This is a genomic window from Thalassobacillus sp. CUG 92003, assembly GCF_013618635.1.
Classification (GTDB): domain Bacteria; phylum Bacillota; class Bacilli; order Bacillales; family Halobacillaceae; genus CUG-92003.
In genome coordinates this window covers 1-57,671 of record NZ_JABLSJ010000013.1, presented here as the reverse complement: position 1 = coordinate 57,671, position 57,671 = coordinate 1, and the positions used below count along the sequence as shown (strand labels likewise).

Sequence of the window (57,671 nt, the reverse complement as noted above, 5' to 3'; positions counted from 1 at the left end):
TCCCGATGCTGAATAATGGCTTCAGCTTTAGCGGTCCCAATACCGTTTAATTGCGTCAGTTCCTCGACAGACGCGTCATTGATGCGAATTTTCCCTCCTTTATTCCACGCCTTTTCACCTCCTTCTATTGTCGCCATGACCAGCACGACCATCTCATCTTCGAGCTTTTGAGCACGGTTGACACTCACTGGATCTGCCGAATCAGTCAGGCCCCCGGCCAGCTCTATTGCATCATTGACACGCATGCCCGGCTTCACCTCGTATATCCCCGGGGCGCGAACCTCCCCTTTTACATCCACCGTTAATACTTCAGGTTGCGCTATGGTGTCAGCAGCATCAGTTTGATGTTCAGGTGAGAGCGAGATGTTTTCATTTATTTCCTGCCCCGGCTCTTTATCAAGTAGAAATGCGACGTATAAAAAGACGCACAAAACAGGAGCAACCCATAGATATTTTTTTATTTTCTCCAAGCTTCAGGCACTTCCTTTCATATTTTCAGGCCATTTGCATACATTGGTAAAGCTATGACTTCAGGGAGGGATCATCATGAAGTGGGGAATTATAGGGATCGGAAACATGGGGGGCATTCTGGCAAAAACGTTGATTTCCAGCGGTGCCATCGAAGCGGATAAATTATCGATCACAAATCGTACACGCAGTAAAGCAGAAGCCTTTCAGCAGGAATATCCAGACGTAAACATTGAGGAAACAGCTGCAGATGTCGCCAAGAAATCTGACATAATCGTAATTAGTGTAAAACCAGCTGATTATAAACATGTCATCCGTGTAATTAAACCCGTTGTCACTCAAGACAGTTGTATCGTATCCATTACGAGTCCAGTATCGGTGTCGCAGTTGGAAACCGCCTTGTCATGCCAAGTGGCCAGGATCGTCCCTTCCATTACCAACCAAGCCTTTGCAGGTGTCAGTCTCGTTACAGCCGGTAGACATTTAAGCAGAGCGTATGAAGAAATTCTGCTCCAGACTTTCAAACATTTTTCGAAACCAGTTCATATTCAAGAAGAACATATTCGTGTGTCCTCCGATATTGTTTCATGCGGCCCAGCTTTCATCAGTTCTCTAATGGAGCATTGGATAAAAGCTGCGAGCGACGTCGCGGGTATTCCAAAGGCGACAGCCACTACGCTGACCGGAGAAATGTTGATTGGATACGGAAAACTTTTGTCAACAGGTGTATACGATCTCTCTGAATTAACAGCAAAAGTTAGGGTAAAAGGCGGCGTAACAGGGGAAGGACTCGATGCATTGGAAAAACATAGAGGGGAATTATTTCAGCACATGTTTGAAGCCACTCAAGCAAAGCATAGAAGGGATAAAGCTGAAATTACATTGGATTAATGTAATAATACGACATCGATTTCGCTTTTCCTGCAAAAAAAATCAAATGGAAACAAGATTCGTTTCCATTTGATTTCAACTTTGTTTATGACACACAAAGAATAATCGCTCGCATGCGTCAGATTCCTGTTCGATAGGATGATGAGAGAAATCACAGGAAACACGGACGTTCACAAACCCAGAATCCTCAAGCCAACGCTTAAGGTCTGCCATCGTGTAAGCACGTTGCACATGCGTTTCATCAAAGCGGCGATAGGTATCGTCTTCTAACAGAAAAAACGTCAAATCATGAACAATCTCACCTGGTTGATCACCAGGGTCACAGAACCAGATATATGAGAGCTCATCATAGACTTCAGCGAAAGTCGCCCCTGCCAACGACCTTGATACATAAGAAAGCGCATGAACGTCAAATAGAAACAAGCCGGAATCTTCGAGAGCGTGATAGACATTCCTGAACACCATCTTCAGCTCTTCTGATGTTGTTATGTAATTCAATACATCACAGAAGCTGATGACCGCATTAAATTTCCAATCGCTCTCCAGTTGAAGCATGTCCATGTGCAGCCAGGAAATCTGTTGATCTGGTCGCGCTTTTTGCCGCGCCAGCGCAAGCATATCTTCAGATAAATCCACACCCGTCATGCGGTAATGCAACTCATTCATACGAAGTGTAATCTCACCGGTTCCACACCCCAAATCCAATACGTCCATGGGGGAGGAAGCAGCGTATGAAGAGAGGGCGGAGTGTGCCCACTCCACCCATTTATCGTAAGGCACATCCGCCATTAATTGATCATACACATAGGCCATTTCTCCATAGGACATCGTTAGCTGCCCAGACTTTCCACGGCAACCGTTGGAGCATCGCCCCAAAGACGTTCCAAATTGTAATAATGCCTTTCATCTTTATGGAAAATATGGCAAACAACGTCATTCAAATCAAGCAAGATCCAACGAGCTTGGTCAAAGCCTTCCATCCGCTTCACTTCAATCCCGTTTTCTTCCGCCTCATCTTTAACGCCTCTGGCAATTGCTTGAACTTGCCGTTCATTTGAGCCCTCGCAAATTAGAAAATAATCGCTGATCAACGATACATCTGACATATTCAATACGATAATATCTTCCGCCCGTTTATCATCACAGGCATTTGCGATTTTTTTTACAAGCTCTTTACTATCCATTTATTCCCCTCCAAGGTTATGAATTCAAAATGATATTTTGTAAATTATTATATGCATGAAACGTGTCAGGGTAAACAGGCTGATGTTTATTCATTAAAAAAGTAATGGTATTAGAAGCAGCAGCCAAACACGCTTTATTTAGATCAGATTCAGCTGTTTTCCTCACTTCCTCCACACCTGGAAACGTTCTGCCCGGTTCAATATAATCCGCCAGAAAAATAATTTTATCGAGATGACTCATATTTTTCTTTCCAGTGGTGTGACAAGCGATAGCTTGCGAAACTTCTCGGTCCTCTAAACCGTACTCGAACTCCAGCATCACCGCGCCTACAGGCCCATGCCAGAGACCATGGTGATGACTCAACAAATCCTTAGGCAAACGATGATCTTGGAGAATCCATCTACGCATTTCTTCACGATCACGATATTTGGCATAATCATGAAGAATACCAGCTAACTCCGCTTGTTCCACATCACCGCCAAACCGCTCTGTCAACTGAATAGCTGTATCCGTCACACGGATAGTATGCTCAAAACGTTCCGTATTCAAATGTGGTTTGACAAAATGTAAGGCTTGCTCACGATTTACCCGCATAAACGCCATGCTCCTTTATATAGTGTGCAACGGAATCCGGGACAAAATAACGGAAGGTCTGACCGGAAATTGCTCGTTTTCGTATATCTGTAGATGAAATGTCTACGAAAGGAATATTCACCTTCTTAACAGGCAGCTCGGAGCTCAATTCATGCCCAAGACGTTTAACCCCTACAAACTGGACAAGTTCAAGCAATTCATGGATCCCATACCAATTCGGTAAATCTTCCACCATGTCGCCTCCAATAATGAAGTAGAACATAGCGTCCGTCTCGTTTTGCTTAAGCGCTTTAATCGTGTCGAATGTATAAGAGGTCCCTTCCCGTCTAAGTTCAATATCGCTTACACGAAAATGTGGGTTGCCCTCTACTGCTCGTTTTGTCATTTCAAGGCGATCGGCTCCAGAAACAGTAGAAGCTTGTTTATGTGGGGGAGTATGAGAAGGGATAAACCAAATCTCATCCAGGTCTATCGCACAGCGAACTTCTTCCGCAATGATTAAATGCCCCATATGTGGTGGATCAAACGTACCGCCTAGAATTCCGATTCGTTTCATACAAGCGACTCCCTTTAAGGTAATTCAATCTCTTGGTTCGTCATCGATTCTTTATATAATATAATAGTATTACCGATGATCTGAACCACATGTGCTCCTGTTCCATCCTCTAAGGCTTCAGCTACTTGAAACTTGTCCTCCATGCAATTTTGCAGGATACTTACTTTGATCAATTCCCTTTTTTCCAAGGCTTCAGATATTTGAGTGGTCATGTTTTCATTGACCCCCGTTTTCCCCACTTGAAAAATCGGTTTTAATTGATGCGCTTCTGAACGCAAAAATCGCTTTTGTCTTCCTGTCAACATGATGTTTCTCCTTTCAGGTATTGCTCCAATTCTTGGCTTAATGTGCGGCCGTCCAGTTTATGCCCAGTCCATGTATAAAATGAATAAATGGCTTGATGTAACAACATCTCGTGACCGTAATGGATGCGTGCTCCTTTTTGTTTTGCTTCCTGCAAAAATCTAGTTTCAAGCGGACGGTACACAATATCACTGACGACTGTATTGCTAGCCAAACGTGTCGGGGCAAAAATTTGATTTTCATGATGAGGATTCATGCCTACCACGGTAGTGTGAACCACTAGCTGATACGAGTTGATATGCTCCTCCGCTTCTGTCAGAGACAATATACGAGACCTGACGTGACTGGGCCCGATATCAACTATCCCCTCTGCCTTATCACGTGAACGGTTGGCGATATCGATTTCAGTGATGCCACCGTTGGCTAGTGCGAAATAGATGCCTTTTGCCGCTCCTCCTGCCCCGATCAATAACACGCTGCAATCGCTTTGAAAGATATCGGGGTAGGCGATTTGCAGCGACTGCACAAACCCTGTTCCATCTGTATTGGACCCGATCCATTGCCCGTTCTCATTTCTTACGGTATTGACGGCTCCGATTGCAGCTGCTTCCGAATCCATTCCATCTAAAAAAGGGATGATTTTTTCCTTATATGGGACGGTAACATTAAATCCCGTTAATCCCTCTTGTTTCAACTCTGCTAATTGATCGGAGAATGTATCCGGATGAATTTCATATAGGTTGTACGAGCCATTTATGTCAGCATGTGCCATTAAACGTCGATGGATCCAAGGCGACAGCGAATGCCCGATGGGATAACCAATTAAACCTAATTTCATTTATTCGTTCCTCCTATATCAAAGATTCGCGCAGGGCCACTTTGACCCCTGATGGTGCATGGATCGTTACCGTCACCCCGGCATGAGGTATTGTAATCCATCCAAGCCCGGAGATAACGATATCCGTTTTATCATGTTCTATTGAAAATGTGTGCGGTTTTAACCTGGGCAGCATGTCAATCGACTTCTCATCTGGCGGTGAGAGTAGTTCTCCAAGGTGCTGCGTATATAAATGCTCGGCATTCTCTGTTTTAGTTCGATGAATCACCAGCTCATTTGCGAAATAACAGACAAAAGAAGATGGATCCCCTTTTTCAAAATCCATCCGTGCCAGTCCTCCAAAGTAGAGGGTTTGTCCGGCCTGCAATTGATAATTCCGCGGTTTTATTTCTTTATGAGGCGTGATGATTTTTAAATCGCGTTCTGAGACATAATGAGCCATTTGATGGCGTTGAATGATGCCCGGGGTATCAAACAAGGCGCTTTCATCATCAAGGGAGATATCTATAAACCCGAGTGTGGTCCCGGGGAAATACGATGTTGTAATCGCATCCTTCATGCCTGAGGAATACTCGATCAAACGGTTAATAAAAGTAGACTTGCCCACATTCGTTGTACCGACTACGTAAACATCACGATGGTCGCGAAGTCGATCGATTACCCCCATCAACTGCTCCATACCGTGGCCTTTTTCAGCCGAGACAAGTTCCACATCTTTTACGAGCAAACCTTGCTCTTTAGCTTCCTGCCTCAGCCATTGTTTTACCCGGTTGTGATTAACAGCTTTAGGTAGAATGTCCATTTTATTACCCACCAGCAAGACAGGGTTATGACCGGTCAATCGGCTCAACCCCGGGAGAAAACTCCCATTAAAATCAAAGATATCAACGATGTTCACCACAAGGGCATCCCGATCGCCAATTTGATGCAGCATCGTTAAGAAGGCATCATCCTGATAAGGGATATCCTGCACTTCATTATAATGCTTCAATCTGAAGCAACGTTTGCAAATGACATCTTCCCTTTGAAGTGCTGAAGGAGGCGCATAGCCTGGTTGTGCAGGATCTTCCGATTGAATTTCTGCTCCGCACCCTTGGCATATCGTGACACTCATTGGCGATCATTCCTTTCCCACGTTATTTTACCTTGTTTTCTCATCCAACTTAATATTCGCCGCTCAATTTTCCGGTTGAATTTCGTGACCAACCCGTCCGATTCAACAACCGGAACCACTAAAATCGTATGAAATCCAGCCATATTTCCTCCGATTACATCAGTCATGATTTGATCACCTATGACCACAATTTCTTCTTTATCGACATTCATCTGCTTTTGAGCTTTTTTAAAAGCTTTTGACAATGGTTTCCGCGCACTATAAATAAAGCTCGTATCAAGTGGCTCTGAAAACACTTTGACTCGCTTTTGTTTATTATTTGAAGCAATGGTCACTTTAATGCCATGCTCGTCCATCGATTGAAACCACTTAACGATCGCCGGGGTGGCATCGACAACATTCCAAGCGACCAACGTATTATCCAAGTCTGTAATGATCCCCTTGACCCCCTTATCTTTCAATTGCTTGGGGTCAATATCAAATACGCTGCTTACATGTTCATTAGGCAAAAGAAACTTTAGCAAACCGTTTCACCTCATTCAGTTGTATTACCGTTAATTTCTCCTTACTCATCATAAACAAATTCCCTGCTGTGTTCAAAGCAAACTGATCTCTTTTTACAAAAAGAACAAAAATCGTTCGACAATATCCTACAATACTTTGCTTGTGGATAAGTTTATACACAAAATTAACATGCTTTTCGTATTACATTGACAAGGTTTAGCAATTGTTACTCACAACTTATCTACAACTGCCTGTAGATAAGTGAATAGTTGTTCAGTCTATAGATTCATGATAAGGTTATTTTGCACATTTAGAAAAACGTTTATATGAATCATGAAACAGGGAGGTGTGGGTCACAAAGGTGACATGAACATGGATCATATTCCCGACCCTTTACTTATAGAGTCTTATCAAAAAGCTCGTGAATTGAACTTAAGTCCAGAGTTTATCGAATTGATGGAACAGGAAATTATTCGCCGCTCACTGCTGCACCTCAAGCATTCTACTGCAAAAGAAGCAGGTTAAACCAAATCCCTATAACTTTAGCTGTGACGTACATGGTGAACCCATGTACGTTTTTTATACCCCATAAGCTTCCATTCCTGTCATATATTCTGTACTTTCCCTGATTATTTGTCATAAAATCGTAAAATCCTAGAATGGGTTGGGGGAATTCAGTTGATTAAACCCCTGTTTATTGATTACAATTGAGAGAATCGACTAATTAATGACCGTTTGATCAAGGGAGGACCACCCAGATGCTTACATCTGTTTTATTACCTTTTATTGCAGCACTTTTTATTCCATTGATTAGTAAATGGAAAGAAAAGGTCCACACAGGTATTTTCGTTACGCTCATCCCGCTTGCCGTGTTTATTTATTTCATACAGTTCATTGGCGCGGGATTTGAACCCGTTACACGGGAATACAGCTGGATTCCCTCAATGAATATGAATATCTTGTTTCACCTCGATGGGCTAAGTTTACTGTTTTTATTATTAATCAGCGGAATTGGAACGTTGGTTGCGTTCTACTCTATCTATTATTTACATACCTCGGAACAGCTCGGACAATTTTACGTCTTTTTCCTATTGTTTATGGGATCTATGCTTGGCGTTGTGCTTTCTGATAACGTTTATGTTTTATATACGTTCTGGGAGTTCACGTCTCTCTCATCCTTTCTGTTGATCGGATTCTGGAATCATCGGGAACGCTCAAGATATGGCGCATTGAAATCCATGCTCATTACCGTCTTTGGGGGGCTGAGCTTGCTGGGTGGATTGATCTTCATGCAAGTGATTACGGGCACAGCCAGCATTCAAGGCATGATCGAGCAACAGGAATTGATTTTAAACCATGAGTATTTTCCAATGATACTCACCTTTTTATTGTTAGGGGCCTTTACAAAATCGGCTCAATTCCCTTTTCACATCTGGCTGCCTGATGCTATGGAAGCGCCAACTCCCGTCAGTGCCTACTTGCACTCAGCAACAATGGTTAAAGCCGGTTTATTTCTAATTGCCCGCTTTTCTCCAATGCTGACAGGTTCAGAATGGTTTTTTCTCTTCGTTAGCGGGTTTGGAATCATAACACTGTGCTGGGGGTCATATATGGCCGTAAGGCAGACCGATTTGAAAGCCATCCTTGCCTTCTCCACGATCAGCCAATTAGGCATGATTATGGCTATGTTAGGGTTTGGTACGGATATGGCCATATTTGCTGCCGTATTTCACATCTTGAATCACGCAACATTCAAAGGAAGTTTATTTATGGTGGCCGGTATAGTGGATCACGAAACAGGTACGCGGGATATACGTAATCTCGGCGGATTGATGACGTTCCTGCCTATCACAGCCACACTGGCTGTAATCGCATCATTTTCGATGGCAGGTGTACCCCTTCCCTTCTTGAATGGGTTCTACAGTAAAGAATTGTTTTTCGATGCTTCCATTCACTTTAATGAAGGGGCGCAAGGTGCTGTGGCCATCATGCAATCCATTTTGCCTTACTTGGCAGTTATCGGAAGTATTTTCACTTTTGTCTATTCCATGTATTTTTTCTTTGGGACTTTCAGAGGGGAATCCAATATGGACAAACTCCCGAAAAAACCGCACGAAGCTCCGATAGGCATGCTCGTAGCACCTGCAGTCCTCGTACTAGGTGTCATTGTCATCGGCTTATTTCCTGAACTTATCAACCAACCGTTTATCTCTCATGCAGCGGATAGTATTAAAGCAGGAGATATAGATAAATCGATCAGTTTTTGGCACGGCATCAAACTCCCATTGATTATGTCTTTGGCTGTCCTGGCGTTTGGAACCATTCTGGCGCTGTCACGTCCTAAATGGCAGGGCGTTTACCGCATATTGCCGGGCAAATTAAGTCTCAATTCCTTCTATGATGGGACAGTAAAACGTACTGAAACTTATTCAACTGCGATTACAAACGGCTATATGAATGGTTCATTAGCACGCTACGTCCGATTAATCATCGGAGCTATCATTATTGTCACCTTTTCAATTATGGCGATAACCGGCTCATTCACGATATCAAACGAGGACTTATCAGCCTTGACGGCTCCTGAAATCTTCATCGCTCTTACGATGGTGATTGCAGCAGTTGGAACGATCATCACCAATAACCGGATCGCTGCTATTTTGATTCTTGGTGTCGTTGGGTATGGCCTCGCTATTTTATTTGTGCTCTACCGGGCTCCAGACCTGGCCTTGACACAGTTGATCATTGAAACCGTTACGGTCGCTTTATTCTTGTTGGCGTTTTATCACATGCCTCAGCTTGAAAAGAAAACGGAAACGAAACGGAAGAAATCCTTGAATCTGACGATAGCCATCGGGTTCGGTGCTCTGATGAGTATGATCGGGATTTCTGCACATAGCAGTAAAGCGTTCGATTCCATCTCTGACTACTTTTTGAAAACGTCACACTCATTAGGCGGCGGAGATAATGTGGTCAACGTCATTTTAGTTGACATGCGTGGACTTGATACCGTGCTGGAAATTACAGTCTTAGGCATAGCAGCTTTCGCCATTTATGGATTAGTTCGTTTAAGACGTCATAAGGATGAGGAGGGATAGTCATGGAAATTATCATGTCTGTGTTAGCAGGTATTCTATTTGCAACTGGCATCTATAATATACTTCAAAAGCAGATGCTCCGCATTATCATCGGTACCGCATTAGTCTCCCATGGCGCCCATCTCTTCATCTTAACGATGGCTGGTTTAAAACGTGGCGCTCCTCCGATTTTAACGGAAGGGATTGAAGACTATGCTGATCCACTGCCTCAAGCATTAATATTGACATCCATCGTCATTAGCTTCGGGGTTACCAGCTTGCTGCTCGTCTTGGCTTACCGTGCATCCCGTATCACAGGGACAGATAATATGGAAGAATTAAGGGGTAACGAACATGAGTAACTTAGCGATTTTGCCAATTCTAATACCGTTTATCGCAGGCATTTTGCTCGCATTTTTAAACAAACACATTCCGCTTGTCCGTTCGCTCGCAAAGATTATTACAGTAGCTCAATTGCTGTTCGTTTCATGGTTGTGTTACCTGGTGTACCAATCTGGCTCAATCATTCTTGAAACTGGAGCCTGGAAAGCGCCCTACGGTATTATCATAGTAGCTGATTCACTTGCTATGACGCTGGTCCTTACGACCAATATCGTGGCAGTTGCCTGTGTCTTTTTTGCTCCAGTTTCTTTAACAGAAAAACAGGAACGTTTTTATTTCTATCCCTTCTTTTTCTTACTGATCACCGGTGTCAGCGGGGCATTTCTAACGGGGGATTTATTCAACTTATTCGTATTTTTTGAAGTCTTACTGATGGCTTCTTACGGTTTAATTGTCTTAGGCAATGGAAAAGTCCAATTAAGAGAATCTTTGAAATATGTACTGATCAACGTCTTTTCTTCGATGTTATTCGTAACAACGATCGCTTTCTTATACGCGATTGTGGGGACAGTGAATATGGCTCAAATCGCCCAGCGTGTTCAGGAAGTGGACCAGGCCGGTATCCTAACAGTAATTGGCATTCTGTTCTTCTTTGTATTTGCCACAAAAGCGGCGATCTTTCCGCTTTATTACTGGCTCCCCAATCCCTATATCGTGCCAAACCCGGTCGTCTCCGCTTTATTCGGTGCATTATTGACGAAGGTGGGCATTTATGCGATTCTTCGGACATTCACGTTAATATTTGTGCATGATCCAAACCTAACCCATACATTGTTCATTTATCTGGCTGCTCTCACGATGATATTCGGTGTCATCGGCGCCCTCTCCACCCACAATATTAAATTGATTGTGGCTTACAACATTATACCGGCGGTTGGATTTATGCTGATGGGGATCGGCTTATTTACGGAAACTTCAATTAGCGGAACCCTCTATTACCTTGTTCATGATATGATTATTAAAGGAAGTTTGTTTCTCATTGTCGGGGCAATCGCCTATGTAGCAGGCACCTCAGACTTGCGTAAAATGGGCGGACTGATTCATCACTATCCCGTACTAGGCTGGATGTTATTTATTGCCTCCCTCGTACTCGCAGGTATTCCACCTTTCAGCGGATTTATAGGCAAATTGCTGCTTCTCCAAGGCGGTGTCGCTCAAGAAGAACTGCTTATTGTCATTACAGGGTTGATTACAAGTTTATTGATCCTATTCTCCATGATTCGTATCTTCGTCAAAGGATTCTGGGGAGAAAAATCCGATGTTCTGCCTACCAAACCTGTGAAAACTGCACCATTCACTTGGCCGATTGCATTTTTGCTTACATTTTCAGTCCTGTTAGGCTTGGGAGCTGAATGGGTTTACCCTAGTGTCCAATCCATGGCTGAATACTTGATGAACCCTGACCTCTATATAGAGTCGATTTTAAAGGAGTAAACCATTATGCCATTCCAAATTGTCTTAAATATCATCATAGCTATCATGTGGATGTTCTTGAGTGAAACCTATGATTTCTCAACGTTTTTCGTTGGGTACTTACTTGGTGTGGGCTTGCTCTTTATGTTTCGCCGCTTTATCCCGGACGCCTTTTATATGAGACGTGCCATCAACGTACTCAAGCTTATTCTGTTGTTCATTCGCGAGCTTATTTTATCCAACTTTGAAATTCTTAAATTCGCCTACAAACCAAAACTCGATATGGAGCCTGGCATATTCGCCCTGCCGATTGAATTGAAGAGTAATTGGGAAATTACACTGCTTGCCAACCTGATATCATTGACTCCAGGCACGCTTTCCCTAGCAGTCAGTGACGACCATAGCACAATTTATGTCCATGCGATGGATCTTCCGGATGTTGAGGAATCGATCAATGATATTAAAGAGAAATTCGAAAATGCAATCATGGAGGTGACGAGATAATGGCTGATATTTTAGACGTTACCCAATCGCTCATACAAATCGTAACAACCATTTGTATTGTCGTTATTTCCATCTCGATTGTCATGTTGCTATATCGTACAATCAAAGGCCCGACTAACCCAGATCGTGCCGTATCACTCGACAGTATTGGTGTTAATTTGATGGGCATTGCCGGTCTGCTTGCCATTCTGTTAGTGACCACCAAATTCAATGATGTCATTCTACTGATCGGCATTTTATTATTCATTGGTACTGTTGCGTTAGCTAAATTCTTAGAAAAGGGTGTTATCATTGAGCGGGACATGGATTAACTTACTCATCGATCTCTTAATATGCTTTTTCCTACTGAGTGGCACCTTTTTTATTTTCTCAGCATCCCTCGGCATTATCCGTTTTCCCGATGTGTATAACAGGCTTCATGCGGCTACTAAAAGTGCAACACTCGGTGTAGCCGGTATTATGATCGGAGCCTTCTTATATTTGTTTATCGAATACGACCTGGTAAGCGGAAAGCTGTTATTAAGTATCGTATTTGTCCTTCTTACCGCGCCCGTTTCCGGCCATGTCATCGGTAGAGCTGCCTACCATAATGGCGTGCAGTTATGGGAGCATAGTGTCAAAGATGACTTAAAGAAAACGAAGCGATCCACTGAACATTCCAATGAATAAACCCTCCCCCCTTTATCAGATAAATTATGATAAAGGGTTTTTTTATAATACAGGCACACAAACCTCAATCAGCTCATAAGTATGTAAAAAGGCGTAGGCAGACGCCCAAAAGCTGATAAAGGAGGTTTGTATGGATGACCGGTTTATTCGCCTCACTACTTTATCTATTTAAAGAATCGCTGTTCTTTGTATCCTACGTCAAAAATCAGGCATTTCCCAATCCACTCCCTCCCGAGGAAGAAGCAAAACAATTAAAAAAAATGCAGGAGGGAGACCCTGAAGCAAGGAATTTGTTAATTGAACATAACCTCCGCCTCGTCGCACATATCGTTAAAAAATTCGAAAATACGAAAGAAGATGCCGAGGATTTGATTTCAATCGGCACTATTGGTTTGATTAAAGGCATCGAAAGCTATTCCCTTGGAAAAGGTACGAAACTTGCCACATACGCCGCGCGTTGTATTGAAAATGAAATTTTAATGCATTTAAGAGCGATGAAAAAGACGAATAAAGATGTGTCTCTCCAAGACCCGATCGGCCAGGATAAAGAGGGGAATGAGATCAGTTTAATCGATATTCTGAAAGCGGATTTGGATGATATCGTAGATACGATCCAACTTCATATGGAGCTAGAGAAAATTAAAGATTTTATTAAAATTCTTGATGAAAGAGAAAAGGAAGTTATTATCTTCCGCTATGGACTAGGTGAATCCGAAGAAAAGACGCAAAGAGAAATTGCTCGGCATTTAGGGATTTCCAGGAGCTATGTGTCTAGAATAGAAAAACGGGCGTTAATGAAGATCTTCCATGAATTTTACCGGCAAAATCAAAGAAAAATGTCTGGCAATGGATAATGCCAAACGTGCAGACGCGGCTATCGGTGGAAAACGGCTCCAATCTCATACGTTGCAAAACCTCACAGGTCATGAACGACTAGCGAGTCAGCTTGTTTGAACATGATGCACAACATCTACATGGCTACTTTCACATTTAAAAAGCCCTCAATATAACCACTCTTATCATGGTTATATTGAGGGCTTTATGATGCCCATATTATTCGGTGTCTCTCATTCTTTTAAGGTTTACGATTCTGCCTATCAACAGGAAGGCGAGAGCCAGTAGACCACATGTAATCAACAATAGAATTTCATACGTGCTTGTGTGATAAATATAAAGGCTGATCAAACTTCCTGTATATAAATAACAACATAGGATGATTAAGGTACCGACAAATCGCAGATAATCCTTTAATGTCGCTTCAATAGTAGCATTATCCATCTCTCCACCTCCCGCAGCCTTCATTCTAACATAGAAGACTCCGTTCTCTAGGTGGTAATTAAAGGAATTATCGTTTCGACAACATCGTCATAATGATTTCAGTTGCATGGGCAGCTGCTTTACCCAAGAACTGGTCAAAAGATATAGAAGAGGTCTTTCCTGCAATATCCGATAATGCTCGAATTACGACAAAAGGCGTACCATATTTGTAACACACTTGAGTGATTGCTGCTGCTTCCATTTCCGCAGCAATCATCTCAGGAAACTTTTCCCGGACAAAGTCCACGCGTGCTTGATCCTGCATAAATGCATCGCCCGTCGCGATAATCCCCTTGGCAGCATTGGCATGTGTCGCTTCCCCAACTGCCTCCATAGCCTCATCCACTAGATTTTGATCGGCCGTGTACATCGTTGGCATACCGGGAATTTGTCCGTACTCATAATTAAAAGCTGTTACATCGACATCATGATAGGCCACCTTGGTGGAGACGACGATATCGCCTACTTCCAATTGCGACGCGAATCCGCCAGCTGAACCGGTATTGATGACATATTCAGGCTGGTATCTTTCATGAAGTATGGTCGCCGCCATAGCTGCATTTACTTTTCCTATGCCAGATTTAAGCAAAATGACCGACTGGTTTTGCAGAGTGCCTTTAATAAACAATGTGCCGGCTATTGTTTCTTCATCTTCAACCATCATATTACGTTTTAACTGTTCAATTTCCTCTTCCATAGCTCCGATAATTCCAACCGTCACTCCGACACCCCCGAATTCTTAATCCGATTAATAATCATCCTTATATGGGTTTTTATTCAGCAGTTCCATTTTTGTAGGTTGGTATCCCTGATTTTCGACCCATCGCACATGCACGCGGTAGGTTTCCGTTTGGTCTTGATTCGTTACGGTACCAACCGCTTTTTGTTGGCCTGCTCCGTTGACGCGCCATGTAATCATGTTACCTTCGCTCAGCCCGCTCGCTTTTCGAATCGCAGCAAGCAACTCTTGCCAATCTTGTGAGTTGGCATCATCATAGTTGATACGATGGGTGCCTGATGTGTCTTGCTCGGTAGCAACAGGCTTCCAATCTTTTGTGATGACTTTTTCCACATTTTCTTTATCACTCTCTTCTACTTGCGTGTTATTTTCTTCCTTATTTTCATTTTCGTCTTTGTTTTCGTCACTTTCTTGATTATCGCTCTGCTCATTGGAGTCTGACTCATCAGAACTGTCAGATGCGCTATCTTTTTTCTCTTCCGCGTTATTTTCATTGTCGTTGTTTTCATTACTATTGTTATCAGACGCATCTTCTTCCTCATTAGAACTGTTCTCTTCTGAGTCAGAAGAGTCCTCCCCTGTAGAGTCAGTTGCTTCTTCACTTTTTTCAATCGTATCAGAGTCTTCAACTGAATCCTCTGAACCTGCATTGTCATTGCCGCCAAAAATTGACGCTAAGATTAAGAACAGGATGACTACCCCTCCTGCTGCAACCAATGCGGTCAACCATTTCGTTCCTCGGCGTCTTTTCTCAAAACGATTTTTTCTGGAAAATTTATTAGCATCTGCCACGTATGCTACCTCCTTTGCTCCCCCTATTATACATGGGCGCTTACACTATACCAATATTCTAAATGTCGTAGTCAGAAGGGTTGACGAAAGAAAAGACAGCGCTTACCGCTGCCTCCCATCAATCCTATCCTATTCGACGTTTACGATTTTCACTTCAATCTCTCCGCCAGGTGTTGCCACTACTAGACGTTCCCCTACTTCATGGCCTAACAGACTTTGAGCCATGGGAGAATCATTAGATATTTTCCCTTCAAATGGGTCTGCTTCAGCACTCCCAACAATGACATAAGATTCCTCATCGCCGTCAGGCAATTCTTGAAACGTGACCGTTTTTCCGAGAGATACCATATCTGGGTTCTCGTTATCATTTTCGATAATGACAGCGTTGCGAATCATATTTTCGACGTGTTGAATGCGCGACTCAACAAACGCCTGTTCATCTTTAGCTGCATCATATTCAGAGTTCTCTGAGAGGTCGCCGAATCCACGCGCAACTTTAATGCGTTCAACGACTTCTTTACGACGTTCTGTTTTCAAATGGTGAAGCTCTTCTTCTAATTTTTTCTGACCTTCTTCAGTCATATAATAGCTTTTTTCTTCTGCCATAAACCTTACACTCCTTTAATAACACCCAATATCGAGATCCCTTCCTATAGAAAATGAGTCGCACCTCGTGCGCTCACTCATTTATCTTACTCTATTTTATCTGGGATCATGGCTTTCTAGAACTACTAAAACTATGCCAGATTTGGTTGGACATTTCAACCATTTTTTCTCACAGCATCTGGTGCTTTTTCAGATAGTACTGTTTGAATCTTACTGGCCATTAAATCAATGGCGACGTGGTTTTGGCCACCTTCAGGAATAATAATATCTGCATAACGCTTCGTGGGCTCAACAAATTGAAGATGCATCGGTCTTACAACATTAATGTATTGTTCGATAACGGATTCCAAGGTGCGCCCCCGCTCATTAATATCCCGCATCATCCGGCGGATAATACGAACGTCAGCATCTGTATCAACAAATACTTTAATGTCCATAAGATCGCGGAGTAATTCATCCTCCAGGACGAGTATGCCTTCAACAATGATCACTTCTTTAGGCTCAACATGAATCGTATCATCCGAACGTGTATGCATTTTATAGTCATAAACCGGTTTTTCGATAGGTGATTGACTAATCAACTGTTTCAAATGCTCAATCAAAAGGTCATTGTCAAACGCTAAGGGATGATCATAATTGGTTTTTAACCGTTCCTCCATTGGGAGGTCGTCTTGATTTTTATAGTAATAATCCTGTTCAAGCATTAAAATCGTTTTATCTGCAAATCTCTGAGTAATCGAGCGGGTCACACTCGTTTTACCGGAACCTGTCCCTCCAGCGACTCCGATAACAACCGGCTTGTTATGCATCGTCAAGTAAACTCCTTCCCCTTGCCTTGCTTTCTATCTAATTTCGTGCTGATGGTCACGCCGTCTCCCACGGGAACAATGTAAGAATGAAAATCAGGATGATTCATCAGCCAATCATTAAAACGTCTGATTTCGCGAGCAGTTTTTGCCATTCGTTCATTTGCCTGAGTCGGATCGGCAACCCAACCTTTGAAAAGTACATTATCCGTCACGATGATACCATCAGCTTTAACCGCTGGAGCATATTGTTCAAAAAACGTACGGTATTTTCCTTTAGCCGCATCTATAAATAAGAGATCATACGGCCCTTTTGCGTATATTTCATCCCTAAGCTTTAAGGCGTCTCCGAATAATAGCTCAATTCGTCCAGAAAGATCGAACTGATCCAAATAGTATGCAGCCTCCTGATAACGCCGCTCATCCCGCTCCACAGTAATGATCTTAGTTTCTGGATAAGCCTCAGCCATTCGAATAGCAGAATATCCAATCGCTGCTCCGATTTCAAGAATGCGGCTAGGCCGTTTCATTCGGATCAACTGCATAAGAAACTGTATACCCGCTTCTTCCATTATTGGAACGCCGTTGTCTCTCGCGTATTTCTCCATGTCACGAACCCCCGCCTGCGGTGAGGGAAAAAATGAAGACACGTACTTATCATGTGTGTCCATGAACTGCTCCTTTCTAAATGAACAATCAGACATATGATTCTAGCATAAACACCGTATAGATGTCGCAATTTTAACATGAAAAAATGAGGGGAAGCGAGTCTCCCCTCAGCTACTCATCATTAGGTTTGGCTTCTTCAGGCTGTTTATCTTCACTGTTTTGTGATATATGTTCAGCTTTTTTCTTATTGTGTTCCTCAAGCGTTTTGGAGTAATATATGTTCCCTTCCTGGTCAGCAAGGAAGTACAGATTTTCTGAATCAATGGGCTGCACAGCAGCATCTAAAGCATTTTCATTAAAATTGGAAATAGGCCCAATTGGTAATCCATTGATATGGTACGTATTAAAAGGCGATTCTACTTCAGTATCTTCATATAATACACGATCTTTATGTTCACCGATCGCATAAAGAACAGTCGGATCCGTCTGCAACGGCATGTCCTGAGCTAGTCTATTATAAAATACGCCTGCAATCCGCTTTCGACTTTCCGCTTTAGGTGCTTCTTTTTCTAATAGGGAAGCCATTGTAATCACTTCATGAACACTCGAGAGTCTGTTTCCTTCCAGTGAATCCATATAGGGAAGCACCACTTCTTTCGTTTGTGCCAACATTTTTTGGACGATTTGATCAATCGGAGGATTCTCTTCAAAGAAAGGATAGGTGGTTGCAAACAAATAGCCTTCTAGCGGATGTTTGATCTCAGGGTCTAATATAACCTCATCTAACAAGGCTGGATGTTCTTCGATCAATTTATTGACATAAGCCTCATCATCTATTTTCTTCAAAAATTCCTCTTTTGTAAAATTGAAATGTTCAGCATATCTAGCAGCTATTTGCTCTACCGTACTCCCTTCCGGTATGGTCACCCTCAATAACGGGTCGAGCATGACTTTTCCAGTCTTTAAAGACTGGAGAATTTCGTCAATCGTCATCGCTTTCGTAAAGTCATATTCTCCTGCTTGAAACCCAGTGACGTTCTTGAATTTCGTGTAAAACCGAAAGATGAGTTCATTATTGATGATGCCATTCTCTTTAAGGATACTGGCGATCTCAGAAGTAGAAGAACCTAACGGAATTTCTACCGTGGTTTCTGACTCGTCTGATGGGTCGACTGGTTCGAGTGCAGATTTTACATAAAAATAACCTGACACTCCGCCAACTATCAGAAGAATAATCAGCGACGTCAGAACTAAGGCAACAATCTTCCGCACTTTGCCTGCTTCTTCCGTTCGCTTATGGAGTCGTTCTTTATATTCACTGTCAAACTTGGAATCCGACAACTCGTCTCCCCCCTTCCATCCGGTACATTATACTACAAAATAAGTCGTGTTATCCATCGTTTTGACAAATTTCCATGGTATCTCTGTAGAACTTAGGAAGCTCCTTGGAGACTCGACTTGATCATATCTCCCATTATTTCCAGTGAAACAAAGAATAATCCGTCTTTCCATATAGAAAGGGCTATTCTTCAAAATAACGTGTGATTGGGAAATAACGAGACGCTCTATTGAAAAGGTCCACAGGCGTGCCAAAAGCACCTAAGAAGCTTACATCAACTCAAGTAGGGTCGGCTCAGTTAACATCGAAAAGAAAATATCTGTCAAGAATAAAGCAGATGTGTCACTCATCTTCCTGCCACCCGGCCCTGCGCACAAAAAAAGCTTGTAAGAGAAACCGGAGTTCTCTACAAGCTGAAAGCTCAGAATTTAATCTGAGCTTCTTGGTTTGCTATATTAACGAGACTATTTCATTTTTCCATTGCTGGCTATAATTCTTCATCCTGCAGGGTATTAAGCATCTCTTCAACCATTTGCCATTCTTCTTCTGATTCAATTTGGAAAAGAGAAAGATCGTCCTCTTCGTTTTCTTTTTCTTCATAACGAAAAGCGAACACTTCCACTTCATCCTTTTCTTTTTGATCGGCCGGAATTACGGCTATATAAGAATGGCCAGTTTTATCTACATCAAATGTAAACAAAACTTCGAATAAATGCTCTTCGCCATTTTCGTCAGGTATTACAATCCGCTCTTCTTCTTCAAGTGCCATACTTGTCCACTCCTCCTTATTGCTTCGCATCTAAATAGCTTTGCAAAATCATGACTGCTGCCATTTTGTCGATCACTTTTTTTCTTTTTTTACGACTGACATCAGCACTCAACAGAACGCGTTCAGCTGCCATGGTCGTCAACCTCTCATCCCATAAGATGACAGGCAGGTTAAACTCTTGCTCAATCCAATTGGCGAAATGTTGACTGGCTTCCCCTCTTGGGCCAATCGTGGCGTTCATATTTTTAGGGAGTCCCACAACGACTTCGGAGATTTCGTGCTCATGAATAACCTCTTCCAATGCCTCCCTCGAAGTCTCAAAACGACCCTCATCCCATTGCAATGTGGTCAAACCCTGTGCGGTCCATCCTAAAGCATCTGAAACGGCCACACCAATCGTCTTTTCGCCAACATCCAAACCTAGTTTCTTCATCATTCATCCTCTTTATGCTTTTCTAAATAGAACTTTACAAGTTCTTCAATCAATTCGTCCCGTTCCATTTTCCTAATAACATTCCGTGCATCTTTGTGGCGAGGAATATAAGCTGGATCCCCCGATAATAAGTAACCTACAATTTGATTGATCGGGTTATATCCTTTCTCCTCCAAAGCCCCATGCACAGATAATAACACTGACCGTACATCTTGCTCATAGGGTTCTTCAGAAAAATTGAATCGCATCGTCTTATCCATCGAACTCATCATGAACACCTCGCACTTTCTCGTGGTTTACTCCATTATATACCTAATTTTCGCGAAAGAAAAACTAAGCGTTTTGTTTGACGTATTCGTAGGCATATTGTAAAGCCTCACCGATTTTAGTCGTATCCTTTCCACCTGCCTGGGCCATATCAGGGCGTCCACCGCCCCCTCCGCCGCATATCGAAGCAGCTTCCTTAATCAAATTTCCTGCATGGTAACCTTTTTCAACGAGATCCTTCGAAATTCCTGCTATCAGTTGAACTTTTTCCCCATTAGGGGCTGCCAATAAAATGATGCCAGAATCCAGTTTTTGTTTAAGTTCGTCGACCATGCTGCGAAGGCTGTTCATATCTTTAACGTCAACTTGCTTAGCTAACACATTCACGCCGGCCACCTGCTCGATCTCATCAAGAATGCTGGTAGCTTCTGCATTCGATAGTTTGGCGTGCAGCGATTCAATTTCGCGTTGGGCGTCCTTCAATTCCTGGTTGATGGTTTCGACTTTCTCAGGTAACTGTTCAGGTTTTGCTTTAGCTAAACTAGCTGCTTGTTTCAACAAAGCGTGCTTGTCGTTCATATATTCATAAGCTTCTTTTGCTGTAACTGCCTCTATTCGTCGCGTGCCGGCTCCTATGCCTGACTCAGAGACAATTTTGAACAGACCAACTTCGGCTGTGTTATGGACGTGACACCCGCCGCACAACTCAAGACTGTAGTCACCGACTTCAACCAAACGGACAGTTTCGCCGTATTTTTCACCGAATAAAGCCATCGCACCTTTTGCCTTGGCAGCTTCAAGCGATTGATATGCCACGGTCACGGGCAGAGATGCCCACACTTTTTCGTTGACAATAGTCTCGATACGATCCATTTCCTCATCGGTTACAGAGCCGAAATGGGAAAAATCAAACCTGAGACGGTTCGGTGCTACTAACGAACCTGCCTGATTAACGTGGTCGCCGAGGACATCCTTGAGTGCCTGATGAAGCAAATGCGTGGCCGTATGGTTTTTTATGACGAAAGAACGCGAACCATGGTCTACCTCTGCTTTCACGTTCTCCCCTTTACTAATGAGTCCTTGCTTTACGACTGCCTCATGCATATGTTGACCGTTAGGAGCAGTCTGCACATCGGTAACTTCTAGTACGGCTTGCTCACTTGTAATAAACCCTTTATCGGCTACTTGTCCACCGCTTTCCGCATAGAATGGTGTGCGATCAAGGAAGAAATAAACCGTCGCCTGCTCTGGAGCTGATTCAACAAACTCTTTTCCCTGAATCAATTCCACCACCGTAGCATCAGCACTTAATTGGTCGTAACCAACAAATTCACTCTCAACTGTTACCTCTCCGAGAACACCTTCTTGTATCTGCATCGAACCTGACTTTTGCTGAGCTTTACGAGCACGTTCGCGTTGTTTTTCCATTTCCGTTTGAAAACCTTGCTCGTCAATCGTGAACCCTGCTTCAGCTACATATTCTTCCGTAAGTTCTTTTGGAAATCCATACGTGTCATACAAACGGAACACTTCTTGGCCAGGAAACACTTTACTGCCTTTTTCAGTTTCCTGCTCCATGATTGTTGTCAAAATAGCCAAACCGTCATTCAATGTTTCATGGAACCGTTCTTCTTCTGTTTGAATGACACTTTGAATGAACGCTTGCTTTTGCTGCACTTCAGGATAATAGTCTTTCATGATGTGACCCACTTCAGGGACGAGTCGGTACATAAACGGCTTGTCGATGCCTAACTGTTTCGCAAATCGAATTGCCCGGCGCAATAACCTTCTGAGTACGTATCCTCTGCCTTCATTTGAAGGTAAAGCTCCGTCCCCTACTGCAAAAGTGACCGTACGGATATGATCCGCGATGACTTTAAACGCGACATCTTGTTCTGTTTGAGTGCCGTAAGCAACACCGGCAATATCCTCGGTTAATTTAATCATAGGCATAAACAGATCGGTTTCAAAGTTGGTTGGCTTATCCTGGATGACCGATACAATACGTTCAAGTCCCATGCCGGTATCAATGTTCTTCTTAGGGAGCGGTGTATAAGTATCATCCGGGTTATGATTAAACTGGGAAAAGACGAGGTTCCAAATCTCAAGATAACGGTCATTCTCTCCTCCAGGGTACATTTCCGGATCGCTCTCATCATCGCCGTAAGCTGGACCGCGATCATAGAAAATCTCTGTGTTCGGGCCGCTCGGTCCTTGGCCAATATCCCAAAAGTTCTCCTCAAGCCGAATGATGCGTTCGACGGGCACTCCGACGACATCCTTCCATATATTAAACGCTTCATCATCTTCAGGGTGTACCGTCACGGATAATCGCTCAGGGTCAAATCCAATCCACTCTTCACTCGTTAAAAATTCCCATCCCCATTCAATAGCTTCCAGCTTAAAATAATCTCCAATTGAAAAGTTTCCCAGCATTTCAAAGAATGTGTGGTGCCTTGCTGTAAACCCAACGTTTTCAATGTCGTTTGTCCGTATTGATTTTTGTGCGTTGACAATCCGGGGGTTGTCGGGGATGACCCGGCCATCAAAATATTTTTTTAGCGTTGCAACCCCACTGTTAATCCATAACAATGTCGGATCTTCATGAGGAACGAGTGAAGCACTCGGCTCCACTTGGTGCCCTTTTGCTTTAAAAAAGTCTATAAACATTTGCCTGACTTGTGAAGAATGCAAATCTTTCATTCATAAGTACCTCCCTATTTTCGTTTTTATCGTGTCAAAAAAACTCCCGTCCCTGCCTTGTCGGCAGGGACGGGAGTTATAATCCGCGGTACCACCCTGATTAATGGCTGATAAACAACCACTCACCTTGCTGCTGATAACGGGGCGACCGACGGAGATTAACCGTACTCTGGAGTAGCTTTCTGCAACTCGGGACATCAATTCCTTTCAGCCTCGGGGAATTGTCTCTGACGATGTGAGGATTGCATACTCAGTTCCTTCATTGTTTTGACGCATATAACGTGATATGCGTTATTATAGAAAACTAAAGCCGGTCTGTCAATGCTCAGTTCGGTGCTGCCAGATCTCCTCCGCAATCACTTTCAGGCATGTGAGGACTGGAACAGCCAGAATCATCCCGGCAATACCCCCAAGTTCTCCCCCAGCCAATAACGCAAAGATAATGAAAAGGGGGTGGATATGGATGCTTTTCCCCATAATATATGGGGACAATAAATTCCCTTCAATGACTTGGATAACTACAACTATAATCAAAACATATATCAATTTTGTCGTAGAAATTGTCAATGCAAACACGATGGCAGGGACCGCTCCGAGAATCGGGCCAAAATAAGGGATAATATTGGTGATACCGGCGATGAGTCCGAGTAATAACGAATAATCCAAATCGATCAGCCAAAACCCAAGAAAGGCCAGCACCCCGACAAATAAGCTGATGAGCAGTTGTCCGCGAATATATCCTCCTAGTGAATGGTTCAACTTTTTAGTGAGCTTTAGCGCTTCGTGATGAAAACGTTTTGGCAGTAGGCGTAATGCCACTCCTCCCAAATGTTTATAATCCTTAAGTAAATAAAAGGTGACGACTGGGACGACCGCAGCCAAAATCACTAATTCCATAATATTGGACATACTTGAAACCACAGCCATAATCATGTCACTCAGCCACGTTTCAAAACTCTGGAACATGCCATCTAATTGTTCCTTAAACCCATCTGGAAACCGTTCCGTCTGATGATATAATTCGCGCGTCCAATGCTGATAAGCTTCAACTAATTGAGGAAGGTGTTCATTCAGTTCTTTCAACTGCTCTACGATTCGAGGATATCCTCGATAGATGCCCATCCCTACAAGAAAGAAAAACAAAACAAATACCAGGACAATCGCAAGCGGTCTTGGAATATTTAAGTCTTCAAATCCTTTTATTAGAGGGTGAAGCAAAAATGATAGAAAGCCAGCTACCACGAAGGGAATCAACACAGTGCCTATTATTACGATGAAAGGCTCAACATAAGGGTACAATAAAGCTAATAAAAATAAGGCAAGCAGGAAGAGGATAACGAACGCCAGCTGGCGTAGACGTTTTTTTGTCTGACTATCCATCTTAACCTTCTTGATAGAATAAGTCGTTTAGTGAACTTAGACTGCCATCTTCTTCTATTTGGTTGATATTGATTTTATCCTCTTCTACTGAGAGTTCCAGGCAGCAGTTCCAACAGTAATACTGCTTGCTTCCGATTCGACCAAGTTGTGAACTTTGACAGTTCGGGCACTTCATAGAAAGTCATCCTTTTTTTACCATCTATCATGCCCACTCGTCACACAATTATACGTTTGCAGCTATGGCTGCGATCATAGGATCACTTATCTAGCTTCCCTATTCTCCTTTTATGACGTCTTTCACCCACCTTACGCCTTCCTTCACAAAACCATCCGAAGGGTTTGTATGAGGCGTATGTTCAAAAATGAAGTACACGTCCTCCAGCTTGCCTAAATAGGCGATAATATTCTTTAAAGGCTGCATGCCTTCCCCCTCGCCTGAAGGATGGAGGGGGACCCAGTAGTAATTGCCGTTATGCCATTCAACATGATGTAGATGGACAACTTTAATAAACCCGCGCCATTTTTGGATATAAGCCAGCATGTTATCTTGAGCAGCAAGCTGATAATCACCGAGATCAATACAGAGGTATAGCCCATATTTCTCCCATATATGTCGAGGGAACTGATGGAGATAATCAATGCCAGCCGGGGAGCGGTTCGCCCCCAATTTCGGTTCACAAACAATTGGGATTTGATAGGTATGCTGCAGCTCACATAATCGTTTCAATCCATTCTCTATCTCCGCCAACGGGACCTGCTCGCGTTTTGCTTTAAAATATGGAAAGTGGACAAGAATATAGTCCGCATTAAGAGAGGCCATGCGTTCGACTTCCTTTTCGAATTGCTGCCATGCACTTTCTGGTTCGTGCTGTACGTTTTCAAGCAAATCATACTTGCTGTCATGGCGATATAGAGGTGAGTGCAAACCAAATGTTCGAGGTGACTGTTTCAACAGCTTTAAGAACTGATAAAACGCCTGTTCATCAGGAAACTCACCCATTTCAATATGACTCGTTTCATCAGTGAAAAGCTGGTCAAACAAATCAGGGTTAGATAAAATCGTACTTCCTGACATACCAAAACGATGTACCATACGTTTCAGTCCTCCGTTTCCTTACATGAAGTCATAAGGGGATAAGGCTGTATCTTCTTCATTCTGTGCTTGCTCAGGGGTATGTTCAATCAATTTTTCAGTCAAGAACGTGTAACGCAGGTTCGTATCTTCGGTTTCAATCCCGTCTAAAAATGCGGTTTGATCACCACAGATAATAAGGGATTGTTTGCTGCGGGTAATCGCCGTATAGAGGAGGTTTTTCCTGAGCATCCGTTTGTAGCTTCTCACGACTGGCAAAATGACAATTGAAAACTCACTGCCCTGGGATTTATGAATCGAGGTGCAGTAGGCATGCATAATAATATGCAAATCCTTACGTGGATAGGTTACTTCCTTACCATCAAAGGAAATCACCACTTGTTCTACTTGATCGACATTTTCTTCTTCTCGAAATATCGCCACAATTTCCCCAATATCCCCATTGTAGACACCCTCTTCCGGTTGATTGACCAGTTGGATGACTTTATCCCCCGTTCGGTACGTCACCTCTTTAAATTGCAGATCCCGTTTCTGATTGCTTTTTGGGTTCACCAGGCTTTGAATCTCAGTATTCAACACATGAATGCCGACCTTCGTTTTATACATGGGAGCAAGCACTTGTATATCCCGGAATTCCAATCCTTTGCTCACAGCACGCTCATAGATTCGCGTAATGATGTCTATCAGATTGCCTTCATGCGCTGGGATAAAATTAAAATCAGAATCCTTTTGTAATGATTGGGCGGTACATTGGTTTTGCTTGATTTCATGGGCTAACTGAATGATGCGCGATCCCTCTTTTTGGCGGTAGATCTCAGTCAGTTGCACGGAAGGAATTTGGCCAGAGGCTAAAATATCCGCCAGCACTTGGCCAGGGCCGACTGAAGGCAACTGGTCTTCGTCGCCAACTAAGAGGATTTGCATGTCGGAGGGAACAGCTCGTAAAAGCTGATTGGCAAGCCAGATATCCACCATTGAAAATTCATCAATCACCAGGAGTTTCCCTTCTAACTGATTGTTTTGGTTCTTTTGAAACGAATCTTTTCCATCCCAGCCTAACAATCTGTGAATCGTACTAGCAGGCAGCCCGGTCGATTCATTCATGCGTTTTGCTGCTCTGCCAGTAGGGGCTGCAAGTATAAAAGGGTAAGGTTCATCCTGATCATAGTCTCCAATGTTCATAGACAGATCATTAAGTTCAGAATACGCGCGGATAAACCCTTTGATTACGGTCGTTTTTCCGGTCCCTGGCCCACCGGTTAATACCATCGCCTTAGAATGAAGCGATTTTTCTATAGCGGCATATTGATGTTCACCGTAGCTTAATGCCTCTTCCTCTTCTGCCCCGCCAATGATTTTCATGAGTTCAGCCTGAGTGAACTCTGAGTCTAATGGAGTCGCCATAATCCGCTCCAATTGATGGCTCACACCGTTTTCAGCGTAAAATAACGTCGGGAGGTAAACGCGATCATCCTCGATTATGAGAATGTTCTCTTCACCTAAATGAATCAGTTGTTCAGATAAACGATCATAATCGATCTTTATTGCACTATCATGATTGAGTAAGCGAAAAACAGATTCTAAACATTCCTGAGTTGGCAGATAAACATGACCGGCATTTAAGCTTTGCTGCATGACATATAAACAAGCCGCCCTTAACCGAGTGGGATGATCATCAGACAGGTTGACAGCCCTTGCCATTTCATCAGCCCGATGGAAGCCAAACCCCTCAACTTGAAAGACAAGTTGATAAGGATCTTCTTCAATGATAGCAAGTGTTTCGTCATGAAAGACGTCGTATATTTTCTGGGCCATTTTCAGACCGAACCCGTATGTGGAAAGGGTGATCATGACATGTTCAAACCCTTGATGTTCCTGAAGCGCTTGAAACAAACGGTCAGCTTTCTCCTTCTTTAAGTAGGGCACATCGTACAGAACGGTTTTATCACGCAAAATCAAGTTGATCGCATCTTCTCCCAAGTAACCAACAATCCGTTCTGCTGTTTTCTTCCCTATGCCATGAAAAAGATCACTCGAAAGATAATGGACAATGCCATCCTTCGTTTCTGGAAGAAGTCGCTTGTAAAATTGAACGTCATATTGACGGCCGAATTTTTTATGGTCGACCCATTCTCCTTCAAAAAGGTACGTTTCCCCTTCTTCCAGCGGTGAAAAATGTCCCTTAATAACCACTTGATTATCTTCAATTGACTCATTTGTTTCAGTGATCGTGATTAAGGCAATCGAAAAATGTTCTTCCGCTTTATGGAAGATCATTCGTACCAACTCACCTTTAAGGTAACCCGTTTCCTTCGCCTGCCCATTGGTTTGAACACCTGCATCATCCGCCATCTATGTCGTGCTCCTTTATTACGAATTTCCTCCCAGCGCTTGTTCAACTTGTTCTTTAGCATGCGCAGCCAGCATATGATCCGGTTGTATATCAAGTGCTTTCTCGAGATGGCTTAATGCTTTCTCAGGATCCTCTTTGTGCAAAGCAGCCACAGCTAAATTATAGTGAGCATCACTATGGTCTGAATCTAATTGTAGCACAATGCGCATAACATCTTCAGCCGCGTCTATCTGGTCATTCTGCGCTAAGCACAGGCCATACTGGAATTGGATATCCACATCTTCAGGTGCAAGCTCAGAAGCCCTTAATAAATAAGGCATAGCCAGTTTCACATGCTCCTGGTGAACCATACTCATCCCTAACAGAAAGTAGACATCAGCCTCCTCAAGACCGGCTTCCAATGCCGCTTGAAAAGACTGCTGAGCTTTAAGGTAGGCTTCCTGATCATAGTACACATTACCGAGTCCATAGTGGGCTGTAGCCGCTTGCCCATCCAATTCAAGGGCCCGGTGGAAAAATTGTTCAGCACGCTCATAATCATTCATATGCAATAACAAATTCCCGAAATTGATATACCCGACGGGGTCCTGGGGGCTTTCCTCGATCGCTTCCGTAAAAGACTTAGCAGCCTCTTCAAAATCCTGTTGTTTCATTTGTTCAATGCCTTGACTCAGTTTATCCATCCTTCAACCTCCTCATAAAAAATGGGCCATGCCAGATATCAGTCACGGCATGGCTTGATGTTAAGTGTTCATTTAACCAACATACGATACGACTTTCTCTTCTTTGATGATGGCGTCAATTGTGGCACCGCCGAGACAAACATCCCCATCATAAAATACGACAGCTTGCCCGGGGGTCACCGCACGTTCAGCTTCATGAAAGTCGACTTTTAATTTATCGTCTCCCACCGGATGCACGGTTACAGGGCTATCTGCCTGACGATAGCGGAACTTCGCCGTACACGCCATACTCTCCGTAAGCTTGTCACCTGACATCCAATTGATCTCGGTGGCATACAAGCCATCGGAATAAAGGGCATCATGGTCGTATCCCTGACCAACATACAGCACATTATCCTTAATATTCTTTCCCACGACGAACCATGGTTCACCGGGACCGCCGATACCAAGACCTTGTCGCTGCCCAAGCGTGTAATACATGAGGCCGTCATGTTCACCTTTACGTTCACCATCAAGGGTTTGCATGTACCCGGGCTGGGCGGGCAAATATTCACTTAGAAAATCTTTGAAATTCCGTTCGCCGATGAAGCAAATTCCTGTGGAGTCCTTTTTCTTCGCTGTTGCCAGATCATGCTTCTCTGCAATTTGCCGGACTTCCCCTTTCTCTAAATGCCCAAGCGGGAACATGACACGTGATAACACGCTTTGAGAAAGCTGGTTTAAGAAGTACGTTTGATCCTTGTTTTCATCCTTGCCTCTCAGCATCTCATAGACACCGTCGTTCTCCCTGACTTGCGCGTAATGGCCAGTAGCAAGATAATCAGCTCCTAATGATAGGGCATGATCCATAAAGGCTTTGAATTTAATTTCTTTATTGCACATAACATCAGGGTTCGGCGTCCGACCGGATTTATATTCATCTAAGAAATACGTAAACACCTTATCCCAATACTGTTTTTCAAAGTTAACTGCATAGTAAGGAATATCGATTTGATTGCATACGCGTATGACATCCTCGAAATCTTCTGTGGCCGTGCAAACCCCGTTCTCATCGGTATCGTCCCAATTTTTCATAAAGATCCCGACAACGTCATAGCCTTGTTCTTTTAAAAGTAAGGCAGCGACAGAGGAATCCACCCCTCCGCTCATTCCAATGACAACGCGGGTATCTTTTCGCTCTTTCATTTTGATTCACCTTCCTTATTGCGTTCTTAGTCGAGCAACGACTTGGCTGATCCGATGGGCCGCTTCAACAACATCATCCTCAGTGTTAGCCTGTCCGAAACTGAAACGAATGGAGTTGACCGGCCGTTCGTCTTCACTCGCGTACATAGCTGACAATACGTGTGAGGGTTCGACTGAACCGGCCGTACATGCGCTCCCGCTCGACGCAGCTACGCCTGATAGATCCAAATTGGTCAGCAGCGTTTCCACGTTAATGTTGGGAAAGCTGATGTTCACAATGGTGTCTACGGTTTTATCAGGATCCCCATTAATGGAAAACGCGATCCCATTCTCTTGCAACACTGCTAAAAAAGAACGTTTATATTGAGCATAGTTGAAAGGATACTCTGCTTCGTCTTGCATGAGAGCGATGGCCGTGGCGAACCCTTTGATGCCTGGGATGTTTTCAGTCCCCGGCCGCCGCTTCCGTTCCTGTTCTCCTCCGTGTTGTCTTGCATCTATTTTTGTACCTTCTCGGACAAATAATAGGCCGACACCCTTTGGGCCGTTGATTTTATGGCTGGAAATGGTAAGCATATCCACCGGCAAGGTTTGCAAATCAATGGAAAGGGTGCCAAAAGCTTGAACAGCATCGGTATGAAAATAAGCTTGATGGCTGGAGACAAGATCTGCAATCTCTTGAATAGGCTGCATCACTCCGGTTTCATTGTTGACCATCATAATCGACACTACAATGGTATCGTCCCTCAGGTGCTCCTGAACATCTTCGACTGCTATAACCCCTTGATCGTTAACGGGGAGGTACGTGACTTCAAACCCCCGTCGCTCAAGGTGCTCGGCTGCATGTAATGTAGCATGATGTTCAATCCTGCTGGTAATGATATGCTTGCCTTTGTGGCGATTAGCCTCTGCGGTCCCAATCAAAGCTAAATTGTCCGCTTCTGTGCCCCCGCTGGTAAATATCAATTCTTTCTCCTGAACATTAAGGCTCCTGGCAGCTATCCGCCTGGCTTCGTCTAAAACCCTGCGAGCCTGTCTCCCAAATTGATGGACGCTCGAAGGATTTCCAAACACATCTTGATAGACGGGCAGCATCGCTTCGACAACCTTCGGGTGGACCGGCGTCGTCGCCGCATGATCCAAATAGATTGCTTTCATCTTGTCACCTCCTACCGTTTAAATATAGAACATATAAGCATCCTGTGTCTGATCATCAACATGGTCTTTCAGATCTTCTAACGTCGTCGTGTCCAGTACGTCTTTTACCGCGTCCCGAACGCGTTTCCAGAGCGCTTGTTTAGCTGGTTCTTCATCTTCTATGCCTTCGACAGGGGTTATCGGTCCCTCAAGCACACGAATCACATCACCCGCAGTAATGTCATGTGGCGGTTTCGTTAACATATATCCGCCGTAGGCTCCTCTTACGCTTTTAACCATGCTTGCATTACGCAACGGCGCAATCAATTGCTCTAAATAATGTTCGGATAGATCGTTTTCCCGGGCGATTTGTTTTAACGAAATGGGGCCCTCCCCGAACCTTCTAGCTAATTCGATCATGATGGTCAGGCCGTAGCGTCCCTTGGTAGATATCTTCATATGTGTCACCTTTCCTTATAATAAAATGCAGCAATTGTTTAGTATATGGTAATGCATACCCTAAAAACGAGCCAAAAAAGAATGCGATAAAGATCGTGCCGAAACCTATCGGACCACCTAAAAGCCAACCGATCAGGGCTACGCTGATCTCTATGCCGTTTCGGACAGCGGAGACCTTCCATCCCGTTTTTTCAGTGATCACTAACATGAGACCATCCCTTGGCCCAGCTCCGATTCCTGGTGCGACATAGATGCCGATCCCAAGCGCAATAACCGCCACACCGCCAACAAACACAATCACCTCTAGCCATAACATGTTAGGCTCGGGGAGTAGCCAGTTGAACAAATCAATGAAGATGCCAATCAGAACCATGTTTAAAACCGTGCCGATTTGAGGCCTTTTCTTCAATATAAGAGCAGTCGCTGTAACGACAATTATCCCTGCGATGATCGACCACGTTCCAACACTCAGGCCGAATTGTAAAAACAACCCGTAATGAAGGACATCCCAAGGCCCAATGCCGAGATCTTTAGCTTGCATTGTCAACGATATTCCGAAACCTAATATCATAAGGCCGACAAAAAAGAAGGTCCATCTAATAATAAGCGTGTATCTTGTTTGATTTATTCGGTTCATGGGCGACCTTCCTTTCATTATACCAAACGCTATTATAGCATGAATGGCAAGTCTCTTGCATTTTATGGGAAACCGTCATACGCTTTAAATGACACTAGGTATATAAAGGAGCTTTCGGCCATGACTCAAAAACCTCTCGCATTCAGAATGCGACCGAAACGAATAGAAGACATTATCGGACAACAGCACCTGGTGACGGAGGGCAAAACCATCCACCGCATGGTGACAGCCAATCGACTGGCTTCCATGATTTTGTTTGGCCCCCCTGGGACAGGGAAAACCTCCGTTGCAATTGCGTTAGTCAAACATTTAGGTCTCCCGTTCAAAATGTTAAATGCCGTAACAGACCGGAAAAAAGACATGGAAGCTGCGGTCGAAGAAGCTAAAATGCACGGCCAGCTCGTTTTAATCCTTGATGAAGTGCACAGACTCGATAAGAGCAAACAAGACTTCCTGCTTCCCCATTTGGAAAGCAATTTACTAACGATGATCGGGTGCACCACGAGCAATCCCTACCACTCCATCAACCCAGCGATACGCAGCCGCTGTCATTTGTTTGAACTCTATCGCCTTTCCGAATCCGACATCGAAGAAGCTGTCTTGCGGGCAGTCAATGATACAGATGAAGGACTCGGTGACATGAACATCAGCATTACACCCGAGGCCCTTGAACATTTTGCCCTGGCGTCAAATGGGGATTTGCGTGCTGCCTTAAACGGATTGGAACTTGCTGCCTTTTCGACACCTGAAGCGCGTGATGGAACCATATCGATTGATTTGGCCACAGCCGAAGAATGCATGCAGAAAAAAAGTTTTTCCCATGATAAAGATGGCGACGCTCATTACGATGTCTTGTCAGCTTTCCAAAAATCGATACGAGGCAGTGACGTGGACGCTGCGTTGCACTATCTCGCCCGTCTAATTGAGGCAGGAGATCTTGACAGTATCGGTAGAAGATTGGTTGTTATCGCCTATGAGGATATTGGGCTGGCAAACCCTCAAGCCGGTCCTAGAGCTCTGGCAGCTATTGAAGCAGCAGAACGTCTGGGATTTCCTGAAGGCCGTATCCCCCTTGCAACTGCCGTCACCGAGCTTGCCCTTTCACCTAAATCAAACAGTGCTTACAAAGCACTTGATGAAGCTTTATCAGACGTGCGTAAAGGCATGAGCGGTGATGTTCCGATCCATTTGAAAGACTCCCATTATGAAGGCGCCAAAAAGATGGGACGCGGCGTCGCTTATAAGTATCCCCATAATTACGACAACGCATGGGTCAGGCAACAGTATCTCCCCGATAAAATCAAACATCGGCGTTATTACCAGCCAAAAGCAACCGGAAAGTTTGAACAATCCTTAAAGCACGTTTACGATAAAATACAAAATCAATCCTAATCCTCGTATAATTTCTGTGTCTGGTGGCTACAATACTGACAAAACTGTCAAACTATCATTCACAAATGGTAGACCTAAACCAGAAACAGGAGTGAAAATGATGACGAAAGTAAGACAAGATGCTTGGTCTCATGAGGATGATTTATTACTAGCCGAAACAATTCTTAGACACATTCGTGAAGGTAGCACGCAATTGAATGCTTTTGAGGAAGTGGGAGATCTCCTTAACCGCACGTCTGCCGCATGTGGATTCAGATGGAATGCAGAAGTCAGACAAAAATATGAACAAGCTGTGCAGATTGCCAAAAAGCAACGAAAAGAAAAAAAGCGGGCAGAAGCAAAACGTATTCCAGAAGTCACACAAACGGCCTTACCTGCAGTGGAACCCGACCAATCTGACAGACAGATGCCAGCATACACAAAGCAAGCTGCGACCCCTGTTGTTCAATCAGAAGCGTCTCTTTCTTTAAAACAGGTTATCGCCTTTTTACAGGATTTATCAAAAGAACAGCGGTCTTATGCAAATGTTCAACTTTTAGAACAGGAAAACAATCAATTAAAACAGGAAATTGAGCAATTGAAGCAAGAAAAACATGTACAAGGCCAACAAATCCAGACCATTCAAGAAGACTATCAAGTGTTGATCCAAATTATGGACCGTGCAAGAAAAATGGTTATCTTTGATGATCAAGATTCGCATGAAAAACCACAGTTTCGCATGGAGAAGAATGGTAACTTAGAACATGTTGCCCGATAACGTATCCAATAAAAAAACCTTAAGGGAAGCCCTTAAGGTTTTTTTTTATGTATGGAAACAATCCCAATCGTGCCGTTGTTTCATGAGTTTTGAACCCGCTCTCGGCAGGTGGGTGCCTTGTTCCACGCTTTGTGCTTCCTCTCATTGTAGGTAAATGAGGCTTGCACGCCACGCGAAAACGGCAGGCTCCCTATTCATAACTGTTCGGTCAAAACGTACATTCGAACAACGTACACATCAGGATTGCTTCCTCTTAATTTGTAACTAAATCATAGCATATGGGGATGTGCATTTCAAGCTTTCTCAAGGCTATAATGGTTACAAATGGCAATTTCGATCTTTGTTCCTAGTCCTGTTTGCCTTTACTCCTCCGCTGAAGTTGGAGATTCAATTCGTGCAATTGGGCAGGGTTCACCGTTGATGGAGCTTCCGTCATCAAATCCGATGCTGAAGCTGTTTTAGGGAACAAAATCGTGTCACGCAAGTTGTTCCTTTCAGCTAAAATCATAATGAGCCGATCAAACCCAAGCGCAATTCCTCCGTGAGGCGGAGCCCCATACTCCAGAGATTCCAATAGAAAACCAAATTGCTCTTCCGCTTCCTCTTGATCAAATCCGAGAACCTCAAACATGCGATCCTGAAGCTCTTTGCGGTGGATACGTAGCGATCCGCCTCCCAGTTCATACCCGTTTAAGACGAGATCATATGCCTCAGCGTGAACATTCTCCGGTTCTGTGTCAAGTTTTTCCACATCTTCCGCAACTGGCATTGTAAATGGGTGATGAGCGGCAAAATACCGGCCTTCATCTTCGTCATATTCTAGCAGCGGCCAATCCGTTACCCAAAGGAAGTTGAACTTGGATGTGTTGATAAGGTCGAGTTCTTTTCCAAGTTTTGTACGCAGCGCTCCAAGACTCTCTTGCACAACAGAGGTTTGGTCAGCCACAAAAAGCAGGAGATCGTTTTCTTCCGCTGAAAGCTGATTCATGAGCGTATCTTTCTCTTCTTGCGAGAAGAATTTTGCTATGGGACCGCTCATTCCACTTTCCTCAACCTTCATCCAGGCTAACCCTTTGGCGCCATAGACTTTAACAAAGTCGGTCAACTGATCGATTTGTTTACGTGAAAACGCGTCTGCTTTCCCTTTAACGGTGATAGCACTGACCTTTCCTCCTGAGGAGACCGTATCATTGAACACTTTAAACCCGGAATCCTTCACCACGTCTGAGATATTGACAAGCTCCATACCGAAACGCGTATCAGGTTTATCTGACCCATAGCGCTCCATCGCTTCCTGATAAGTGAGCCTCGGGAACGGCGTGTTCACCTCAATGGATTTTACATCTTTCATCACTTTTTTCATCATGCGCTCTGTCATAGCCATAATGTCTTCTATTGACATGAAGCTCATCTCGATATCGATCTGAGTGAATTCAGGCTGGCGATCAGCCCGCAAATCTTCATCACGAAAACAACGAGCAAACTGATAATATTTTTCAAAGCCTGACATCATCAAGAGCTGCTTGAACAATTGTGGCGATTGAGGCAAGGCGTAAAATTCGCCCGGATGGACCCGGCTTGGAACCAGATAATCCCGTGCGCCCTCCGGGGTGCTTTTCGTTAGCATCGGTGTTTCCATTTCCATAAAATCTTCTTGATTCAAGAAGTTCCGAATGGCTTGAGTAGTTTGATGCCTCATTTTGAACGTCTGCTGCATGTCGTCACGACGCAAGTCTAAATAGCGATATTTCAAGCGAAGGTCTTCCGCCACGTCAGCCCCTTCCTGGATGACAAAAGGCGGGTTTTTCGATTTATTTAAAATAGCGACCTGCCTGGCTTGGACTTCAATCCTTCCTGTTTCGAGATTCGGATTGACCGTCTGTTCATCACGTTCGAGTACTTCCCCCTCAATATCTAAAACATACTCACTTCTCACATTTTCGGCAATGTGGAGGGCTTCACTTGAAACTTCCGGATTGAATACGACTTGGACTTGCCCAGACCGGTCGCGCAAATCAATAAAAATCAACCCGCCAAGATCCCTGCGTTTTTCTACCCAGCCTTTTAACTTGATTGTTGAACCAATATGTTCGACGCGTAAGCTGCCACAATGAACTCTTTCCATCTTTACTCTCCTCCTGCTAACTCGTGCTTCAAATACGGAACCAGCTCATCTAACTTCATCTCCTGCTGGTCTCCAGATGTCATATTTTTCACATTGACGTTGCCTGCTTGTAATTCGTCATCTCCAAGCATGATGACCTGCTTAGCTTTCAAACGGTCTGCAGACTTGAATTGAGCTTTGACCTTCCGTCCTAAATAATCTTTATCCACCTGAATACCTGCTTTGCGGAGCTCATAAATTAAGCGAACGGCTGCTTCGTCAGCTTTACTGCCCATCGTGACAAAGTAGCAGTCAAGCTCATCATCAACAGGGAGCGCCACACCTTCGGCTTCCAAAGCCATTAACAGGCGTTCTATACTTAAGGCAAAGCCGATTCCCGGGGTTTCGGGTCCTCCTACTTCTTCAACCAGCCCATTGTAACGTCCGCCTCCATTTAAAGTCGTGATAGCACCGAAACCCTCTGCATTACTCATGATTTCAAACGCTGTATGATTGTAATAATCTAACCCGCGAACCAAATTCGGATCGATGACATAGTCAATGCCCATATCATCCAAGTAAGTCTGTACTTGAGCAAAATAGTGTTGAGATTCTTCGTTCAAATGCTCAAGAATGGACGGAGCGCTCTCCATGGCAGGATGATTGCGATCTTTCTTGCAATCCAGTACACGGAGCGGATTCTGATCCAGTCTGTGTTGACAATCTTCACACAGTTCATCACGGTAAGGATCAAAGTGGTTGATCAACGCGTTTCGATGATTGTCACGACTCTCTTGATCACCCAAGCTGTTGATCACGAGGGTCAGCGACTGCAGCCCCAGTTCTTGATAAGCATTCATAGCTAAGGCTAATACTTCCGCGTCAATGGCGGGATCGGCACTTCCCAAAGCTTCGATTCCGAATTGCACAAACTGTCTGGTTCTTCCTTGCTGAGGACGTTCATACCGGAACATCGGGCCGAAATAATACAATTTTGTCGGTTGATTGGGGGAACCATGGACTTTATTCTCCACAAATGAACGAACAACCGAGGCGGTACCCTCCGGACGCAAGGTGATGCTTCTGCCGCCTTTGTCCTCAAATGTGTACATTTCCTTTTGAACAATATCAGTCGTTTCCCCTACCCCGCGCTGAAAAAGTTCAGTATGCTCAAAAACAGGGGTACGGATTTCTTTATAATTGTAACGACGACACAGATCGCCTAAGGTACGCTCAACATATTGCCATTTCTCAGAATCACCTGGCAAAATATCCTGCGTTCCGCGTGGTGCTTTTATGTTCATGATTAAGCCTCCTTTAATCGATTTTTGAGACAACAAAAAATTCCCGTCCCTTTTTCCTTAGAAAAAGGGACGGGAATTGACCCGCGTTGCCACCCTGATTGAAGTGCTTCTAATGTATACACTTCCGCTCAAACAGTTAACGCCTGTATACGTCCATACCTACTCATTTTTCGATATGAAACCTCAGGAATGTCTTTCACTGAGTCATTGTGCAGAAAAACTTCCAGCCAGTGGTTTTTCCTCTCTGAACACGCGTCTCTCAGTTACTTTTTCCATCTCTGGTTCTAAACGAATTATAGAATTGATTTTAATCATAAGCGTCGTCATCCTTATTGTCAAGTCTTCCTGTTGAATATCACAAAGTTTCATGTAATTTGGTCTGTTAACTTGAGACCCATCACTCTGAAATCTTGAATCGAACGCTCTTATGAAACTACTCTTTCAAGGAGACTCAAAAATTGGAGTTTATTCAGTTAGTGGGAAGGAAATAACCGGGTACTATAGAATATGTTTTTATATGACAATCATGAGAAAGGGTGGTAAGTTGGCAAAAATATGGTATTCAATTACATTTATTGCAGTCTTCTTAATATTGCTTGGCTCTTCCGCTTCATCCATTCAAGCAAATGAAGTCCTTGTTGAGGTGGATACATTAAATGTGCGCAGCGGTCCAGGCCTCGATTACAACCAAACGGGTACGGTCCATCAAGATGATACGTTCAGCGTACAGGAGACCAAGGAAGATTGGGTGAAAATAAATTGGAACGACACGACCGGCTGGATAGCAAAGCAGCATGTGCAATTTCAGGAGGAGCACGTCACCACTTGTAACGTAGACCATTTAAGGATACGGTCAGAAGCCACTACACAGTCGGCTATCAAAGGGTATCTCATGGAAGGTGACGAGGTCGAACTGCTTGAGCAAAGAGACAATTGGTTACATATTTCATATGAGGGCGTAAACGGGTGGATCCATCGCGATTACACCGCGTTAGCGACCAAACCCTCTGACAATCGTGATACGTCCAATTCGTCCGATACCTCTGTCAATGCTGAGCAAAGCATAGCGACCCTGCAATATAATGCTACGAACTTAAGAGCGGGGCCGTCCACAAATCATAAAGTTATCGGCCAACGGGATGCAGGCGAACGCTTTGACGTCATAGAAAAGCAAAATGATTGGTATCACATTCAAACCGAAAATGGAACAGCTTACGTAGCGGGTTGGCTCGTTTCCATAAAAGGCTCGAGTCAATCTGAAACCACTAATCAGGATGGCTTAAAAAATAAGACCGTCATGATCGATCCGGGTCACGGTGGAAGAGACTCAGGCACCATTGGTATAAACGGCACCTATGAGAAAACGCTCAATCTGGATACAGCCTTGACTTTGATGAAAAAACTCGAACAATCCGGAGCTAACGTGCTTTTGACCAGAGATGATGATCAGTATTTATCCTTAGCAGCGAGGTCCTCGTTCGCAAACACGTCCAAGCCTGATGCCTTTATCAGCCTTCATTATAATAGCGCGCCTCATGTGCAAAACGCTTCTGGTATCAGTACATTTTATAATGGAAACGAAAACGAGCATCTGGCTAACATGGTTCATATTGCTATGATCGATGCCACGGGTATGACCGACAGAGGGTATTCAGCTTCAAATTATCACATGATCAGAGAACCACAGGTCCCTTCCCTTTTATTAGAACTGGGCTTTCTGTCTACCTCCTATGAGGAGCAATATGTACAAACCTCCGCTTATCAAGAGAATGTCACGGATGGCATTCATGATGGATTAAAAGCTTACTTTACAGACTAAATAAAACACAAAAAATCCGAACGATTTCAGCGAAATGTTCGGATTTTTTGTGTTTTAGGGTGGTGTTCCATGAACGCTCCGTCAAACCACGCCGCTTCCTATTCTATTCCTTGCTATCAATGATTAACGTTACGGGCCCTTGATTGGTGAGATTCACATTCATCATTTCTCCGAATCTCCCCGTCTCCACTTCAATTCCTTCTGATTCAACCAAATCGTTAAAAATTTCATATAACTGCGTAGCTTGTTCGGGGGGCGCAGCCTTCATAAAGCTGGGACGACGTCCTTTACGCGTATCACCGAAGAGAGTGAATTGCGAAACTGACAGAACCTTTCCACCTACGTCTTTCAGGGAAAGATTCATTTTATTATGCTCGTCTTCAAAAATTCGCAAATTAACAATTTTATTAACAAGATACGTCGCATCTTCTTCTGTATCCTCATGGCTTACACCTAATAACACCACAAGTCCGAAGTCGATATGTCCCACCGTTTCTTCATTTACCGAGACAGAAGCGTTTTCAGCTCTTTGAATAACAGCTTTCATTTATATACCCCTCGTTTACTGCATGACCCGTCGGACGGTGTACACGTCTTGAATTTGTTTGATACGTTCCACGACTTTCTTAAGATGACTGATATTCTGAATCAGAATGGTGATATGAATCGTTGCCATTTTATTGCGATCCGATTTTCCCGAGACCGCCGTAATGTTCGTCTTTGTTTCATTCACAGACTGCAATACTTCATTCAATAAACCTCGTCTATCATATCCGGAGATTTCCAAATCTACATGGTACTGCTTTGAAGCTGTTACAGAACTCTCCCATTCTACGGGGAGGAGACGGGACTGAGCCTCTTCTGTCTGCACATTTGGGCAATCCGTCCGGTGAACCGACACACCTCGACCTTTTGTAATATAGCCTACAATATCATCACCCGGCACAGGGCTGCAACACTTCGATAGCCGTACTAACAGGTTATCGACACCTTCCACACGAACGCCGGAATCCTTTTTCGGTGAAGGCTTCGGTTTACTTTCACTCGTATTGACGTCCGCCAAGGTCTCCTCAAGATCTTGCGTTTTCAACTGACGTTGGCGAAGTCGTTCCGTTAACCTTGTCGCAATCTGAGCAGCTGTAATCCCTTGATAGCCGACCGCAGCATACATGTCATCATCACTTGTAAAGTTGAACTTCTCAGCAACACGTTCAAGGTTCTCCGAGGTCATGACGTCTTTCGGGTTAATGTCCAAATTCCGGATTTCTTTTTCCACAAGATCTTTACCTCTTGTGATATTTTCATCTTTGCGCTGCTTTTTAAAGAACTGTTTTATTTTATTTTTAGCTTGCGAGGTTTGGGCAAGCTTCACCCAGTCCTTTGAAGGGCCATAAGAATGTTTGGATGTCATGACTTCCACGATGTCACCTGTGTTCAATTGATAATCAAGGGGCTCCATTTTTCCATTGATTTTTGAGCCTATGGTTTGATTGCCCACCTCCGTGTGAATCCGGTAAGCAAAATCGATCGGTACCGAGCCCGAAGGCAACTCGATGACATCCCCTTTAGGCGTGAAGACATACACCATATCGGAAAACAAATCCACTTTCAATGACTCCATGAATTCCTCAGCATCATGCGTTTCGCTCTGCCACTCCAGAATTTCCCGGAACCACGTCAATTTATCTTCAAACGATTTCTTATTCGAATCTACATCGGCACCTTCTTTATAAGCCCAGTGTGCTGCAATTCCGAACTCTGCAATTTCATGCATATCGTGTGTCCGGATCTGCACTTCAAGTGGGTCTCCTTTAGGACCTATTACCGTTGTATGCAACGATTGGTAAAGGTTCGGTTTAGGCATGGCGATATAGTCTTTGAAACGCCCCGGCATCGGTTTCCAGCACGTATGAATGATACCGAGAACAGCATAGCAATCTTTTATACTATTAACCAGGATGCGCACGGCAAGTAAATCGTATATTTCATTAAACTGCTTATTTTGTAATACCATTTTGCGATAAATGCTGTAAAGATGTTTCGGGCGTCCGGACAAGTCAGCCTCGATATTGACTTCTTCCAGTTGTTGTTCAATTTCCTTCATGACATCTTCTAAATAATATTCCCGCTCATTACGCTTTTGCTTCATCAAATGAACAATGCGATAATACTGCTGAGGGTTGAGATAACGTAAAGCAGTATCCTCTAATTCCCATTTAATAGTGGAAATCCCAAGCCTATGAGCCAAAGGAGCAAAAATTTCCAACGTCTCGTTTGAAATACGGCGTTGTTTATCAGAAGGAAGATGTTTCAATGTCCTCATGTTATGCAGTCGATCCGCAAGTTTAATCAGGATGACACGCATGTCTTTAGCCATAGCCACAAACATTTTGCGATGATTTTCTGCCTGCTGAGCTTCTTTTGATTTATATTTAATTTTTCCCAGCTTTGTCACACCATCCACAAGCATGCCTACTTCATGGCTGAACTGTTCTTCCAGTGTCTCTACGGAAACGTCTGTATCCTCAACGACGTCATGTAAAAAACCCCCGGCGATTGTTTCCGGATCCATTTCAAGATTCACAAGGATGCCTGCAACTTGAATGGGATGCAGAATATACGGTTCGCCGGACTTACGGTATTGATCTTTATGAGCCTGCTCGGCAAACTCATAAGCGCGGCGAATAAACGTGAGGTTATCCTCATTCAAATAGCTGCTTGCTGATTGTATGACATCTTCAGCTGTCAAAATATTATCTTTCGACATCTAATCACCCTGGTTCCTTAGACTTTCAAAACAAACATCATTTTTCTTATTATCAAAAAAAGATCGAAAAATGTAAAGAAATACACTTCTTATCTATATATACGTTCCCATTAGCTTTATCGACTCCATACAGGTGATAAACAAGGAGCACCCCTAAGCGGGCACTCCTTCGTTAATTAATATTGCATTAAAGTGAGGACGTTATAGCCATCTAATTTACTTCGTCCCTCTAAGTACGTAAGCTCGATTAGGAAGGCACATCCGGCTACAATTCCGCCCAATTCTTCAACCAGATTGATCGTCGCCTCAATCGTTCCCCCGGTCGCTAGGAGGTCATCTATGATTAAAACGCGCTGGCCTGGTTTTATGGCATCTTTATGAATCGTTAAAACATCTTTTCCGTATTCCAAACCGTAATCTGTCTGGATCGTCTCGCGAGGAAGCTTACCTTCTTTACGAACCGGGGCGAAACCGATTTCGAGAGCATAAGAAACGGGACATCCGACAATGAACCCTCGTGCTTCAGGGCCCACAACGAGATCGATTTCCTGCGTTTTAGCATATTCCACAATATCATCTACTGCTGATTTGAAAGCTTTCCCATTATCCATCAATGGCGTGATATCTTTAAACTTTATACCTTCTTTTGGCCAATCCTCGACAATAGCAATGTGTTCCTTATAATCCATTTGCGACTTCCTCCTTCACGGCATCCCGTTGCTCTAATATATATTGATCCAGCCACTGTTTTAACTCCGGAAAACTTGAATAATAGAGGGTTTGCTCAATTTGTAGTTGCTCAAATTTCTCTTGATAAAGCAGCGATTCACTTAATTCTTTTTTTGATGGAGAAGTATTCAGTGATACTAATCCATTCTCTATTCTAACAAACTCCAGTTCAAAAAACACCTGGGTAACGAATTCAACTAAATCATGGTTCCAGCCGCTCCGAGCAGCTAATATCTCTCCATCGGTCTTCATATCGAACGTTTCCTTTTTTTTCAACATTGCATAGAACCACTTAAAATGCTCTCGCTTTGGGATCGTGTTTAAAAATGCCCCATCTTCTACTCTGTAGCACGCCATAAGCTTATCTGGCTGAACCTGACGGACAACTTGAGCAAACGCGTCGAGGTTGTAGGGAAGGTCCACCACCCATAAGCCGTCCACATGCTGAAGGCCATACAGCTCCTCGGGTTGAAATACCTGAAGAGGCAATGCGCTGGAATTGTTGCGAAAACTCACCGCAATATGGTTTTCCTTATCTGGAATATCGATTTGCTTGTGAATATGTTTCGAACCACGGTAATCAAATAGCTGCCATTCATCGATTTTGAGATCCTTGATCATAATTTGTACATTACGTCGTCCGTTCCACTCGTTTACATTGAGTTCGCCGACGGCTTGCAAATTGGCATGCGGGGAGATGGCTGGATACACATCTCCGAAGCCGAACGCAATCCCATCAAGTTTACGTCCTTCTTTCTGAAATTGAAACTTGAGATGATTTTGCTTGCTGCCAATGCGTCTTATTTCTTTCGGTGCTTGTTCAAGATGAAAGATCGGCTTCGGGTTTCCCATCCCAAACGGTCGAAGTTGATTGATCTCCTCTAATTGGGATAAATCTACGCTTGCAATGTCCAAGCTCATATCAACTTGAAGCGACTGTTTGAAATCTTCTGGTTCCAGTAATGCATCAGCTAACTCATTCAACTGCTTCCTGACTTCTGCAATGTTACCTACCGGAAGCGTCATCCCAGCTGCCTGAGCGTGGCCGCCAAATTGGGTGAACAAATGTTTAAGTTTCATACAATTGCTGAATAAATCAAACGCCTCGATACTTCTGGCAGAACCTTTTGCCACCCCTGTCTCAGCATCGATACCGAGCACAATGGCTGGACGATCAAACCGGTTAACCAATTTTGAAGCGACAATGCCAAGCACACCGGGATTCCAGCCTTCTTTTGCTACGACAATGGCGTACTGATTATCCTCAATACCTTCTGACATCAGCATTTGTTCAGCTTCTTGTGCAATCGATTGGACCATATTCTTTCTTTCGTTGTTCAACTCATCAATCATTTGAGCCACGTTCAACGATTCTTCAGCATTCTTAGACAGCAGCAGATCGACAGCAGGATCAGCCGACTGGAGTCTGCCCACTGCATTCAACCGCGGCGCAAGCATGAATCCAATGGCTTCCTCGTCAATCGCATCTTCCACCCCAGCAACCCGTTTCAGTGCTTGGATACCAGGACGTGTCGACAGGTTAATTTTTTTTAAGCCATGCCATACAAGGTTTCTGTTCTCCTCTTGTAAGGGGACAAGGTCAGCGATCGTCCCAACCGCCACAAATTCAAGCAGCTCTTCGGGCAACCGCCCATGAAGGGCATGCGCGAATTTGAAAGCTACTCCTACACCGGCAAGCTCTTTAAAAGGGTACTGAGGTGACGTTTTAGGATGAACAATTGCAAATGCATCAGGAAGCTCCTCTTGGACCTCGTGGTGGTCAGTGATGATCAGATCAATCCCCATCTCACGTGCAGCATTAGCTTCATCGATTGCAGCAATTCCTGTATCTACTGTAATGATAACGGAAACTCCCGCATCTTTCGCTGATTGAAATGCCGGTTCATTCGGTCCATATCCCTCAGTGAATCGATTCGGTATATAAAAATCACAATCTGCACCTGCATCCATTAATGCTTCCATCATAACTGCCGTCGAACAAACCCCATCCGCATCATAATCACCAAAAACCAGCAGTTTTTCATCATTCTCAATGGCTTTATGTATCCGATTGACCGCTTTCTCCATATCACTAATCAAAAAGGGATCATGGAGATCGTCTAAAGATGGCTTAATGAAACGGTTTACAGCTGATTGATCCTTAACATTACGCATATGTAGCAAACGGTCTGCAATCTGGCCCATTTGCTGCTTATCTGATTCGTCTTTTGACGCTTGATTATATGTAAAGTTCCATTTCATTTTACTCGCAAGCATAATTTCACCCCTGACTCAACCATTATACAAGAGCGAGTCAGGGGGAGCAAATTCGGTATCATGATGAACGATCATCCTGCTTGGTCTCACGATCTATCTTAGATGGGGATTCTTCGTATGTTGGCTCTTCATTAGACAGAGAACTTTCTTTGCTTCGCTCCGAAGACGTGGTCGCGTGTTGGCGCAGCCCTTTATTTTCTCTCTGCAATTTAAAGTATTTGACCGCTCCGACAGACGCCGTTATCAGCCCACCCATTAAAACAGAAATAATGATAACCAGAATCAACGGGGCTTCTCCAGTTCCAAAAAGATAATTAACTTCAACCGGCTCTACATTAATGACTGCAAAAATCGCAATTAACAACGCAAATATCAGAGCCAAAATGATATAAGATTGACCTCTCATCTCGCATGCCTCCTTTTTCCTAACTACTGTATGAATAGTAGTGGTTACAGTATATCATTACCCTGCATGTCGAATCAGCAATCCTTGAATCACCGAATAAAAGAGTCGTAATCATCTCAGATTACGACTCTTTAACAAACGTTTTGTTGAACGGCTCAACCCAAACACTAAGATTTAATAGAGTCTGCCCCTTAGACTTGTGGGCCACCGGTATTTTTCTTCTTAATATACTGGATTGGTTTGTCCTTGATATTACGTCCTCTTGTAACCAGCCATAATTGAGCTGCGATGAACAAGGAGGAATAGGTACCTGCTACAAGACCTACAACGAGAGCAAATGCAAAGTTCGTAATGGAGGTAGCACCGAAAAACAACAGCATAACAGCAGCAAATACCACTGTGAGGACCGTGTTAATACTGCGCGCCATTGTTTGCATTAGACTTTTATTCACAATGGCAGCGAGTTCTTTAAATGTTTTCACACGCTTTTCCAATTTCAAGTTTTCCCTAATCCGATCGAACGTGACAATCGTATCGTTGACCGAATAACCGACAATCGTCAGAATTGCTGCGATGATGGTAATATCAAACTCCAGACGAGTGAGACTGAACAGCGCGAGAATAAAGAATGCATCATGCAGCAAAGCAATAATCGCTGTTATGGCGAAGAATATTTCAAATCGGATCGTAACATAAATGATGATGCCGATTGAAGCATACAGTACGGCAAGGGCCGCATTTTTAGCCAGTTCCTTTGCAACTACAGGCGACACGGTACTCACGTTGGGTTCGTTGCCGAATTGTTCATTGTAATAGGATTTGACTTCTGCAATTTTGTCTTCACTTAAAACCGTATCAAAACGCGCCACGGCAATTTCGTTGTTGTCGCCTGACATGATCACTTTTTCGGGTTCTATATTGAATTCTTCTTGCATCGTATTATTTATTTCTTCCGTATCGACTTGTTGATCAGCAAGGAGTTCAACTCGAGAGCCGTGTGAAAAGTCAATTCCCAGATTTAAGCGGAAGACCGCCAATGCAATTATGCCGGCTGTAACGAGCGCCATCGAGAGGGTGAAAAAGAGCTTCCGGTATTTAACAAAATCGAAACGTCGTCCAAAAAAGGTCGGTTCCACTTCTTCCCCTTCTTCAATATCATGGATCTCGTCACGTTTCACGCCAAACCAACCTGGCCGTTTATTCAAGAAACGGCTTTTCACCCAAAGGGCCATGAATAATCGCGTGCCGTACACCGCTGTAATAAAGCTGACGAGGATGCTGACAATGAGCATCGTCGCAAATCCTTTGACTGAACTTGTTCCGAAGATAAAGAGTACAGCCGCTGCAATCAAGGTCGTAATGTTCGCATCCAAAATGGTCGAAAGCGAGCGCTGATTACCTGCTTTAAACGCTGATTGCAATGTTTTACCTGATTTCAGTTCTTCTTTAATGCGTTCATACGTAATGATATTAGCATCGACTGCCATACCAACACCGAGGATTAACGCGGCAATGCCCGGCAAAGTCAGGACCCCGTTCATCCATTCGAACACGACTAGAATCAAATAAATGTAAGCGGACAGGGTTACACTCGCGATCACCCCAGGAAAACGGTAGTAACCCATCATGTACAAGAAGATAATACCGATTCCAAGAAATCCGGCGAATATCGTCTTATTCATGGCCTGTTCACCGAATTGAGCTCCTACTGAGGTGGAGTACATTTCTTCTAAATCGACGGGGAGCGAGCCGGAATTGATAATATCAGCAAGCTGCTTGGCCGATTCAACCGTGAAATCCGGTCCTTCAATCATGACTTGGTTACTGCGTATTGGCCCATTATTAATAGCCGGGGCGGATATGTAGGCAGGATCTTCTTTGCCGTATTCCTCAGCAAACGAGCTCTCTTCATCGTAATCCAGCCAAATCACTAATAAATTGGGCGGATATGGGGCATCAGGTATCGGATCTTTGTTATAAATTTCATTCGTCACATCATAGAAATCAGAAGCACTCTTCACATCCAGGGTGACGATCGGCTGGTTCATATCATTGTAGGATTGAGAGGCGCTCCCTTCCACGATGTCAGAACCATCCATATACTCCTTCCCTTCAACACCACGGAAAGAAAGCTCAGCTGTTGTCGAGAGAAGTTCTCGGGCTTCCGATTGGTTTTCGACTCCCGCAAGCTGAACGCGGATACGGTTTTCGCCTTCAATGGCAATATTCGTTTCACTGATACCTAACACGTCAACACGTTCGCGTAACGATTCAACCGTTGCTTCCATGACTGTTTCGTTAACTTCCTGACCTTCGTTTAAAGGCTCAACCTCGTATAATACTTCAAACCCGCCTTGCAGGTCCAAACCAAGTTTAATATCCTTGGTCACCCCTGTCACGGTCGTGCCAATTAGTGCGCCAATTATCATCACAATAAGAAAAAAGGCAGCAATACGACCTTTTTTAACCATGGCTATTCGTTCCTCCTTTTGTCTCCATACAACCAGCCAATCTAAAGAACGGACAAGCCTGAATAAGTAGTATGGTGCTTTACATATGTAGGGACATCAGGTGTCCTGTTTTATCTGAGCAGACGCCCTTGTATCCGATTTGCTAATATGCTTCATCAGTCAGTCACAACAGACTCATTATAGAGAGTCTTGGAAGCTTATGTCAACAAATGATCATTTGGACTCATGCTGGTCTTCAGCACTTTCTGTCAGAGCATTGATGGATGCCATCAGATCATCATCCTGATAAGCCGAAACAGTCAAATAACTCATATATAAATTAGAACTTAAATGCATAATATCCTGCACGACCTGATGCAACCGTTTTTCCGGATCTCCTTTCCACACTTTTTTCTTAAGACAATTCCAGACATCCTCCTGTGTGGCTCTGGCATACCCCATCGTCATCAATTCCTCAGCCTTGCTTTGTAGGGCAGGACCAAGTACGCTTTTCCATTCACTCACATATTTGTATTCCTCCACGGCTAATCCCCTTTCCTTTGAATATCATCCCACGATTTATAGTCATTGCCTGTCCAATTGATTGCATATACATTATTGTAGCTGAATTTCATTTCTTTGAGAAGGCGGATAATAAATATGACGAAGCAAACTTTTCTCCAAGGAACGTTAATATTAATAGCCGCAGGGATGGTTACCCGACTGCTTGGTTTTATCAATCGCATCGTCGTAGCCCGAGTAATGGGAGAAGAAGGTGTAGGGCTTTATATGATGGCACTCCCTACCTTGATTTTAGCCATTACATTAACCCAATTCGGGCTGCCTGTAGCAATTTCAAAACGCGTCGCCGAAGCTGAGGCATCCGGGAACACCGCAAAGATCAAACAAATTCTGATTGTATCGTTAACGTTAACGGGAGCCTTGAGTATTCTTTTTACCACATTAATGATCGCCGGTGCCCCGATCATCGCCAAATGGTTTCTCACTGATGTCCGAGCACTTTATCCGTTAATGGCTATCAGTCCCATCGTGCCCATCACAGCGATTTCAGCCGTTATTCGCGGCTATTTTCAAGGACGCCAAAATATGAAACCACAAGCTGTATCACAAGTGTTGGAACAAATCGTCCGCATCTCGTGCGTTTATTTCCTCACCCATCTTATGCTGCCATACGGCATAGAATATGCAGCCGCAGGCGCGATGTTCTCAGTCATTATTGGTGAACTCGTTTCCCTATTATATATGATGAGAATGTTCACCATAAAGAAATCTTTTCAACTACGCCATAAATGGAAAAATTACTTAGGGAAAGGGAAAGAAACGTTAAATGAACTACTATCAATCGCACTGCCTACAACAGGCAGCCGTCTCGTCGGCTCCATCACCTATTTTTTCGAGCCGATCTTGGTTGCCCAAAGTTTAGCCATAGCAGGTTTGACAACCGCAGAAACAACGCGGCAATACGGAGAATTAACAGGCTACCTTCTCCCCTTACTATTCTTACCTACTTTTATAACACACTCCCTTTCTGTAGCGCTCATACCGTCTATCAGCGAGGCAGCTGCCAAGGGAGAAAAAGGCTTAATCCAATATCGTATGACGCAATCCATCCGGTTGTCACTCGCCTCAGGGGGCTTAGCTACCGTTGTGCTCATGGTATTTCCGATCATCCTGTTGAATTTAATGTATGGAACAGCGAACGCCGCTTCTTTACTCACCTTCATGGCTCCATTCTTTTTGCTGCTCTATATCCAGGCTCCGCTGCAAGCAAGTTTGCAAGCTATGGATATGGCCAAGCCGGCAATGTGGAATAGTGTGATCGGGTCTATCGTTAAATTTGTCGTCTTGATCGGTTTAGCCTCACAACCTCAGTTCGGCATCCAGGGAGTGGCCATCGCCATGATTACAGGCGTATTAGTCGTGACATTTCTTCATATCGTCTCCCTCATGAGGCACGCAGACTTCCAGGTCCCCTGGATGGTCTTGTTCAAGACTGGTTTGCTCATGGTAATCCTCAGCTTCACAGCTACCAGAATGAAACATCTCACATTTTTAGATGCTTCGACACTCTCTCAATTCCTGCCGATCTTGTTTATTTTAGCGATTCTCTATATCATGCTTTTGTTTATATTGAAGCTCATCACGTTTGAAGAATTAAAGCAGCTTCCTTTCAAAAAGAAACCGCGTCCATAATTTTAAATAACGCTCAAGTAAGTAACGGAGACCATGGACAAATAGAAACTGAAAAAAGACCATCATTCGGGCGTTTGAATGATGGTCTTTTTATGAGTTCCTGGGACCCGGCCACTCATTTGGGCGGTTCGGGGCCTCGCTTGGGCGGTTCTTGCCTGCTTGGGCGATTCGCGGCCTCGTTTGGGCGATTCCACCTCTTACTTGGGCGATTCACCCCGAATTTGGGCGGTTCGGGGCCTCATTTGGGCGATTCCTCACTGCTTGGGCGATTCGCAGCCTCGTTTGGGCGATTTTACCTCTCACTTGGGCGATTATTCCCGGATTTGGGCGGTTCGGGGCCTCACTTGGGCGATTCCTCACTGCTTGGGCGATTCTACTTCTCACTTGGGCGATTTTCCCCGGATTTGGGCGGCCCCGGCTTAATGCTCAGTCATCGGAATTCATTTTTCACGTCTATAAATAATTCACCTTGCTCATCAATCGAGCAGAATGAGATATTTTCTAGAGTGTTATAGCCTCGTTTAGCCAGTTCATTTGTCAGCCACTGCTGGTTCTTTCGCACTTTTCGTAATGAGCTATATTGAATTTCACCATCTGAAACCAGGGGGATGGATAGCCCCGAAGGATCATCTTCTTTTTTCTCAAAGACGGAAAGTTTGCCTGACGGCTCGAGGATAGCAAAGTCGACCTCCTGGATGCTTTCAATCCCTTTTTCTCTTAATTGCATAAGCAGATCATTAAAATTATAGCGTTGTTTTCGCATTTCGTGTTCATCAACCTTACCGTGCCTGATGATCATGGCGGGTTTACCATCAAACCAATCTCGAAATTTTCGACTCCGCAAAGCGATCAGGGCGCTTAGTTTTTGAATAAGAAATAAGACACTCATTGGTACGATGGCATTCCAAATGTTCGACTCTGGATCTTCGATTATAAAAATGGCGATTTCAGCGAGCATGATAAACACGACAAGGTCCATCACACTCAACTCGCCGATTTCTCGTTTTCCCATCATTCTAAAGACCATCAATATTAAGAAATACGTAAAAAATGTTCGAATAGCAATAAAGACAAGTTCATTCTCCACACACGTTCATCCTCCGGAAGGTCCATTTATATGTAGTTTGACCTATCCTGAGATTTCTATGATAAAAAAGGGAGTAAATAGCGGAAAAAAATGTAAATTGTAGAAATGATTAATGAACCGATCAACACCGGAATGCCATATAAAGAAAAACGAATAAATGAAATGGGTTCTTTATAACTAGCTGCGAGCCCGGCAACCACAACGTTAGCCGAAGCTCCGATCAATGTCCCATTACCTCCCAGGCATGCGCCAAGCGCGAGCGCCCACCATATCGGATCTACATCCATCATGCCGTAGCCTTGAAATTCCTGCACCACCGGAATAAGAGCTGCTACAAATGGGATGTTATCAACAATACCGGAAAGTATGCCGGCACTCCAGAGCATTAAGATAGCCGTGACAGGGAGATCGCCCCCTGATACCCACATAATCCCTCTAGCCAATTCATCGATCAGCCCGACCATTTCAAGTCCACCGACTAGCATGAATAACCCCATAAAGAAAAATAACGTGCCCCACTCGACTTGTTCGAATACTTTCTCGCACGACACTTCCTTGTCCGTCAATAAAAGTAAAAATAGCGCAGCGCTGACGGCAACCGTCGTTAATTCAACATGGAGGATTGGGTGTAGAATAAATCCTACGATGGTGAGAATCAGAACGCTTGTGGATTGATAAAGTAAAGGCGTGTGTTTTAAATGAGCCTTGGCATCCATCTTCATTAAGTGAGCAGCTTTTTCAGGGTTGTAGACCAACTGCTTCCGAAAAAGCAAACATAACAAGCCTGTCGTGAGCAAGAAAATCACAACCACCACCGGTCCTAAGTGGTAGACAAACGACATAAAACTGAAATGTTCCACCGCTTGGCCAATCATAATATTGGGGGGGTCGCCGATTAAAGTAGCCGTTCCCCCGATATTCGAACTGAAAATGGTCATTAATAAATAAGGGAAGGCGGGCAAGTCCAACTTTTTAACAAGTGTCAGCAAAATAGGCACAAAGAGCAAGACCGTCGTAACGTTATCAAGAAATGCAGACCCTACTGCCGTGAACACGGAAGCAACCATTAATAACGGAACAGGGCGTCCCTGTACGGATTGAGCTAAGCGGATCGCGATGAATTCAAAAATTCCAGTCCGCTTCGTGATCGATACGAGGACCATCATGGAGAATAATAAAGCTACCGTCTTCCAATCAACATAACCGATTGCATCCGGCCATTCATATACATTAGTACAAAGTAAAAGCACTCCGCCAGCTAAGGCCACGAGCGCACGATTGAATCGTTCAGTCATAATCAGAGCGTAACTTATGACGAAAATCAGAAGGGCGATCCAAGTCATTAAACCTTCCCCTTTGCAAGCTTTTTACCATTGTATTCAAGAGGTGGACAAAATATCTGCTTCTATTTTTCAGTCCAGCTTGCATATAGTGTAAAGACAAGCAGTAAGGGGAGGTGCGTGCTTTGAACAAGCTGATAAAATCTGTCACCGGATATGGAATCGGATTGATCGCAGTATTTATGCTGCTCACGAGTTTTATCTTAGCGATACTGCTTCGCTTCACCACGATTGATACGAGCATCTTACAAACGATCGCAATGATCGCCGGGCTGATGATCATAGCTCTAGGCGGAGGGTTTGCTGCTTACAAAACCGGAGAAAAAGGGTGGCTTTCCGGTACGATGACCGGCGTGGTTTTTATCGTATTAATTTTACTCATCCAATTAGTTGTCGAAAACCAATGGGTTTCTAAATCACAGCTTCTGTATTTCCTCGCTGTATTGGCTGTTTCATGGCTGGGGGGCATGGTCGGTGTGAATTGGCCCAGGCGGCATACAAGCCACAAAAAATGACTCCCTTTCTCATAAAGGGAGTCATTTTCATTTTATTAATCTTGATTCAGTACTTCCCGTACTGAAGACCGATCAAATTTCATTTTTGTTTCATCTTCAATGTTAAGTATAACCGTGCCTTCGTCAATCGCATGGATCGTACCATGTAGTCCACCGATGGTAATAACGCGGTCACCCTTTTGCAAATCCGCCTGCATTTGTTGTACTTTCTTCTGTTTCTTTTGCTGTGGACGAATCAACAGGAAATAGAAGATGACAAACATTAGAATAATGGGTAGTAAAGCTCCTAATGTATCCATTCCCTTCCCCCTCTCTAAAAGTTCTTTGCGTTTGTTTGATTGAAACCATATTGTTCAAAGAAGTCTTGTTTAAAATCACCTAAACGGTCTTCTTTTATGGCTTCGCGAACTCGCTTCATCAATTTTAACAGAAAATAAAGGTTATGATAAGTCGTTAATCTAAACCCGAATGTTTCATTGGCTTTGATAAGGTGCCGAATATACGCACGGCTGTAAGAACGGCATACCCGGCAGTCACAGTTTTCGTCGATCGGTGTGAAGTCACGGGCGTACTTTGCATTTCTTACAACCAGCCTCCCGTTAGAGGTCATGCATGTGCCGTTTCGCGCAATCCGAGTCGGTAGAACACAATCAAACATATCCATCCCGCGCATCGACCCTTCGATCAATGAATCCGGCGAGCCGACCCCCATCAAATAACGAGGTTTATGTTGAGGAAGCAGAGGTGATGTAAATTCCAGCACACGGTTCATTACCTCTTTCGGTTCCCCGACGGATAAGCCTCCGATCGCGTAACCTGGGAAATCCATTGAGGTGAGATCAGCCGCACTCTGTTGTCTTAACGCTTCGTGTTCGCCACCTTGAATAATGCCAAATAACCCTTGCGTTTTCTCGTTCTGATGAGCGTTCAGACACCTTTCTGCCCAGCGGCTCGTCCTTTCCACAGATGCTTTCATATACTCAAACTCCGCTGGGTAAGGGGGGCATTCGTCAAAGGCCATCATAATATCCGCGCCCAAATCATTTTGAATATTCATGGCCCCTTCAGGTGATAAAAATAATTTTTCTCCGTTAATATGATTGCGGAAGTGAACACCGGCTTCTTCAATCTGCCGGAGGTTGCTCAAACTGAAAACTTGGAACCCTCCCGAGTCGGTCAAGATAGACCCGTCCCAGTTCATGAATTGATGAAGTCCGCCTGCTTCCTTTACAATATCTTCTCCTGGACGCAGCCATAAGTGATACGTGTTGGATAATATAATAGGAGCCCCCATCTCCTCTAATTCTTCAGGACTCATCGTTTTAACGGTAGCAAGGGTTCCCACTGGCATAAACATTGGCGTTTCAAAAGAACCATGAGGCGTGTGGACCTTCCCGAGCCTTGCACCGGTTTGTTTGCACGTTTTAATCAATTCGTAGGTGATTGCCATGACGTATTCCCTTTCCTCATAAAATCAACATCGCATCCCCGAAACTGAAAAACCGGTAACGATGCTCGATTGCTCGTTGATAAGCATCTAGAATAAAATCTTTCCCTGCAAATGCGCTGACCAGCATAATTAACGTCGACTTAGGCAAATGAAAATTCGTAATTAGACCATCGATCGCTTGCAAGGGATGAGGGGGATAAATAAATATATCTGTCCAGCCTCGTGCCTCGACAAACCGCTCATGATCTCTCATAATCGTCTCTAACGTTCGCGTTGAAGTCGTGCCCACCGATATGATACGGCCTCCTGCTGCTTTCACCTTATTCAGCTGATCTGCTGTCGGTTGATCAATTTGATAAAATTCAGCATGCATCTCGTGTTGCTCAACGTCTTCAACTGCAACCGGCCGAAACGTACCGAGGCCGACATGAAGCGTAATGTAAGCCAGCTCTATCCCTTGATGTTGCAATTCAGCTAACAGATCCTGGCTAAAATGAAGACCAGCCGTAGGAGCAGCAGCCGAGCCTTCCTCTTTCGCATAGACGGTCTGATACCGTTCTCGGTCTGACAATTGCTCTTTAATATAAGGCGGCAAAGGCATTTCTCCTAAAGCTTCTAACACTTCTAAAAAAATGCCTTCATAAGAAAATGCCAGGAGCCGGCCACCGTGATCTTTTACGCCTGTACACTCAGCCGTTAACAGCCCATCACCGAATGAAAGGACCGTTCCTTCCTTAACTTTTTTGCCAGGTTTAACCAGTACTTCCCATTCATTCTCAGTTTGCTGATGAAGGAGCAGCACTTCAACCTTACCACCTGTTTCTGCTTTAACTCCGTATAAGCGGGCAGGTAAAACGCGGGTATCATTTAATACAAGACAATCTCCAGGCTTAAGAAACGATGTAATATCAGTGAAATGATGATGTTCCACCGTTCGTTTGTTCCGATCAAGCACCATTAACCGTGATGACGTACGATCTTCTAATGGAACTTGAGCGATCAACTCATCGGGTAAATCAAAATCGTATTGGTCTATATTGTGTGCCATTTCTATTCTCCCGTCACCTTATTCTTCCGATTAGATAAAAAATAAGGCTTAAAATAATACTGACTACAATTGAAGTTACGATCGGAAAATAAAACGTAACGTTTCCTTTTTTAAAACTGATATCTCCCGGTAATTTTCCAATGAAACTCCAAATCAGCCCGATTACTACAAATGCAATCCCTATAACAATAAATATCTTTCCAAACCCCGTCAAGCCTCAGGCACCTCCCTGTCAAAATGTGCATAGGCCATAGGCGTGACCACGCGTCCTCTCGGGGTCCTTTGTATGAATCCGAGCTGCAGTAAATAAGGTTCATATACATCTTCAATCGTCTGGGATTCTTCGCCAATTGTGGCGGAAATCGTATCAAGTCCTACAGGCCCACCTTTGAAGCCGTCCATCATACCAAGCAAAAGTTTATGGTCAATGTGGTCAAGGCCCCTCGCATCAACTTGAAGCATCCGTAACGCTTGTTGAGCTGTTTCCAATCCGATACTATTTTCCCGCTTCACTTGCGCAATATCGCGCACACGCCTCAACAGGCGATTGGCAATCCTCGGGGTTCCCCGGGAACGGCGTGCGACTTCAGCTGCCGCACTCTTTTCAATGACCACATCAAAAATGTCAGCCGTACGTTCGATAATGGAACACAATGCTGTGTTGTCATAGAAATCCAAACGGGAATGAACGCCAAAACGGTCGCGCAGCGGGGCAGATAATAACCCTGCCCGGGTTGTCGCTCCGACAAGTGTAAACGGCGGCAAGTCGAGACGGACTGATCGGGCACTCGGTCCTGTCCCCACCACGATATCCAAACAAAAGTCTTCCATGGCAGGATAGAGCACTTCCTCTACGGAACGAGGAAGCCGATGGATTTCGTCAATAAACAAAACATCTCCAGCCTCCAGTGACGATAAAATCGCTGCTAGATCTCCAGCCCGTTCAATAGCAGGACCAGATGTCATGCGAAATTGCACACCCATTTCATTGGCAATAATTGAAGCCAGTGTTGTTTTCCCTAAGCCAGGAGGGCCGAACAACAGGGTATGGTCCAGTGGTTCTTCACGCATTCGAGCAGCTTCAATAAATATGCTTAGGTTCTTTTTCGTTTTATCCTGCCCAATATATTGATCTAACTTTTCTGGGCGGAGACTTAATTCTTCGTTCGCCTCGGCACCTTGAAGTTCTCCTGATAACATGCGTTCCTCCATGGCTGCTTACCTCTTTCTACTTAGTTTTTCATTAACAGTTGTAACCCTTGACGGATGAAATCGTCAGAATTAGCATGTGTCGCTTTCACGAGCTCAGGTCTTATACGCTTCAGTTCTTTATCCGTATATCCAAGCGCCTTTAACGCTTCTAAGGCTTCATCAACGGCTTCTCGCTGTTCACCGGATGGAGCACCTTGTGTATAAACCGAGGGGGTGTCATGCTCCTGATCCGGGAGCCAGACGACCAATTTCCCTTTCAGATCGAGTATCATCTGTCTGGCGGTTTTTTTGCCGACTCCAGGAAATTTGGTGAGGTACGCTTCATCTTCTTGTTCAATCCCTGTTACAAATTCACGGACAGTGACCGATCCCAAAATCGCTAAAGCACCTTTAGGTCCGATTCCGGACACATTCAACAACTGGGCGAACAACTGTTTATCTTCCTTCTTTTTAAATCCAAATAAAGTTTGCGCATCTTCTCGTATATAGTGGTATGTAAATACTCGGATTTCGTTGTTTAATTGATCCTGGAACATATAGGGATCAGCACATAAAATGTCATATCCCACTCCGCCTGTCTCCACTACAATAGATTCTTCAGCAATCATCGTCAATACACCACGTACATAAGCAATCATAGTCAGGGTCCTCTCTTACGCTAAATCTTTTATTAATTGTAACACACAAGCACACGTTCGCATAAGCATCTCGTGCCTTAGTTTATTAATGGCTCAGTTAAAGTTTGTTGCTGATATGTGAAATAGATATTTACCTCGAAACGGAGTCTTTCGCTAAAAGACAGAATTCTGTAAGACTCCGTTTCGAGATAACTGGTGTTCGTTGCCGTATTAAGCGTCAGGGGTGGTTGGGAAGCTACTCGCTTTCCTGTGGGGATGGCGGCAAGCCTCCTCGGACTTCTTCGTGAGGCCACTGAAATACTGTCCTGTTTTTTGGTCTGAATAAAAAAAGAGCGATTTT

60 protein-coding genes, 1 other RNA gene and 1 other annotated feature (1 of these 62 running past the window's edge) are annotated in these 57,671 nt (G+C 43.9%); of the genes, 14 read left to right on the top strand and 47 right to left on the bottom strand.

The window, feature by feature from the left end; translation table 11 throughout:
• Positions 1–470, bottom strand: the 5' portion of a protein-coding gene (locus HOP45_RS17090) for a helix-hairpin-helix domain-containing protein (RefSeq protein WP_255437732.1). 100 nt of this gene lie to the left of the window's left edge; the window shows 470 of its 570 coding nt (coding positions 1–470); its start codon is at positions 468–470; its stop codon lies beyond the left edge, outside the window.
• A 76-nt stretch (positions 471–546) separates the two neighbouring features.
• Here HOP45_RS17090 and comER point away from each other — a divergent pair, with 76 nt between their 5' ends.
• Positions 547–1,359 (top strand): late competence protein ComER, encoded by an 813-nt coding sequence (gene comER, locus HOP45_RS17085; protein WP_181350597.1) that lies wholly within the window; start codon positions 547–549, stop codon positions 1,357–1,359.
• A 75-nt stretch (positions 1,360–1,434) separates the two neighbouring features.
• Here comER and HOP45_RS17080 read toward each other — a convergent pair whose 3' ends face one another.
• Genes HOP45_RS17080 through HOP45_RS17045 form a run of 8 tightly spaced genes read right to left on the bottom strand, consistent with a single transcriptional unit; the run spans position 1,435 to position 6,473 of the window.
• Positions 1,435–2,187 carry a class I SAM-dependent DNA methyltransferase gene (locus tag HOP45_RS17080; protein WP_181350596.1) on the bottom strand — a complete coding sequence of 251 codons (753 nt, stop codon included), beginning with the start codon at positions 2,185–2,187 and terminating at the stop codon, positions 1,435–1,437.
• 2 nt (positions 2,188–2,189) lie between these two features.
• Entirely contained in the window at positions 2,190–2,543 is a 354-nt protein-coding gene (rsfS, locus tag HOP45_RS17075; RefSeq protein ID WP_181350595.1) for a ribosome silencing factor, read from the bottom strand.
• 16 nt (positions 2,544–2,559) lie between these two features.
• Complete coding sequence (gene yqeK, locus HOP45_RS17070; RefSeq protein ID WP_181350594.1) at positions 2,560–3,138, bottom strand: bis(5'-nucleosyl)-tetraphosphatase (symmetrical) YqeK; 579 nt, start codon at positions 3,136–3,138, stop codon at positions 2,560–2,562.
• Positions 3,122–3,694 (bottom strand): nicotinate-nucleotide adenylyltransferase, encoded by a 573-nt coding sequence (locus HOP45_RS17065; RefSeq protein WP_181350593.1) that lies wholly within the window; start codon positions 3,692–3,694, stop codon positions 3,122–3,124. Before HOP45_RS17065 ends, yqeK begins: the two co-directional genes overlap by 17 nt.
• Positions 3,695–3,708: 14 nt before the next feature.
• The gene (gene yhbY / locus HOP45_RS17060; RefSeq protein ID WP_181350592.1) at positions 3,709–3,999 is read right to left on the bottom strand and encodes a ribosome assembly RNA-binding protein YhbY; all 291 of its coding nucleotides are present in this window, start codon (positions 3,997–3,999) and stop codon (positions 3,709–3,711) included.
• On the bottom strand, positions 3,993–4,835 hold the full coding sequence (aroE, locus tag HOP45_RS17055) for a shikimate dehydrogenase (protein WP_181350591.1): 843 nt from the start codon (positions 4,833–4,835) through the stop codon (positions 3,993–3,995). Before aroE ends, yhbY begins: the two co-directional genes overlap by 7 nt.
• 13 nt (positions 4,836–4,848) lie before the next feature.
• On the bottom strand, positions 4,849–5,949 hold the full coding sequence (gene yqeH / locus HOP45_RS17050; protein WP_181350590.1) for a ribosome biogenesis GTPase YqeH: 1,101 nt from the start codon (positions 5,947–5,949) through the stop codon (positions 4,849–4,851).
• Positions 5,946–6,473, bottom strand: a complete 528-nt coding sequence (locus HOP45_RS17045; RefSeq protein ID WP_181350589.1) for a YqeG family HAD IIIA-type phosphatase — start codon at positions 6,471–6,473, stop codon at positions 5,946–5,948. Before HOP45_RS17045 ends, yqeH begins: the two co-directional genes overlap by 4 nt.
• 352 nt (positions 6,474–6,825) lie before the next feature.
• Here HOP45_RS17045 and HOP45_RS17040 point away from each other — a divergent pair, with 352 nt between their 5' ends.
• The 8 genes from HOP45_RS17040 (at position 6,826) to sigK (ending at position 13,369) form a co-directional block, all read left to right on the top strand.
• Positions 6,826–6,978 carry a sporulation histidine kinase inhibitor Sda gene (locus HOP45_RS17040; protein ID WP_181350588.1) on the top strand — a complete coding sequence of 51 codons (153 nt, stop codon included), beginning with the start codon at positions 6,826–6,828 and terminating at the stop codon, positions 6,976–6,978.
• Positions 6,979–7,211: 233 nt separating this feature from the next.
• Positions 7,212–9,548, top strand: a complete 2,337-nt coding sequence (gene mbhE, locus HOP45_RS17035) for a hydrogen gas-evolving membrane-bound hydrogenase subunit E (RefSeq protein WP_181350587.1) — start codon at positions 7,212–7,214, stop codon at positions 9,546–9,548.
• 2 nt (positions 9,549–9,550) lie between these two features.
• A complete protein-coding gene (locus tag HOP45_RS17030; RefSeq protein ID WP_181350586.1) occupies positions 9,551–9,889 on the top strand; it encodes a Na(+)/H(+) antiporter subunit C in 339 nt (112 codons plus the stop codon).
• A complete protein-coding gene (locus HOP45_RS17025) occupies positions 9,882–11,363 on the top strand; it encodes a Na+/H+ antiporter subunit D (RefSeq protein ID WP_181350585.1) in 1,482 nt (493 codons plus the stop codon). Before HOP45_RS17030 ends, HOP45_RS17025 begins: the two co-directional genes overlap by 8 nt.
• Positions 11,364–11,369: 6 nt before the next feature.
• Positions 11,370–11,846, top strand: coding sequence for a Na+/H+ antiporter subunit E (locus HOP45_RS17020; protein ID WP_181350584.1), 477 nt, complete (start codon positions 11,370–11,372; stop codon positions 11,844–11,846).
• Positions 11,846–12,157 (top strand): Na(+)/H(+) antiporter subunit F1, encoded by a 312-nt coding sequence (locus tag HOP45_RS17015; protein ID WP_181350583.1) that lies wholly within the window; start codon positions 11,846–11,848, stop codon positions 12,155–12,157. Before HOP45_RS17020 ends, HOP45_RS17015 begins: the two co-directional genes overlap by 1 nt.
• Positions 12,138–12,515 (top strand): monovalent cation/H(+) antiporter subunit G, encoded by a 378-nt coding sequence (mnhG, locus tag HOP45_RS17010; RefSeq protein ID WP_181350582.1) that lies wholly within the window; start codon positions 12,138–12,140, stop codon positions 12,513–12,515. Before HOP45_RS17015 ends, mnhG begins: the two co-directional genes overlap by 20 nt.
• A 134-nt stretch (positions 12,516–12,649) precedes the next feature.
• The gene (gene sigK, locus HOP45_RS17005) at positions 12,650–13,369 is read left to right on the top strand and encodes an RNA polymerase sporulation sigma factor SigK (RefSeq protein WP_181350581.1); all 720 of its coding nucleotides are present in this window, start codon (positions 12,650–12,652) and stop codon (positions 13,367–13,369) included.
• 199 nt (positions 13,370–13,568) lie between these two features.
• On the opposite strand, the gene HOP45_RS17000 is transcribed toward sigK, so the two are convergent.
• The 20 genes from HOP45_RS17000 to HOP45_RS16905 form a co-directional block, all read right to left on the bottom strand.
• Complete coding sequence (locus HOP45_RS17000) at positions 13,569–13,793, bottom strand: YrhC family protein (RefSeq protein ID WP_181350580.1); 225 nt, start codon at positions 13,791–13,793, stop codon at positions 13,569–13,571.
• A 67-nt stretch (positions 13,794–13,860) separates the two neighbouring features.
• Positions 13,861–14,553, bottom strand: coding sequence for a 5'-methylthioadenosine/S-adenosylhomocysteine nucleosidase (gene mtnN, locus HOP45_RS16995; RefSeq protein ID WP_181350579.1), 693 nt, complete (start codon positions 14,551–14,553; stop codon positions 13,861–13,863).
• Positions 14,554–14,580: 27 nt separating this feature from the next.
• Complete coding sequence (locus tag HOP45_RS16990; protein WP_181350578.1) at positions 14,581–15,363, bottom strand: YrrS family protein; 783 nt, start codon at positions 15,361–15,363, stop codon at positions 14,581–14,583.
• 129 nt (positions 15,364–15,492) lie between these two features.
• The gene (gene greA / locus HOP45_RS16985; protein WP_181350577.1) at positions 15,493–15,969 is read right to left on the bottom strand and encodes a transcription elongation factor GreA; all 477 of its coding nucleotides are present in this window, start codon (positions 15,967–15,969) and stop codon (positions 15,493–15,495) included.
• Between the two features lie 155 nt (positions 15,970–16,124).
• Positions 16,125–16,778, bottom strand: a complete 654-nt coding sequence (udk, locus tag HOP45_RS16980) for a uridine kinase (protein WP_181350576.1) — start codon at positions 16,776–16,778, stop codon at positions 16,125–16,127.
• A 2-nt stretch (positions 16,779–16,780) separates the two neighbouring features.
• Positions 16,781–17,383 carry an O-methyltransferase gene (locus HOP45_RS16975; protein WP_255437730.1) on the bottom strand — a complete coding sequence of 201 codons (603 nt, stop codon included), beginning with the start codon at positions 17,381–17,383 and terminating at the stop codon, positions 16,781–16,783.
• Between the two features lie 172 nt (positions 17,384–17,555).
• Positions 17,556–18,725, bottom strand: a complete 1,170-nt coding sequence (gene mltG / locus HOP45_RS16970; protein WP_181350574.1) for an endolytic transglycosylase MltG — start codon at positions 18,723–18,725, stop codon at positions 17,556–17,558.
• A gap of 485 nt (positions 18,726–19,210) precedes the next feature.
• On the bottom strand, positions 19,211–19,492 hold the full coding sequence (locus HOP45_RS16965; protein WP_181350573.1) for a DUF1292 domain-containing protein: 282 nt from the start codon (positions 19,490–19,492) through the stop codon (positions 19,211–19,213).
• Between the two features lie 16 nt (positions 19,493–19,508).
• Positions 19,509–19,925: a Holliday junction resolvase RuvX gene (ruvX, locus tag HOP45_RS16960; RefSeq protein ID WP_181350572.1), complete on the bottom strand. Its 417-nt coding sequence runs from the start codon at positions 19,923–19,925 to the stop codon at positions 19,509–19,511.
• A complete protein-coding gene (locus HOP45_RS16955; protein ID WP_181350571.1) occupies positions 19,925–20,194 on the bottom strand; it encodes an IreB family regulatory phosphoprotein in 270 nt (89 codons plus the stop codon). Before HOP45_RS16955 ends, ruvX begins: the two co-directional genes overlap by 1 nt.
• A gap of 64 nt (positions 20,195–20,258) precedes the next feature.
• A complete protein-coding gene (gene alaS / locus HOP45_RS16950; protein WP_181350570.1) occupies positions 20,259–22,895 on the bottom strand; it encodes an alanine--tRNA ligase in 2,637 nt (878 codons plus the stop codon).
• Positions 22,896–23,213: 318 nt separating this feature from the next.
• Entirely contained in the window at positions 23,214–24,275 is a 1,062-nt protein-coding gene (locus HOP45_RS16945) for an AI-2E family transporter (protein WP_181350569.1), read from the bottom strand.
• 1 nt (position 24,276) lies between these two features.
• Positions 24,277–24,450, bottom strand: a complete 174-nt coding sequence (locus HOP45_RS16940) for a hypothetical protein (protein ID WP_181350568.1) — start codon at positions 24,448–24,450, stop codon at positions 24,277–24,279.
• 99 nt (positions 24,451–24,549) lie between these two features.
• On the bottom strand, positions 24,550–25,368 hold the full coding sequence (locus HOP45_RS16935; protein ID WP_181350567.1) for a TIM barrel protein: 819 nt from the start codon (positions 25,366–25,368) through the stop codon (positions 24,550–24,552).
• A gap of 21 nt (positions 25,369–25,389) precedes the next feature.
• Positions 25,390–27,720: an SF1B family DNA helicase RecD2 gene (gene recD2 / locus HOP45_RS16930; RefSeq protein ID WP_181350566.1), complete on the bottom strand. Its 2,331-nt coding sequence runs from the start codon at positions 27,718–27,720 to the stop codon at positions 25,390–25,392.
• An 18-nt stretch (positions 27,721–27,738) separates the two neighbouring features.
• Positions 27,739–28,404: a tetratricopeptide repeat protein gene (locus HOP45_RS16925; protein WP_181350565.1), complete on the bottom strand. Its 666-nt coding sequence runs from the start codon at positions 28,402–28,404 to the stop codon at positions 27,739–27,741.
• A 72-nt stretch (positions 28,405–28,476) separates the two neighbouring features.
• On the bottom strand, positions 28,477–29,589 hold the full coding sequence (gene mnmA, locus HOP45_RS16920) for a tRNA 2-thiouridine(34) synthase MnmA (protein WP_181350564.1): 1,113 nt from the start codon (positions 29,587–29,589) through the stop codon (positions 28,477–28,479).
• Between the two features lie 15 nt (positions 29,590–29,604).
• Entirely contained in the window at positions 29,605–30,747 is a 1,143-nt protein-coding gene (locus HOP45_RS16915; protein WP_181350563.1) for a cysteine desulfurase family protein, read from the bottom strand.
• Positions 30,748–30,765: 18 nt separating this feature from the next.
• Positions 30,766–31,185 carry a cysteine metabolism transcriptional regulator CymR gene (cymR, locus tag HOP45_RS16910; RefSeq protein WP_181350562.1) on the bottom strand — a complete coding sequence of 140 codons (420 nt, stop codon included), beginning with the start codon at positions 31,183–31,185 and terminating at the stop codon, positions 30,766–30,768.
• Positions 31,130–31,822: a YczE/YyaS/YitT family protein gene (locus HOP45_RS16905; protein ID WP_181350561.1), complete on the bottom strand. Its 693-nt coding sequence runs from the start codon at positions 31,820–31,822 to the stop codon at positions 31,130–31,132. The genes cymR and HOP45_RS16905 overlap by 56 nt, the downstream gene beginning before the upstream one ends.
• Positions 31,823–31,942: 120 nt before the next feature.
• Between HOP45_RS16905 and HOP45_RS16900 the strand changes: the two genes are divergently transcribed.
• Together HOP45_RS16900 and HOP45_RS16895 are read left to right on the top strand one after the other, a co-directional pair.
• Entirely contained in the window at positions 31,943–33,214 is a 1,272-nt protein-coding gene (locus HOP45_RS16900; protein ID WP_181350560.1) for a replication-associated recombination protein A, read from the top strand.
• A 100-nt stretch (positions 33,215–33,314) separates the two neighbouring features.
• The gene (locus tag HOP45_RS16895) at positions 33,315–33,971 is read left to right on the top strand and encodes an RsfA family transcriptional regulator (RefSeq protein ID WP_181350559.1); all 657 of its coding nucleotides are present in this window, start codon (positions 33,315–33,317) and stop codon (positions 33,969–33,971) included.
• A gap of 56 nt (positions 33,972–34,027) precedes the next feature.
• Here HOP45_RS16895 and ssrS read toward each other — a convergent pair.
• From ssrS to hisS, 3 genes are all read right to left on the bottom strand, one after another.
• Positions 34,028–34,218, bottom strand: a non-coding RNA gene (ssrS, locus tag HOP45_RS16890) — 6S RNA.
• Positions 34,219–34,317: 99 nt separating this feature from the next.
• Positions 34,318–36,096: an aspartate--tRNA ligase gene (gene aspS, locus HOP45_RS16885; protein WP_181350558.1), complete on the bottom strand. Its 1,779-nt coding sequence runs from the start codon at positions 36,094–36,096 to the stop codon at positions 34,318–34,320.
• Between the two features lie 2 nt (positions 36,097–36,098).
• Positions 36,099–37,379 carry a histidine--tRNA ligase gene (gene hisS, locus HOP45_RS16880; RefSeq protein ID WP_181350557.1) on the bottom strand — a complete coding sequence of 427 codons (1,281 nt, stop codon included), beginning with the start codon at positions 37,377–37,379 and terminating at the stop codon, positions 36,099–36,101.
• Positions 37,380–37,441: 62 nt separating this feature from the next.
• Positions 37,442–37,667, bottom strand: a binding site (T-box leader).
• 256 nt (positions 37,668–37,923) lie between these two features.
• On the opposite strand from hisS, the gene HOP45_RS16875 reads away from it, so the two are divergent.
• On the top strand, positions 37,924–39,198 hold the full coding sequence (locus tag HOP45_RS16875) for an N-acetylmuramoyl-L-alanine amidase family protein (protein WP_181350556.1): 1,275 nt from the start codon (positions 37,924–37,926) through the stop codon (positions 39,196–39,198).
• 103 nt (positions 39,199–39,301) lie between these two features.
• Here HOP45_RS16875 and dtd read toward each other — a convergent pair whose 3' ends face one another.
• The 7 genes from dtd to HOP45_RS16840 all read right to left on the bottom strand — a co-directional run bounded on the left by dtd (position 39,302) and on the right by HOP45_RS16840 (position 48,370).
• Positions 39,302–39,745, bottom strand: a complete 444-nt coding sequence (gene dtd, locus HOP45_RS16870; protein ID WP_181350555.1) for a D-aminoacyl-tRNA deacylase — start codon at positions 39,743–39,745, stop codon at positions 39,302–39,304.
• A gap of 15 nt (positions 39,746–39,760) precedes the next feature.
• A complete protein-coding gene (locus HOP45_RS16865) occupies positions 39,761–41,965 on the bottom strand; it encodes a RelA/SpoT family protein (protein WP_181350554.1) in 2,205 nt (734 codons plus the stop codon).
• A gap of 176 nt (positions 41,966–42,141) precedes the next feature.
• A complete protein-coding gene (locus HOP45_RS16860) occupies positions 42,142–42,654 on the bottom strand; it encodes an adenine phosphoribosyltransferase (RefSeq protein WP_181350553.1) in 513 nt (170 codons plus the stop codon).
• Positions 42,644–44,971 carry a single-stranded-DNA-specific exonuclease RecJ gene (gene recJ, locus HOP45_RS16855; protein WP_181350552.1) on the bottom strand — a complete coding sequence of 776 codons (2,328 nt, stop codon included), beginning with the start codon at positions 44,969–44,971 and terminating at the stop codon, positions 42,644–42,646. The genes HOP45_RS16860 and recJ overlap by 11 nt, the downstream gene beginning before the upstream one ends.
• A 58-nt stretch (positions 44,972–45,029) precedes the next feature.
• Entirely contained in the window at positions 45,030–45,377 is a 348-nt protein-coding gene (locus tag HOP45_RS16850; RefSeq protein ID WP_181350551.1) for a LapA family protein, read from the bottom strand.
• 191 nt (positions 45,378–45,568) lie between these two features.
• On the bottom strand, positions 45,569–47,848 hold the full coding sequence (secDF, locus tag HOP45_RS16845) for a protein translocase subunit SecDF (protein WP_181350550.1): 2,280 nt from the start codon (positions 47,846–47,848) through the stop codon (positions 45,569–45,571).
• A 213-nt stretch (positions 47,849–48,061) separates the two neighbouring features.
• Positions 48,062–48,370, bottom strand: a complete 309-nt coding sequence (locus HOP45_RS16840) for a post-transcriptional regulator (protein ID WP_181350549.1) — start codon at positions 48,368–48,370, stop codon at positions 48,062–48,064.
• Between the two features lie 117 nt (positions 48,371–48,487).
• On the opposite strand from HOP45_RS16840, the gene spoVB reads away from it, so the two are divergent.
• Positions 48,488–50,041, top strand: coding sequence for a stage V sporulation protein B (gene spoVB / locus HOP45_RS16835; protein WP_181350548.1), 1,554 nt, complete (start codon positions 48,488–48,490; stop codon positions 50,039–50,041).
• Positions 50,042–50,471: 430 nt separating this feature from the next.
• Here the strand turns inward: spoVB and HOP45_RS16830 are convergent, their stop codons facing one another.
• Together HOP45_RS16830 and HOP45_RS16825 are read right to left on the bottom strand one after the other, a co-directional pair.
• Positions 50,472–51,068: a DUF421 domain-containing protein gene (locus tag HOP45_RS16830; protein ID WP_181350634.1), complete on the bottom strand. Its 597-nt coding sequence runs from the start codon at positions 51,066–51,068 to the stop codon at positions 50,472–50,474.
• 116 nt (positions 51,069–51,184) lie between these two features.
• Positions 51,185–52,471, bottom strand: coding sequence for an ArsB/NhaD family transporter (locus HOP45_RS16825; RefSeq protein WP_181350547.1), 1,287 nt, complete (start codon positions 52,469–52,471; stop codon positions 51,185–51,187).
• 122 nt (positions 52,472–52,593) lie between these two features.
• Between HOP45_RS16825 and HOP45_RS16820 the strand changes: the two genes are divergently transcribed.
• On the top strand, positions 52,594–52,983 hold the full coding sequence (locus tag HOP45_RS16820) for a TIGR04086 family membrane protein (protein ID WP_181350546.1): 390 nt from the start codon (positions 52,594–52,596) through the stop codon (positions 52,981–52,983).
• Between the two features lie 35 nt (positions 52,984–53,018).
• On the opposite strand, the gene yajC is transcribed toward HOP45_RS16820, so the two are convergent.
• Genes yajC through ruvA form a run of 6 tightly spaced genes read right to left on the bottom strand, consistent with a single transcriptional unit; the run spans position 53,019 to position 57,331 of the window.
• Positions 53,019–53,282: a preprotein translocase subunit YajC gene (gene yajC / locus HOP45_RS16815; RefSeq protein WP_181350545.1), complete on the bottom strand. Its 264-nt coding sequence runs from the start codon at positions 53,280–53,282 to the stop codon at positions 53,019–53,021.
• Between the two features lie 14 nt (positions 53,283–53,296).
• Positions 53,297–54,433, bottom strand: coding sequence for a tRNA guanosine(34) transglycosylase Tgt (gene tgt / locus HOP45_RS16810; RefSeq protein WP_181350544.1), 1,137 nt, complete (start codon positions 54,431–54,433; stop codon positions 53,297–53,299).
• 16 nt (positions 54,434–54,449) lie between these two features.
• Complete coding sequence (gene queA, locus HOP45_RS16805) at positions 54,450–55,481, bottom strand: tRNA preQ1(34) S-adenosylmethionine ribosyltransferase-isomerase QueA (protein ID WP_181350543.1); 1,032 nt, start codon at positions 55,479–55,481, stop codon at positions 54,450–54,452.
• A gap of 13 nt (positions 55,482–55,494) precedes the next feature.
• Positions 55,495–55,695 carry a DUF2905 domain-containing protein gene (locus HOP45_RS16800; protein WP_181350542.1) on the bottom strand — a complete coding sequence of 67 codons (201 nt, stop codon included), beginning with the start codon at positions 55,693–55,695 and terminating at the stop codon, positions 55,495–55,497.
• Positions 55,692–56,693 carry a Holliday junction branch migration DNA helicase RuvB gene (ruvB, locus tag HOP45_RS16795; protein ID WP_181350541.1) on the bottom strand — a complete coding sequence of 334 codons (1,002 nt, stop codon included), beginning with the start codon at positions 56,691–56,693 and terminating at the stop codon, positions 55,692–55,694. The genes HOP45_RS16800 and ruvB overlap by 4 nt, the downstream gene beginning before the upstream one ends.
• A gap of 20 nt (positions 56,694–56,713) precedes the next feature.
• Positions 56,714–57,331 carry a Holliday junction branch migration protein RuvA gene (gene ruvA / locus HOP45_RS16790; protein WP_181350540.1) on the bottom strand — a complete coding sequence of 206 codons (618 nt, stop codon included), beginning with the start codon at positions 57,329–57,331 and terminating at the stop codon, positions 56,714–56,716.
• Positions 57,332–57,671: the final 340 nt, after the last annotated feature.

Bases quoted from the DNA above. Each gene is read 5' to 3' on its own strand.
- queA (WP_181350543.1), bottom strand. From the start codon at position 55,481: ATGGCACACAATATAGACCAATACGATTTTGATTTACCCGATGAGTTG.
- HOP45_RS16865 (WP_181350554.1), bottom strand. From the start codon at position 41,965: ATGTCGAAAGATAATATTTTGACAGCTGAAGATGTCATACAATCAGCA.
- HOP45_RS16850 (WP_181350551.1), bottom strand. From the start codon at position 45,377: ATGAGAGGTCAATCTTATATCATTTTGGCTCTGATATTTGCGTTGTTA.
- greA (WP_181350577.1), bottom strand. From the start codon at position 15,969: ATGGCAGAAGAAAAAAGCTATTATATGACTGAAGAAGGTCAGAAAAAA.
- HOP45_RS17065 (WP_181350593.1), bottom strand. From the start codon at position 3,694: ATGAAACGAATCGGAATTCTAGGCGGTACGTTTGATCCACCACATATG.
- ruvA (WP_181350540.1), bottom strand. From the start codon at position 57,331: ATGATTGCTTATGTACGTGGTGTATTGACGATGATTGCTGAAGAATCT.
- hisS (WP_181350557.1), bottom strand. From the start codon at position 37,379: ATGAACATAAAAGCACCACGCGGAACGCAGGATATTTTGCCAGGTGAT.
- mbhE (WP_181350587.1), top strand. From the start codon at position 7,212: ATGCTTACATCTGTTTTATTACCTTTTATTGCAGCACTTTTTATTCCA.
- HOP45_RS17025 (WP_181350585.1), top strand. From the start codon at position 9,882: ATGAGTAACTTAGCGATTTTGCCAATTCTAATACCGTTTATCGCAGGC.
- yajC (WP_181350545.1), bottom strand. From the start codon at position 53,282: ATGGATACATTAGGAGCTTTACTACCCATTATTCTAATGTTTGTCATC.
- HOP45_RS17080 (WP_181350596.1), bottom strand. From the start codon at position 2,187: ATGTCCTATGGAGAAATGGCCTATGTGTATGATCAATTAATGGCGGAT.
- HOP45_RS17020 (WP_181350584.1), top strand. From the start codon at position 11,370: ATGCCATTCCAAATTGTCTTAAATATCATCATAGCTATCATGTGGATG.
- HOP45_RS16915 (WP_181350563.1), bottom strand. From the start codon at position 30,747: ATGAAAGCAATCTATTTGGATCATGCGGCGACGACGCCGGTCCACCCG.
- HOP45_RS17040 (WP_181350588.1), top strand. From the start codon at position 6,826: ATGGATCATATTCCCGACCCTTTACTTATAGAGTCTTATCAAAAAGCT.
- HOP45_RS16825 (WP_181350547.1), bottom strand. From the start codon at position 52,471: ATGACTTGGATCGCCCTTCTGATTTTCGTCATAAGTTACGCTCTGATT.
- aspS (WP_181350558.1), bottom strand. From the start codon at position 36,096: ATGGAAAGAGTTCATTGTGGCAGCTTACGCGTCGAACATATTGGTTCA.
- HOP45_RS16975 (WP_255437730.1), bottom strand. From the start codon at position 17,383: ATGGAGAAATACGCGAGAGACAACGGCGTTCCAATAATGGAAGAAGCG.
- mnmA (WP_181350564.1), bottom strand. From the start codon at position 29,589: ATGAAAGAGCGAAAAGATACCCGCGTTGTCATTGGAATGAGCGGAGGG.
- HOP45_RS16860 (WP_181350553.1), bottom strand. From the start codon at position 42,654: ATGGATTATAAGGAACACATTGCTATTGTCGAGGATTGGCCAAAAGAA.
- yhbY (WP_181350592.1), bottom strand. From the start codon at position 3,999: ATGTTGACAGGAAGACAAAAGCGATTTTTGCGTTCAGAAGCGCATCAA.
- recD2 (WP_181350566.1), bottom strand. From the start codon at position 27,720: ATGGCGGATGATGCAGGTGTTCAAACCAATGGGCAGGCGAAGGAAACG.
- cymR (WP_181350562.1), bottom strand. From the start codon at position 31,185: ATGAAGATATCTACCAAGGGACGCTACGGCCTGACCATCATGATCGAA.
- tgt (WP_181350544.1), bottom strand. From the start codon at position 54,433: ATGGCAATCACCTACGAATTGATTAAAACGTGCAAACAAACCGGTGCA.
- HOP45_RS17030 (WP_181350586.1), top strand. From the start codon at position 9,551: ATGGAAATTATCATGTCTGTGTTAGCAGGTATTCTATTTGCAACTGGC.
- HOP45_RS16955 (WP_181350571.1), bottom strand. From the start codon at position 20,194: ATGAGTTCGATGGATAAGACGATGCGATTCAATTTTTCTGAAGAACCC.
- HOP45_RS16905 (WP_181350561.1), bottom strand. From the start codon at position 31,822: ATGAACCGAATAAATCAAACAAGATACACGCTTATTATTAGATGGACC.
- HOP45_RS16925 (WP_181350565.1), bottom strand. From the start codon at position 28,404: ATGGATAAACTGAGTCAAGGCATTGAACAAATGAAACAACAGGATTTT.
- ruvB (WP_181350541.1), bottom strand. From the start codon at position 56,693: ATGGAGGAACGCATGTTATCAGGAGAACTTCAAGGTGCCGAGGCGAAC.
- HOP45_RS16935 (WP_181350567.1), bottom strand. From the start codon at position 25,368: ATGGTACATCGTTTTGGTATGTCAGGAAGTACGATTTTATCTAACCCT.
- rsfS (WP_181350595.1), bottom strand. From the start codon at position 2,543: ATGGATAGTAAAGAGCTTGTAAAAAAAATCGCAAATGCCTGTGATGAT.
- HOP45_RS16895 (WP_181350559.1), top strand. From the start codon at position 33,315: ATGACGAAAGTAAGACAAGATGCTTGGTCTCATGAGGATGATTTATTA.
- HOP45_RS16965 (WP_181350573.1), bottom strand. From the start codon at position 19,492: ATGGCACTTGAAGAAGAAGAGCGGATTGTAATACCTGACGAAAATGGC.
- spoVB (WP_181350548.1), top strand. From the start codon at position 48,488: ATGACGAAGCAAACTTTTCTCCAAGGAACGTTAATATTAATAGCCGCA.
- HOP45_RS16945 (WP_181350569.1), bottom strand. From the start codon at position 24,275: ATGGATAGTCAGACAAAAAAACGTCTACGCCAGCTGGCGTTCGTTATC.
- secDF (WP_181350550.1), bottom strand. From the start codon at position 47,848: ATGGTTAAAAAAGGTCGTATTGCTGCCTTTTTTCTTATTGTGATGATA.
- udk (WP_181350576.1), bottom strand. From the start codon at position 16,778: ATGCATAACAAGCCGGTTGTTATCGGAGTCGCTGGAGGGACAGGTTCC.
- HOP45_RS16830 (WP_181350634.1), bottom strand. From the start codon at position 51,068: ATGGTCTTTAGAATGATGGGAAAACGAGAAATCGGCGAGTTGAGTGTG.
- HOP45_RS16940 (WP_181350568.1), bottom strand. From the start codon at position 24,450: ATGAAGTGCCCGAACTGTCAAAGTTCACAACTTGGTCGAATCGGAAGC.
- sigK (WP_181350581.1), top strand. From the start codon at position 12,650: ATGACCGGTTTATTCGCCTCACTACTTTATCTATTTAAAGAATCGCTG.
- HOP45_RS17015 (WP_181350583.1), top strand. From the start codon at position 11,846: ATGGCTGATATTTTAGACGTTACCCAATCGCTCATACAAATCGTAACA.
- HOP45_RS16900 (WP_181350560.1), top strand. From the start codon at position 31,943: ATGACTCAAAAACCTCTCGCATTCAGAATGCGACCGAAACGAATAGAA.
- alaS (WP_181350570.1), bottom strand. From the start codon at position 22,895: ATGAAAGATTTGCATTCTTCACAAGTCAGGCAAATGTTTATAGACTTT.
- recJ (WP_181350552.1), bottom strand. From the start codon at position 44,971: ATGCTTGCGAGTAAAATGAAATGGAACTTTACATATAATCAAGCGTCA.
- HOP45_RS17000 (WP_181350580.1), bottom strand. From the start codon at position 13,793: ATGGATAATGCTACTATTGAAGCGACATTAAAGGATTATCTGCGATTT.
- yqeK (WP_181350594.1), bottom strand. From the start codon at position 3,138: ATGCGGGTAAATCGTGAGCAAGCCTTACATTTTGTCAAACCACATTTG.
- yqeH (WP_181350590.1), bottom strand. From the start codon at position 5,949: ATGAGTGTCACGATATGCCAAGGGTGCGGAGCAGAAATTCAATCGGAA.
- ruvX (WP_181350572.1), bottom strand. From the start codon at position 19,925: ATGAAGAAACTAGGTTTGGATGTTGGCGAAAAGACGATTGGTGTGGCC.
- dtd (WP_181350555.1), bottom strand. From the start codon at position 39,745: ATGAAAGCTGTTATTCAAAGAGCTGAAAACGCTTCTGTCTCGGTAAAT.
- aroE (WP_181350591.1), bottom strand. From the start codon at position 4,835: ATGAAATTAGGTTTAATTGGTTATCCCATCGGGCATTCGCTGTCGCCT.
- comER (WP_181350597.1), top strand. From the start codon at position 547: ATGAAGTGGGGAATTATAGGGATCGGAAACATGGGGGGCATTCTGGCA.